The organism is Streptomyces sp. NPDC089915, from assembly GCF_040684675.1.
Taxonomy (GTDB): Bacteria; Actinomycetota; Actinomycetes; order Streptomycetales; family Streptomycetaceae; genus Streptomyces.
In genome coordinates this window covers 1-40,931 of sequence record NZ_JBFBGN010000058.1, presented here as the reverse complement: position 1 = coordinate 40,931, position 40,931 = coordinate 1, and the positions used below count along the sequence as shown (strand labels likewise).

The window sequence follows — 40,931 nt, the reverse complement described above, 5'->3', positions numbered from 1 at the left end:
CGCGGATCGCGCGGCCCCGCGGGGCCGCCGGGGGAGCGGGGACGGGATGCGGCGGCGGTGCGCGCCGTGCGTCCGGCAGGACGGTCACCAATAGTGCCTGCGGCCTCCCACCGCGTGCCCGACGGCGCCCAGCAGCCACAGCACGAGGCCGACGACGACGAGGATCACGCCGATCGTCCAGAGGATCGAGATCCCGGTCAGGAATCCGATGATCAGCAGAATGACGCCCAAGACAACCATGAGTACCTCCTGGTCCCGGCGAACGGGGAACGCCCTGCGTCTACCACCGGCGCCCGCTTTCATGCGTGCGCCGCCGGATCACTCCGCCGGGGCGTCCCGCGGCTTCCACCCCCAGGCCGTGAGCATCCCGGCCGACAGCGCGGCGCACTCCGGCGATTCCAGGTAGCGGACCGCCGCGTCGATCGCCGCGTCGTCCACCAGGCCGGTGCCCACCATCGCCGCCCGGCCGCGCTCCCAGGTGTCCGCCCAGAAGCGGCTGATGGGACTGCCCGGCACCAGCGGCGGCACGTGCATCTCGGCGGCGACCGGCACGAGCCCCGCCGCGCGCAGCCACCGCGGGTACGAGGGCGTCCGGGACACGTCCGTCCCGATCGTGGTCCGCAGCCCCGCCCACATCGCCCGCATCGCGTCGGTGTACGGGGTGTCGGGTCCCCGGTCGCTGGTCAGGTCGACCGCGTCGCTCAGCACCAGTACCCCGCCGGGCTCGACGTGCGCGGCCAGCTCCGCGACGATCCGCTCGCGCTCGGGCAGGTGCATCAGCACGAACCGCGCGTGCACCAGCCGGAACCGGCGGCCGGGGAGGAGGCCCGGCCCGGTGACGTCGGCGCTGAGCACCTCCAGCCCGGGCCGCGCGGCGAGGAACCGCACGTCGCGGTCGACGGCGAGGACGCTCTCCACCCCGGCCTCGTCGAGCAGCCGGCCCGCGACCGTGCCCGTCCCCGCGCCCACGTCCAGGCAGCTCCACCCCGGGCCGGCCCCGAGGGCCCGCAGCCGCGCCATGGTGACCTCGTCGTAGGCGAGGGCGCCGAAGTCGATGCGCTCGCCCTCGCCCGCCCGCCCGGGCGGGAAGACGGCCTCGCCGTAGCGGCCCTCGGGCCGCCCGGCGCTCACCGCCCCGCCCGGGCATGGCCGGGGGACGGGAACAGCGGGGCGTCGCACAACGTCATGGCCGGACCTCTTCACAGGATGGGGGCGTTGCCGGGCGCCCCTTCCCGGGCCGCCCCCCGACGATCCTCCCCCGCCCCCCGCCCGCCGCCCCGAGGCGCGCCGGGCCGGCCGGCCCTCGTCGGCTTTCGGATCTATGTCCGGATGGTCCCCGGCTGACCGCTTCGGGATCCGACGTGGAATCATGTCCCTTGCAACAATCCACCGGAGGGGACGGGTCCACCATGTTCGACGCCTTGAAGAGCCTCAAGGACAAGGCCGAGGAGATCGCCCAGGCGCACGGCGGCGCGATCACCGCCGGACTGGAGAAGGTCGGCGACATCGTCGACCAGAAGACCGACGGCAAGCACAGCGGCACCATCGACACCGCCGTCGACAAGGCCCAGGACCTCGTCGAGAACCTGGCGAAGAAGAAGGACTGACGCCCTGTCCACGGAGCCGGCAGGGACGGAACCGGGCGTGAGGCCCGGCGAGGAGACCTGCCGCGAGGCGGCTCGGCCCGGACGCGCTGACCGGGATCGGCCGGCTGGTGGCCGACCGCAGCCCGCTGGAACCCCGACTGCCCGTCCCGCCGGAGGCCCTGTACCGCCCCGAGCGGCCCGCCCGCCGCCCCCGCAACCGCCCCTGAGGGGACCGCGGTAGCCGCCCCGCGCCCCCGAATTCCGATTGCGCCGCCCCGGCGGGCCGCCCATCCTGCGGGGATGCGCTTCTCCGTGAACATCCCGAACTTCGGTGACTTCGCCGACGCCCGCAACGTCGCAGCCGTGGCGGTGGCCGCCGAACAGGCGGGCTGGGACGGGCTCTTCGTCTGGGACCACGTGCTGCACCGCAGGCACCAGGGGCGTCCCTTCGCGGACCCGTGGATGCTGCTGACGGCGGCCGCGCTGGCCACCTCCCGCATCCGGCTCGGCACCCTCCTGACCCCCGTCCCGCGCTACCGGCCCCAGCAACTGGCCCGCCAGGTGGCCACGCTGGACCGGCTCAGCGGCGGCCGGGCGGTCTTCGCCGCCGGGCTCGGCGGCCCGGTCGAGGACGAGTACCACAGCTTCGGCGACACGGCCGAACCCCGCGTCCTGGCCGAACGCCTCGACGAGGGACTGGACCTGCTGGAGCGCTTCTGGTCGGGGCGGCCGGTGGACCACCACGGCCGGCACTACGAGGTCCGCGACGTCACCCTGCTGCCGGCCACCGTCCAGCGGCCCCGCCCGCCCGTGTGGATCGGCGGCTTCTGGCCGCGCCGCGCGCCCATGCGGCGGGCGGCCCGGTGGGACGGCGCCGTACCGCTCTTCGAGACCGCCCGGCACGGGCACGTACCGGACGCGGCCGAGGTACGGGAGCTGGCCGGGTACCTGCGCGAGCACCGCACGGCCGCGGCGGACCGCCCGTTCGAGCTCGTCCTCGGCGGTGCCACGCCCCCGGAGGCGGCCCGGGCCAAGGACGTGATCGGCCCGCTCCGCGACGCCGGGGCCACCTGGTGGGACGAACGCCAGATCCAGGGCGGCCCCGGCCTGGACAGCCTGCCCGCCGTGCTGCGGCGCGTCGAGGCGGGGCCGCCGGTGCTCTGACCGGCGGCCGCCCACGGGAGGTCAGGAACCGGCGGCGCGGGCGGAACCGGTGCTCGTACCGCCGGAGCTGCCCAGGAAGCAGGTGACCGTGCGGTCGCCCAGGGTCCAGCTGCTGGCCTGCGGGTAGTAGTAGAAGACCTCGAGGTTCTTCGGCAGCTTCGCGGCGTCGCCGACGTAACCGGTCAGCGCGGGACCGGCGCACTTCTCCTCGGAGAGCTGGACGACCTTGTCCGCGCCGGGGAACACCCCGTCGTCCAGCGCGAAGACGGCGTACGCCTCGCCCTCGTGCGGCTGCTCGCAGGGCACCGTCCGCACCGACAGGCGGGCCTGGGTGCCGTCGCCCTGCCGGGTCTTGGCCAGGTCGTCGTCGGTGTTGAAGCAGTCGCCCTTGCGGATGTCCTCCACCTTGCTCGAACCCGGCGTCGTGACCTGGCCCTGGGTGTCGCGGTGCGGGCGGGTGCCCTCGTCGAACGCCGACGTCAGCCCGAGGACGATCGCGACCGCGTAGAACGTGAGCGTCAGGGAGTGGATGACGATGGCCGCGATGGCCAGCCCCCTGCCCTTCTCGCCGTTCCTGCGGCTCTGGGAGAGCGCGACGATGCCCAGGATCAGCGGAACCGTCGGGATCGCGCAGACGATCGACATCACGAAGGCCACCACGGCCAGGGTGTTGGTCTTCTGCGGCGGAGGCGGGTACCAGCCCTGCTGCGCACCGCCGTACGGGTTCGCGGGCCCGGGCACACCGGGCGGTCCCGGCTGGCCGGGCTGTCCGAACTGCCCCGGCTGCCCGTACGGCTGCTGGGGGTACGGCGGTGGCTGAGGGGGTATCGACATGCGCGTGCTGCTCCTCGCGGGAGGGTGGGACGACCGCCGGCCGGGGACCGGCGAGCGGATGGTGTGCGCACCGGCCGCGCCCCAGTATCCCCCGACGGGATTCCGCTCCCCGCCCGGGCCGTCCCGGGCACTCCGGTCAGGATCGGAGAAGCACGCGGCCCCCGCCCGCACTTAGCCTGCCGGAGGAGGACGTCACCACGACGACAGGAGTCATCCCATGTGCCATCCCGCGTGGGCCCGTGCCCGCACCGCGGCCGCCGAACGGGCGGCGGCGGCCCGTCACGAGACCGGCGGCGAACCGGGCGACCGCCCCTCCGGCGGCACGGTCCCCGGGCCTTCCAAGCCTGCGGGCGAGGGCACCCGTTCCAGCACCCCGCCCGCGAAGACGTCGTACAGCGGCAGCGTCTCCAGGTGCACGTAGCCGATGTGGCAGTCGCAGGAGGCCAGCGGGCAGGGTCGCGGGCCGAGCGCGGCGCGGTACGATCCGTCGTAGAGGTTGCCGAGCTCGGCGCGGACGAAGTGGCAGCGGCGGACGGTGCCCGCGCCGTCCACCGACACCACCGACTCGCCCGTACGGCAGGGCAGTCCGGCCGAGCGGTGCGGGTGGCGGCTGTACGGGAACAGCGGGTCGACCTCCGTCCAGGTGCCGGCCTCGGCGTCGGTGTAGGCGCGGCCCTCGGCGGCGTTGACCCACAGGTAGACGTGGGCGGGCAGGTCGGCGCGCAGCCGCCGGGCGTGCGGGAGGTTCTCCGGCAGGCCCACGATGCCGACGCTGTGCCGCACGCCCCGCTCGGCGAGGTCGCGGACCTTCGCCAGGAAGCGCTCGTACGGGGTCTGCCCGGGATGGTACGTGCACCACAGGGCGAGGGTGTCGAGGTCGGCGTCGGCGAGCCAGTCCGTGCGGCAGCTCAGGTTGGTCTGGATCGCGACGCGCTCGACGTGCGGCCGGTGCGAGAGCTCGACCAGGGCGCGCCGGTACCAGGAGCGGACCAGGCCCTCGCCCCACGGGGTGAACAGGACCTTCAGCCGGTCCCCGGACGCCGCCCCGGCCCAGGCGGTGAAGCGTTCGAGGGCGGCCCGGTCCGCGCGCAGCAGTTCCGGGCCGTCGCGCCGCTTGGCGAAGGGGCAGTACGGGCAGTCGTAGTCGCAGGAGGAGAGCGGCCCGCGGTAGAGGATCGTGAGGTCCACGGGGCTTCCTACTTCGGCGCGTAGGCGGCCATGGCGGCCCGGACGGCGGGGGAGAAGAGCGCGGGCCCGAGCGCGTCGGAGTGCGCGAGCCCCTCCGGGCTCAGCCGCAGCAGGGTGTCCGGCGCCGTGCCGTCGAGCCAGCCCCGGGCCTCGAACCGCGCCAGTTCGGCGGGGAAGTCCTCGTACGGGTGCGTGCCGAACCGGGCCCGGTAGCCGGCGACCGGCATGCCCCGCGCCTGGAGCAGGGACTGCAGCAGGTGGCGGCGGCGGGCCTCGTCACCCTCGACGTACCGGCCGTGCACGGCGTGCCCGAAGTCGTCGGCGCCCGTGTAGTCGTCGATGATCGCCCGGATCTCGCCCATGTCGACGGCGTAGTCGAAGGAGTAGTGCAGGGCGGAGGTGTACGAGCGGGCGCCGCAGCCCAGGCCGATCATGCCGTCGGTCTGGCAGGCGTGGTCGTCGGGCCCCTGGGGCGCCGCTTCCGGGCGGCGGAACATGCGCATGGACACCTGCTCGTAGCCCCGGGCCAGGAGGTGGTCGCGCCCCTGCCGGTACAGGGCCAGGCGCTGTTCGTCCCAGGCGCGGTCGGTGTGGGCGGTGCGCCGGGCCAGACCGGTCAGCGGGCGGACGTAGAGGGGGTAGAGGTACAGCTCCTCGGGCGCCCAGGCGAGCGCGGCGTCCAGGGAGGTCCGCCAGCCGGCGGGGGTCTGGCCGTCGATGCCGTAGATGAGGTCGATGTTGAGGACCGGGATGCGGGCCTCGCGGATCCGGCCGAGCGCGGCCTCGACGTCGGCGCGCCGCTGGGGGCGTACGGCGGCGCGCGCCTCCTCCTCGACGAAGCTCTGCACGCCGAGGCTGAGGCGGGTGGCGCCGCGCTCGGCGAGGACGGCGAGCCGGTCGGCGGTCGCGGTGGCGGGGGAGGCCTCGACGGAGAGCGGGACGGCCTTGAGGTCGGCGCCCATCCGCCGCTCGGCGATGTCGCACAGGCGGACGAGTTCCTCGGCGGTGAGGAAGGTGGGCGTGCCCCCGCCGAAGGCCGCGTTGGCGAACCGGACCGGGCCGTCGTCGCCGAGGGCCTCGCGGACGGCGGCGGCCTGCCGGTCGAGGGCGTCGAGGTAGCGGCCGGTCAGGTCCTCGGGGGCGCCGATCCGGGTGAACAGGTTGCAGAACCCGCAGCGGACCTCGCAGAACGGTATGTGCAGGTAGAGGGAGAGCGCGTCCTTCGCCTCGCCCCGCCACAGCTCGCGCAGGGCGGGCCGGCCGGGCAGGGGCCGGTAGGCGGTCTTGTGCGGGTAGGCGTAGACGTAGCTCTCGTACGGGCGGACGGCCGTCGGCGCGGGGGCGGGGGTGGTCGCGGTAGCGGGGGCGGTCATGCGGAGGGCTCCAGGAAGAAGTGGGCGTACGGCACGGTCCACACGGCCTCGTGGGCGAGGCGGTGGCCGGTGTAGCCGTCGTCCCCGTAGGCCGTGCCGTGGTCGGAGCAGACGATGGCGAAGCAGCGGCGGCGCGAGCTCATCGCGGCGAAGAGGCGGCCGACGTGCCGGTCGAGGTACTCCAGGGCGGCGGCGTGGCTGGCGCGGGTGTCCCCGGACTCGCGCGTGGCGCCGGGCAGGTGGAACCAGTTGGGCTGGTGCAGGGCGGAGGCGTTGAGGAACAGGAACAGCCGCTGGCCGGCGGGGAGCGCGGCGACGATCCGCTCGGCGCGCTCGACCTGCGCCTCGAAGGAGGTGGGGGAGGCCACGCCGAACGAGGGCTTCCAGTGGCTCTCCTGGAACATCCCGGGCAGGACGCCGCCCAGCGCGCCCTGCTTGTTGAAGAATCCGACGCCGCCGACGCACACCGTGCGGTACCCGGCCGCGGCGAGCCCGGAGACCAGGTCCGGGGTGTCGAACACGTAGGTGCGCCCGGCGGTACTCTCGCTGCCGGCGAAGCGCGCGGCGAACAGCCGCGGGTGCGGTCCGGGCGCGGCGGGCGTGGGCAGGAACCCGGCGAACATCGCCTGGTGGGAGGCGTACGTGAAGCTTCCCGGGGCGTGCCGGCGCTCCCAGGCGCCGCCCGGCAGGTGGCGTGCCAGGTGCGGGATGCGCCCGGCGGCGGCCAGTTCGGCGGCCACGTCGTGGCGGAGGGTGTCCAGGGTGAGCAGGAGCAGGTCGTCGCGGCCGACGACCTCGTTCATGTCGGGCTCCGCGGCGCGCGGGTCAGGCAGGTGCACGGTGGTTCCTCGTGATGTGGTGCGGTGCGGCGGCGACTTGGGCCGCGTAGGTGTCCAGTCCCTCGGCCCCGCCGCCCGGCAGGCCGGTCAGCCCGGGCAGGAGGTCGCCGAAGGCGTTGACCTCGGCGACGGCGAACCGCCGCCAGCCGACGGCGGGCAGCAGGTCGACCCCCACGCACAGGGTCCCGGGGAAGCAGGCGGCGGCCCGTTCGCAGGTCTCCAGGGCTTCGGCCCAGCGGGGGCCCGCGGCCCCCATCGCGGCCGCGAGGTCGCCGCGGCTGCCGCCGAGGTGCAGGTTGGTCATGGGGGAGCGGCTGGTGCGGACGACGGCGTGGGTGGCCCGGCCGGCCACGACGACCACGCGCAGGTCGGCCGTCCGGCCGCCGAGGGAGGCCTTGGGCCACCAGCGTTCGAGGTGCAGCCCGTCGGGGGCGAGGGCGTCGACCAGGGCGGCGGTCTCCCGTTCGCTCGTGATCCGGCGTACCCGCAGCGAGTTGTACAGGCCGCCGTCCCCGCCGCTCTCCACGGAGGTGGTGGCCCGGATCCGGCCCCCGCCGGCGGTCTCCACGGCGACGACCCCGGACGCGGAGGAGCCGTGCGCCGGTTTGAGGAACACCCGCGGCATGCCGTGCGAGGCCATCAGCCCGCGCACGTCCTCCCAGCCGCGTACGGGCACGGTGTCACCCGAGGTCGGGGACGCCGGTACGGGCACCCCGGCGCGGGCGAGGGCCCGGTGGCAGTGCCGCTTGTCGAACAGGACGGCCAGTTCCCCGGGGTCGTCGAGGCGCAGTCCGCCGCTGAGGCTCCGCACGGCCGCGGTGAACCGGGCGTACCAGCGGGCACCGCCCTCGACCCGCGTGGGGTCGGCGGCGCCGCGCAGGATCCCGTCGACCTCCGGGTTCTCCCCGGGCGAGTCGAGGCGTACCAGCTCGTCGTCGGCGAAGGCCGCACCGCCCTCGCGCAGGACCGAGGTCCAGGGCACGACGCGGGGCGCGGGCTGCCCGGCCTCGCGGACGGCCCGGTCGAACAGGGCGACGCGGCGGTTCTCCGGGTTGCCGACGACCGCCCAGCGCGGGGGTGCGTGCTGCGTCACGGGGCGGCTCGCTACTCGCCGACGGCGACGAAGCGCCAGGTGCGCCCGTCCCACTCGTCCTCCTCGGCGTGGCCCCGGTCGAGGTCCAGGGTGACGCCGGCGCTCTCCAGGGTGTCCCGCAGGCGCTGCTTCAGCGGGTCGCCGAGGTAGTTGTGGTGGAGGTCGAGCTTCTTGAGGTGGGTCAGGGACTGCCCGTCGAGCAGCGCGGATCCGCCCAGGTCGGTGAGGACGCCCATGGACAGGTCCAGGGTCTCCAGGCGGGCGACCACCGGGGCGTTGGCCGCGGCGGTGGCTATCTCGTCCTGGATGTCGCTGTTGCGCAGGGCCAGATGGCGCAGGCGCGGCAGCAGGTCGCCCCGGAGGACGGGCTCGACGTCGGAGAGCGCGCTGTCCCCGCCGTATTCGCTCGTACCGAGCCAGAGGTCGAGGTGTTCGAGGGCGGGCAGCGCGGAGGCGGCGAGGTTGCGGACGATCCGGGCGGACAGCCCGCCGGTCTGGACGGTCAGGGAGCGCAGCCGGCCGTGCGTGAAGGGGGCCAGGGCCAGCCCGGTGCCGCCGCGGACCCCGAACTCCTCCAGCTCCGGGAAGTTCTCCAGAAGCGGCCCGACGTCGCCCTGGTTGATCCAGGAGATCTCGCACTCCTCGGACTCCATGTCGCCGAGGAACAGGGCCCGCAGGGCGGGCAGCTTCCCACGGGCGGCGACGAGCGCCTCGATGATCTCCTCGGGCCCCGAGTCGTACGCCTCCTCCCAGGCGCCGACGACGATCGCGCGGACCCGGGTGGTGTCGACGGCGGCGGTGAACCGGGCGAAGACCTCGGTCCAGCTCTCCTCGGCGTCGTAGGAGTCGGAGGCGATGCGCCAGGCGACTGCGTCCGCCTCGGGCAGCGGGGTCCGCCCCTGCTCACCCTCGCCGGGGAAGGCGAAGACGAGGAGCCCGTACGACTCCGTCAGATGCCTCGCGTACGTCATGGGTCCCCGCCGTTCCTGGTGTGCCGCGCCGTCGTGTGCCGCGTGGATGTGCTGCAAGTTGTAGCAAGCGGCTCTGACAGCACCCCTGGCGGGGCGGGTACCCCCAACCGGCCGGAAACCTGACATGTGTCACTTCCGGCCCGCCGGACCCGCCGCGAGGCTGGTGGGGAGAGCGACGGCCCGAGGAGACGGGGGAAGCGCGTGACGGAGAAGGAACCGATGGCCGGCCGGGTGACGGCCAGGCCCGCGGCGGCCGCGATCGTGCGGCTGTGGGCCGCGTCCCTCGGGCACCGGCTGCTGCCCCGCCGGCCCGCGCCGGGCATCCGGCACTCGGCCGCGACGCGGCAGCTGGTGCTGGTCCTGGCGGTCACCGAGGTGGTGACGGCGTTCGCGATCTCCTCGATGCTGCCGCCCGCCCTCAGGGTGGCGCACGCGGTGTTCGAACTGCTGATGATCCTGGCCGGGCTGGGCCTGGTGGCCTCGCTGCTGCGTCATCCGCACACGGTGGACGACGCGCACGTGGTGCTGCGGACCGGGTTCCTCGGGGAGGTGGCGCTGCCCCGCCCGGCGGTCCGGTCCGCCGTGCCGGTCGTCCGTACCGTCGCGGGCCGCGGTCCGCGTCCCGTGCCCGGCGAACCCGGGGCCGTGGCCTGCTCGGTGGAGGCCGCCGTCAACGTCGCCCTGCACCTCGACCCGCCCGTCCGCCTGGACCTGGGCCGTGCCGGACGGGTGGACGCGACGGTCGTCTACACCTCGGCGGATTCGCCCTCCGCCCTCGCGGCGGCGCTCCGGGCGCCCCTTAGGGCGCCGTCCGCGCCGGGAAGGTGAACGTGTAGGCCTGGGACCTGAGCCAGGGGAGGTACTGCTCCAGTGCGGCCACGGTCTGGCTGCGGTCGCCGCCCCCGTCGTGGAAGAGCACCGTGGGCAGGGCGGGCAGCTTGTCCTCGACGGCGGAGACGATGGCCGGCAGGCCGGGGCGGCTCCAGTCCTTGGGGTCCACGCTCCAGCCCAGGGGGCGCATCCCGTTCGCCGCGGCGATCGCCCGGCTCTCAGGGGTGAAGGCGCCGCCCGGAGCACGGTAGTAGTTCACCGCCACACCGGGTACGGCCGCCTCGATCATGGCCTTGCCGCCCAGGATCTGGTCCCGCTGGTAGGCGACCGGCTTGTGGTCCATGGTCTCGTCGTGGTCGACGGAGTGGTCGCACAGCTGATGGCCGTCGGCGGCGATCTCGCGCACCAGCTCCGGGTACTTCTGCGCGCGCTTGCCCACCAGGCAGAAGGTGGCCTTGACGTGGTTCTGCCGGAGCACCCGCAGGACCTGCGGGGTCCAGGTCGGGTCCGGGCCGTCGTCGACGGTGATCGCGATGTCCCGGCCCGCGCCCTGGGCGAGCCGGGATATGCCCTGCGGGACGGAGCCGGCCTCGTGGACGGAGCCGGAGGCGCCCCGCTCCGGGGAGTGGCCGGGGGAGGAGGCGTCCGTCGCGGCGAGGGCGGGTCCGCCGGCCGCCGCCAGGAGGCCGAGGACGGCCGCCGCCACGGCGCCGCCCGTCCGCCGACGGTGCGCGGAACTGCTGCTCATGCCCATGGACGCGCTCTTCCTCTACGTGGGGGTCGTGGGGGTCCGGTCGCCGGAAACGCACGGTACGGCCGTCCGGTCGGGGGGAGCGGACACCGGGCCGCCCCTCGACGCTAGGGAGCGCCGCCCGCCCCGGTCAAGGAACCGTGGGACGGCTCACATCGGGCGAATCGGACGGATCGCCCGCTCCGGCGGCCCTCAGACCGGGTCCCGGAAGCAGACCCGGACCGTCATGCCCCCATCAGGCGCGGGGTTCGCCTCCGCCCGCAGCCGCGCACCGTGGGCGCGGGCGATCGAGGCGACGAGCGAGAGGCCCAGGCCCGCGCCCTCGCCCGCCGTGTGGCGGCGCTCGGCCCGGCGGCGGAAGGGCTCCAGCAGCCGGGGCACGTCCCGCGGATCGATCACCGGACCGGTGTTGGACACCGTCAACACCCCGCCGCCCGGGCCCGGCGCCGTGCCCACCTCGATCCGGCCGCCCGCCCGGTTGTGGCGCACGGCGTTGGTCAGCAGGTTGCGGATCAGATGGTCCAGCAGGGCCCGGTCGCCCTCGACCGTCAGCGGCCCGAGGTCGGTGACCACCGCCAGCCCCTCGTGCGCGGTCGCCGCCAGGTCCGCCTCGGCCAGCGCCGCGAGGTCCACCGGCCCGGTGCTCTCCAGGCCCTCCTCCGACACCGCGAGCAGCAGCAGCGACTCGATCAGGTGCTCGCTGGAGTCCGCGACCCCGATCAGCCGCTCCCGGATCCGCGCCACCTTCTCGGGCGGCGGATCCCCCGCCAGCCCGATCTCCGCCGCCGCCCGCTGCACGGCCAGCGGCGTCCGCAGCTCGTGCGCGGCGTTCGCGGCGAACCGCCGCTGCGCCCCGACCAGGCTCTCCATCCGGTCGAGCATCCCGTCGAAGGTGTCGGCGAGCCGCTTCAGCTCGCCGGGCGGGGCCACGAGGCCGATCCGCTCGTGCAGGTTCGCCCCGGACAGGCGGCGCGCCGTCTCCGTGATCACCCCCACCGGCCGCAGCACCCGGCCCGCCATCCACCAGGCCAGCCAGATCGACAGCACGGCGAAGACGGCCAGCGCGACGAGGGAGACCAGCAGGAGCTCGTGCAGGGTGGCCTGCTCGACGGCGGTGGAGAGGTTCCGGGTCACCGCGTACCCCTGGAGCTGCTCCTGGGTCGGCACCCGGCCGTCGGGCGGCAGTCTCTGGGCCGGGACCGGGGTCCTCCAGCCCTCCGTCAGGGCCTTCTCGACGTCGCCGCGCGGTACGGCCGTGGTGACCGCGCCGTTGATCCGGGCGTACAGGCCGCCCCGCAGCAGGAGGTTGACCAGGGCGATCAGGCCGCCGCCGGCGAGCACCAGCAGCGACCCGTACAGCGCCGTGAGGCGGGCGCGCTCGGAACGGAGCACCGCTCTCACAGCGGATCAGCGATCCGGTAGCCGGCCCCCGGCACGGTCTCGATCAGCTGCGGCTCGCCCAGCTTCGCCCGCAGCTTGCTGAGCGTGACCCGGACGGCGTTCGTCCGGTACGAGGTGTCCTGCTCCCACACCCGCTCGATCAGGTCGTCATTGCCCAGCACCGCGCCCTCGGCCCGCAGCAGCGCCTCCAGCACCGCGAACTCCTTCCGGGACAGCGCGAGGCGCCGCCCGTCGCGGGTCGCCGTCCGCCGCGCCGTGTCCACGGCGACCCCGCACCGCTCCAGCACCGGCGGCAGCGCCGGATGCGCCCGCCGCCCCAGGGCCAGCACCCGGGCCAGCAGCTCGTCGTAGGAGAACGGCTTGGTCAGGTAGTCGTCGGCGCCGAGCCCGAGCCCCTCCACCCGGTCGCGGACCGTCCCCGAGGCGGTCAGCATCAGCACCCGCGTCAGCAGCCGCTCCCGCACGACCTGGCGGCAGACCTCGTCCCCGTGCAGCCCGGGCAGGTCGCGGTCCAGGACGAGCACGTCGTACTCGCCCAGCCGCAGCCGCCGCAGGGCCTCCAGCCCGTCGCCCGCCTCGTCGACGGCGAGGGCGTCACGGCGCAGCCCCTCCGCGATCATCTCCCGGAGGAACTCCTCGTCCTCCACCACCAGAACTCGCATGTGCCCTCTCTACTCGAAGGCCGCATTTCCTCGTCGTAAACATGATCGGTGAAGGAACCGAAACCGACCTCCCCGGCAGGCTCCGCACCATGAACCGATCCTCGACCATGACCATGACCGCCGCCGGTGTCGTCACCGGCCTGGCCCTCCTCGTCACCGCGTGCACGGGCACCGGCTCCTCCGGCGGGGGGAAGGACGCCACGGGGCAGAACGCCGGGGCCTCAGGCAAGGGCGACGGCAAGGCCGGAGCCGGCCAGGACGCGGACAAGGCCCTCCAGGTGCGCAAATGCCTGCGCGAGCACGGCATAGACGCCCCCGACCCCCAGCCCGGCCAGGACCCGCGCGGGATGACCCTCGGCACCGGCAACGAGGACCCCGACACCCTCAAGAAGGCCTTCGAGGCCTGCGGGATGCAGGCCCCCGGCACCGGAGAGATGCCGCAGGCGGACAAGGACAAGGCCCTGAAGTGGGCCAAGTGCATGCGCGACAACGGCGTCAACATCCCGGACCCGGAGTTCAAGGGCAACGCGATGAGCGCCACCAAGATCCCCGAGGGCCAGGAGCAGGCCTTCGAGGAGGCCCAGAAGAAGTGCCAGGCCGCGTGAACCGGCGCGGCAAGTGGCTGCTGGGCTCCCTCGCCCTCGCCGTCGCCGCCACGGGCGGCGGCTACGCCGTGACCGCCCAGCCCCGCACCGACCGGGCCGCGGACCAGGACGGGCGCGCCGACGGCCTGCCGCGGCGGACCGAACCGGTCCGGCGCGGCGACCTCAGCTCGGGCCTCACCGTCGAGGGCACCCTCGGCTACGCCCAGGAGCGCCGGCTGAACGCCCCCGGCCCCGGCATCCTCACCTGGGTCGCGGCCGCCGGCACGGCCGTCGAGCGGGACGGCCGGCTCTACGAGACGGCGGGCCGGGCGGTCCGCCTGATGTACGGGACCACGCCCATGTACCGGCAGCTCAAGACGGGCGACAAGGGCGAGGACGTCAAGCAGCTCAAGCGCAACCTCATCGCCCTCGGCCACGGGACCGGGCTCGACCCGGCCGACGCCACCTTCACGGCCGGGACCGCCACCGCCGTCAAACGCTGGCAGAAGGCCCACAAGGCGCCCGAGACCGGGGAGGTCGGCAAGGAGGACATCGCCTTCGCCTCCGGCCCGCAGCGGGTCCAGCGCAACGACACGCAGGTCGGCGACGAGCCCGGCCCGGGCAAACCGGTGCTCACCCTGACCGGCACCGAGCGGATGGTCCGCTTCCAGCTGGACGCCGCCAAGGCGGGCACGGTGAAGAGCGGCGACCCGGTGACGGTGACCCTGCCCGGCGGCGCCACGGCCACCGGGAAGATCGACTCGGTGGGCAGCACCGCCAACCCGGACGGCGAGGGCAACGGCTCCGGCGGCTCAGGAGGCTCCGGCGGGGGCGGCGGGAACGGGAAGCCGAAGGTCCAGGTCACCGTGACCCTGGACGACGCGGCCCAGGCCAAGGGCCCCGACCAGTCCCCGGTGTCGGTCCGGCTGACCGGCGAGACCCGCAAGGGCGTGCTCTCCGTCCCCGTCAACGCCCTGCTCGCCCTCGCGGGCGGCGGCTTCGGCGTCCAGGTCGTCGAGAACGGCACCGTACGGGAGGTCCCGGTGGAGCTCGGCATGTTCGGCCAGGGCCGGGTGGAGGTCAAGGGCGACGCCCTGAAGGAGGGCGCGAGGGTGGGGGTGCCGAGCACATGAGCACCCCGGCACACACGCACCAGGCCCACCAGACCCGTCACGCCCGCCCGGTGGTCGAGCTGACCGGCGTCACCAAGGAGTACCCCGGAGGCGTCAAGGCGCTGCGCGGGGTGGACCTGACCGTCCTGGACGGGGAACTCCTCGGCATCGTCGGCCCGTCCGGCTCGGGCAAGTCCACGCTCCTGCACATCGTCGGGACCCTGGACCGGCCCAGCGCCGGCCGCGTCGCCATCGCCGGGCACGACGTGGCGGCCCTCTCCGACCGGGCCCTGTCCGCCCTGCGCTCCCGCCACGTCGGCTTCGTCTTCCAGTCCTTCCACCTCGTCCCGGGGATCAGCGCCCGGGCCAACGTCGCCGAGGGGCTGCTCTACTCCGGCCTCTCCCGGGCCGAACGCGGCCGCCGCGCGGCCGACGCCCTGGAGCGCGTGGGCCTCGGCGACCGGATGGAACACCGGCCGCACGAGCTGTCCGGCGGGCAGAAACAGCGCGTGGCGATCGCCCGGGCGGTGGCCGGGGAACCGGACCTGCTGCTCGCCGACGAGCCCACGGGCGCGCTCGACACGGCGTCCGGCCGGTCGGTGATGGAGCTGCTGCACGAGCTGAACCGGGACGGGGCCACCATCGCCGTGATCACCCACGACCAGGAGATCGCGGCGAGCCTGCCCCGGTCCGTCCGGATCCGGGACGGGGAGATCGTCTCCGACGCCCGGCACCCGCGGCCGGACCGGAACGCGGACCCGCACGCCTACCCGCCGCCGGAGCACCGCGGGGAGCCCTCGTGAACCCTCAGGCTCCGGCCGCGGCCGCCCGGCTCCGGCCCTCCCGCCTCGGCCCCCGCGACGTCCTGCACGTCGGCTCGGCGGGACTCCGGTCGCGCCCGATGCGGGTGTTCCTGTCCGCGCTCGGGATCGCCATCGGCATCGCGACGATGATCGCGGTGGTCGGCGTCTCCTCCTCCAGCCAGGCCAAACTGCTGCGGGAGCTGGAGAAACTGGGCACGAACATGCTCGTCGTCACCCCCGGCCAGTCCATGTTCTCGGGCCAGGACACCACCCTGCCCAAGGAGGCCCCCGGCATGGTCTCCCGCATCGAGGGGGTCGAGTCGGTGGGCACGACGGGTGACGTACCGGAGTCGGTGCGCCGCTCGGAGAAGATCCCGAAGGAGGAGACGGGCGGGATCGCCGTGAAGGCGGTCAAGGACGACCTGCCGGGGGTGCTGAGGGCCCGCATGCGCTCCGGAGTCTGGCTGAACGACGCCACCTCCCGCTACCCCTCGGTGGTCCTGGGCCACGTCACGGCGGAGCGGCTCGGCATCAGCGGGCCCGGCGGCCAGGTCTTCATCGGCGGCCGGTACTTCACGGTCATCGGCGTCCTGGACCCGGTCCCGCTCGCGCCCGAGATCGAACGCTCGGCACTGGTCGGCTGGCAGGCGGCCGAGGAGCTGCTCGGCTTCGACGGCCACCCGACGGCCGTGTACGAGCGCTCCGCCGACGACCGGGTGGCCAGGGTGCGCGAGCTGATCGCGCGGACGGCCAACCCGCAGAGCCCGACGACGGTTTCGGTGACCGACCCCTCGGCGGCCCTGCAGGCCAAGGCCGCCACCGAGGGGGCGTTCAGCACGCTCCTGCTCGGACTCGGCGGGATCGCCCTGCTCGTGGGCGGCGTCGGCGTGGCCAACACCATGATCATCTCGGTGCTGGAGCGCCGTCACGAGATCGGCCTGCGCCGCTCGCTGGGCGCGACCAGGGGCCAGATCCGGATCCAGTTCGTGACGGAGTCCCTGCTGCTGTCCGGGCTCGGCGGGCTCGCCGGCATCGCCCTGGGCGCCGCGGCCACCGGCGTGTACGCCCGCACCGGCGACCTCCCCTGGGTGGTCCCCCTGTGGGCGGTCACCGGCGGCTTCGCGGCCACCCTGGCCATCGGCACCCTGGCGGGCCTCTACCCGGCGGTCCGCGCCGCCCGGCTCTCCCCGACCCTGGCCCTCCAGGCCGCGTAACGGGCCGCCGCCGGTCCCCGTGGGAGCCCCCGCCGGCCCGGCCGGCGGGGGCTCCCGCACCGTCAGTTCATCAGCAGCAGCCGGGTGTTCGCCACCAGCTTCCGGTTCACGCTGGTGCTCTGCACGAAGATCGTGAAGTCGTCGTTCTGGTCCGGCTTGACGCGGACCTCCGCGTCCGGCAGACCGAGCAGGGCGCGCGCCTGCGGCCCCGTGTACACGCGGTCCGTCTTCTTCTCCAGCACCGCGATCTTCTTGCGCGCCTGGACCTTCTCCGACTTGCTCAGCTGGTAATAGGCCCCACCGGTGCGATAGGTGTGCCCGCATTCGACGATCCATTCCCGGATCCCCGCCTCGCGCGCCACCGGAACGAGCTGGTACTCGCCCTCTTCGACGGGGGTGAGACCCGCCGCCATGACGGTTTTCGCATTGACCGCCTCGGCGCCCGCGGAGAACACCGCCCGCGAACCCCGGATTCCCTTCGTACGGCCCACCATGAATTTCTCGGTGGCCTCGCGGATGACCTGTCCGGCCTCTTCGAGACCCCGCGTGCTCGTCGCGTCCCAGATGGCGATGTTGTCCTTCGGGAAACCGCACCCCATGGCCTCGCGCCGGCCCATCTGGTCCGGGACCAGAACGGCCAGGGTCCAGTTGTCCCGCTGCGTCTCGATCATGGTCGCCATCGCCCGCGTCAGCTCCCGCGGGTCCCGGGAGGGCGCGTCCGCGCAGCGGTGACTGGCGTTCTCCTGGCCGTCGGTGAGCACGAACGTCAGGAAGCTGTGGTCGCCGTACAGCTGCGCCGTCTGCGCCAGCTCCCGCTGGGACTTCAGCGTGGCCGCCAGCAGCGCGGTCATTCCGCCGACCCGGTACAGCTGCTTCAGGGACGGCATGCGCAGCACGTCCTTGTCGTAGATGACGCATTCCACCTTGTCGGCGAACACGTACACCGTGACCCGGGTCTCCTGGTCGAGTTCCTGCGACCGGCGCGCCAGATAGGCGATCTGCTGGTCGGCCACCTCGACGACCTTGTTGCTGAGGTGCGACATCGACGAACTGGCGTCCAGCACAAGGGCGACGTGATTGATGAAGTTCTGGTTTCCGGACATGGCCGCTCCCCCTTTTTCCGACGTGATGAAACGATGCTCGCACCCGCCACTGACAATCGGCCCCGAGCGGCCCGCGGCCGCCGCCCGGACGGTGCGTCAGGGCCGTTGTCAGTGCCCCCTGGCAGCATCGCGGGCATGACGACACCCCTGCTCCTCACCGACATCGAACGCGCCGTCCGCAGCAGTTGGAGCGCCGAGACCTGCACCCCCGAGTACCGGTCGCGCTGGACCGGGGACAACCCCGCCCGGGACCAGTGCGGGGTGACCGCCATGGTGCTGAACGACCTGCTGGGCGGTGAGGTGGTCCGCGGCGAGGTCCATGTGGACGGGGTCCGCGTGGACTACCACTGGTGGAACCGGCTGGGCCCGGGCATCGACGTCGACCTGACCCGCGAGCAGTTCGGACCCGGGGAGACCGTCGTCGGGGGCATCGTGATCCCCCGCCCGCCCGTCTCCGAGTGGGGCCGGCTCCGCGCGGAGTACGAACTCCTGCGCGACCGCGTCCTGGACGCCCTCGGCCGGCAGCGGACCCACGCCCCCGGAGACCTTCCGGCGGCGGACGTCTGAGCAGCGGCGAAACGATACCTCTGTGGCATCAGAGTGAACGGCCGTTCCCGCCGGGGGCCCGGGGCGGTTGGACCGCCCGACGCGCCTGACAACGACGCGTCGTTTCCATCGATCCTTAGGGGAGTCATGCGTATTCGTTCCGCCGTCACCGCCTCCGTCCTGGCCGCCGGCATCCTCCTGGGCGGGGCCGGCGCCGCCCTGGCCCACGACGGTGTCGACATCGACTCCTTCTCCGGCGGTCACAAGGCCTTCTCGTCGAACTGCTCCTCGTACGCCGCGGTGCCCCACATCTCCCCGGTCGCCAACGGCCCGGTCTACGCCGACACCTGCGCCAAGGACGGCGAGAAGGACTGGCTCAAGGGCGCCCACCTGGGCGCCTGACCCCGAGGCGGACCCCGAGCCGCGGGGGCGGACCGACGAGGACGTCGGACCGCCCCCGCGGCGTTCCCGCGCCCGGGCCGGGGCGCTCGGGCCGGCCGCCCGGGCGGTCCGATAATCCGTAGGGCCGGGGCGGGCCCCTCAGGCACAATGCCCGCGATGACCCTCACCGCCGGCGAACTGCTCGCCGCCCTCGAGCCCCTGTCCCACGCCGGCCGGCTCCGGCACACCGCCCGCACCGCCCACCGGCTCGCCGGCCGCGGCGAACTGCGGCCCCTGCTCGACTCCCTGGACGCGCTCGGCCCGTACGAGCGCCGCCTCGCCGCACTCGCCGCCCTGGCCGGAGGGGAGACCGGACACCTGGTGGCCCGGCTCGCCGATCCCGATCCCGTGGTGCGCCGGTACGCCGTGCGGGCGGCCCGCCGGCTGCCCGTGCCGGACGCCGCGATCGAGGCCGCCCACGACGACGCCCCCGCCGTGGTCCGCTCCGACCTGGCCCGGATGCTGCGCGACGGGCGCCGGTCCGGGCTCGCCGAGCGGCTGGTGCTCCGGGTGCGCACCGAGTACGGGGAACGGGACGCGGCCCGCCTGCTGGCGGGCTGCTCGCCGGAGTTCACCGCCCGGCTGCTGCCCGAACTCGCCCGGGCGCTCGCCCCCGAGGACTGGAACACCCTCGCGGTCCGCCACCCCGGCGCCGTCCTGGACCAGGCGGAACGGGAACTGGGCGACCTCCCCGAGCGGTCGCGCGAACGCTGGTGGACGCAGCACGCCACCGGTGTCGCCGCCGCCCTGCCGGCCGCGCCCGAGCGGGTGCTCGACCTGCTGGAGCGGTTCAGCCCGGGCACCCTGCCCGGCCCGGTGGTCGACCGGCTGGGCGACCTCGTGGCGGTGGACGCCGAACGCGTCGCCCGCTGGCTCGCCGACCCCGCCCGGACGGGCAGGCGGTGGGAGCGGCTGCCCGGACGGGCCGTCCTGGGGCGGCTGGCGCAGGCCGCCCCGCCGTCCCTGCCCGGCCTCGCGGCCCGCTGGTTCCACCGGGACGCCTTCCCCGAACTGCTGCGGGCGCTGCCGCCATCGCGCCGGTCCGCCTTCCTGGACGCCGTCCTCGCCGAGCCGGTCCCGCACGGCACGCTCCGCGCGCACGAGGGCCTGCTGGCCCTGCTGCCCGCCGACGAGCGGCACGCCCGCGCCCGCGCCGCGCTCGCGGAGCTGCGCGCCGGAGGCGGCGCGGCCGGGGGACTCCGGTACAAGCTCGCCCTGTTGCCGCCCGCCGAGGCCCGCTCCGGGCTGCTGGCGGCGCTCGCCACCGGTGACGCCGACGATCGCGGGACGCTCTGGAGCCTGCTCGTCCTCAACGCGGGCCACACCCGTGTACCGGGAGAGGTCGCGGAGGTCCTCGCGCTGGCCGTCGGCCGGCTGTCCAACGAACGCGATCCGGTGCGCGAGGAGGCCCTCGACACCTTCGCCTACCTGCCCCCGCACCTGCTCCTGGCGGCCCTCCACGAGCCCGTGCCCCCGGTCCGCTCCGGGGAGCGGACCGGGGCCGCGTGCCTGGAACGCCTGTGCCTGGACGCCCTGCGGGCCCGGGACCGCTCAGGGGTGACCCTGCACACGATCCGCCGCCTTGCCGTGAACCTGCTCACGGCCTCGGCGGACCGGCCCGCGACGGACCGGCCCTCCGCCGATCCGGCCGCAGCCGAGCAGGGCGGGGCCGGTCGCGCCGATGCGGTGGACGGTGCGGGGACCGCCGTGCGCATCGTCGAGGCGCTGACCGCGCACACCGGCGCCGCGGAGCTCGGCGGGCTGGGCGGCGGGCTTTCCGTGCGGGGGATCCGTACGCTGTTCGGCGTCCTCGGCCCGTGGCTGGACCGGGCCGCCGGCCGGGGGGACTTCACCCCCCTGCTCGCGCTCGTCTCCTCCTGCGGGCACCGCGCCCACCGGGTCCCGGAGCTCCAGGACCGCCTCGAACGGGCCCTGCGCACCTGCCCCGACGGGGTCTTCGGGGAGCTCGCGGCGGCCTGGCTGGCCGCCCCCGCGACCCGCCGCGACCGGGTGGCCGTCCTGCTGGAACGGGAGCCCTCGGCGGTCTTCGTACCGCAGGTCCTGGCCGTCCTCGCCGCCGAGCGCACCGACCTGCTCGACCCTGCGCTGACCGGTGACCCGGCCCCGGACGGGCGGTTCCCGGCGGCCGGGGCCGCCCGCCCGCTGCCGCCCTTCCGGCACGCCGACCGGTGGCTGCCCCGGCAGCAGCGGGCGGCCGTCGGGCTGGCCGCCGCCGTGCTCGCCGATCCCGGCCGGGGTCTGGACGAACGCGCCGCGCTGCTGCGCGCGGTGGCCCCCGTACCGGAGTACGGGCGGGAGCTGCTCCGGCGGTACGCCCCCGGCGGGGGCCGGCCCGGGGAGGGGGAGGGCCGTCCGGCCGAAGCGGTGCTGGGCGCGGCGGCCCTGGACGCGGCCGCCCGTACGGACGACCCGGCCTCGGCCCTGGAGGCCCTGCTCGATCTCGCCGGGGACGACCGGGCGGCGGCCGCCTGGAGCGCGGCGGGCCGCGCCGCCGCCCACGCCCGGCCCTCCCGGGTCGCCGCCCTGCTCCAGGACGTCCTGACCCGTGAGAGCGGGGTCAAGGTCACGGTGCGGAAGGCCGCCGCCCGGCTCGCCGTGCACCACCTGCCGCCGGGCGCCGCCACCGCGCTCCTGGCCCGGGCGGGCCGCACCCCGGGCGTCCATCCGGACGTGCTGGCCGCGGTCATCGCCCTGGCCCCGGCGCTCCTTCCGGCCGAGGAGATGTGGGCGCTGCTGGAATCGGCGGCCGCCGACGGACCGGAGGCGGCCCGGTCCGTGCTCCTCGATCCGGCCCCGGCGGACCTGGCCCCGGCCCACCGGGCCCGGTACGGGGAGCTCGTCGCCCGGCTGCCCTTCGTCGCGGAGGAGCCGACGGCGGGACGGGCCCTGTCCGTTCTGAGCGACTGGGCGCGGTACACGCCCGCGGCCGGTGTGGCACTGGCCGAGGTCTACACCGACTTCTCCTCCCCCCGGAGCGCCACACGGGCGGGCTCCGGGCTGAAGGACCTGGCCGATTCCGGACTGCCCCACCCGACGGGCGGCGTGGAGCCCGGCGGCCTCCTGCACGGGGTCGTGGACCGGCTCCTGGCCCTCGCCGCGGCGGGCGAACCGGAGGGCGGAGGTCCCGGCGGGGACCTGCCGGCGCGGCGCCGCCTGGAGGCGCTCATCGGTCCGAGGCTCGGCGGTCCCCGGACGTGCGCCGCCATGGCGCGCAGGCTGGAGGCCGAACCCGCGCTGGCCTCCACCCGGGCCACCCTCCTCGTCGGGGCGGTGGACCTGACGGCGGACGGCCCCGAAGTCCAGCGCGCGCTGGACGAGTTGGCCCGTGCGGTGCGGGGGCGTCCGGTCCTCGCGGTCCGGGCGGCCGAGTTCCTGGAGGGGGTGAACCGGTACGGCGAACCGCTGCCCGATCCCGCCGCGGCCCTCGACGCCGTCGGCCGCCTGGCGGAGGACGGCGGTCTCCCGGAGGGCCTCCTCGCCGTCGCCCTCGCCCGGGCCGTCGGAACCCGGCAGCGCTGGCCGGACCCCTGCCGCGCCGCCCTGCTGGCGCTGCGCCGCCACCCCGACCGGGAGGTGCGGGAGACGGCGTACGCGACGGTCCTGGACCACAACTGAGCAGGGACGACGCGCGGTTCACGATTGTCACGATCCAGCCACAGTGATCAATTGAATGTGTTCAAAACCCTGGGGTGCGGGCCTACTCTGGCCCTCCGCAACAGGGAGGGACCCGATGTCCGAGAACGCCGCCGACCACGCCCAGCAGGCGGACCCGGGGAGACCCGCCCAGCTCCCGCCCCCGCCGCCCGCCCCCGGCCTGCCGGGACACGACCGGACGGCCTGGCTGCTGTACCAGCACCACCTGCGCCAGCGGCAGCTCCAGGAGGAGGCCGCCGCCAGGGCGGCGAACTCCCTGTGGCGGCGGATCCGTCCGGCCGACGCGGCCCCGGTCCGCACCCTCACCCTGGCCGCCGCACTCACCGCGGGCCTCGCCTCGGCCGTCCTCCTCGGGGACGGCGTGGGCCCCGGGCTGCTCCTCGCCGCGCTGCCCGCCATGGTCGCCGCGTACGCCGCGGCCCGCGCGGCCGGCCGCAAGGCCCGCCCCTGGAGCCTGGTGTGGGCCGCCGGGTGCGCGGCGCTGCTCGCGGTGCCGGCGCTGCGCGACTCCGCCTGGCCGTCCACCCTGGCGGTGCTGGCCGCCGTACCCCTGGCGGCCCTGGCCCTGCAGGGCACCCGGCGGTGGCCCGGCGTCGTGCTCGGCCCGCTCGGCCTCCTCGACAGCGCCGTCGGCGGAGTCGGCTGGGCCTGGGCGGGCGTCCGCACGCGCGGCGACGGAATGGGCCGGGAACGCTGGCTGCCCGTGGCCAAGGCGGCCGTGGTGGGGGTGGTCCTGCTGCTGCTGTTCGGGGCGCTGTTCGCCTCCGCCGACGCGGCCTTCGCCGACCTGCTGGGCGGCCTGACCCCCGACGTCTCGGTGGGGGAGGGGCCGCTGCGGATCCTGCTCTTCCTGGCCGGTACCGTCCTCGCGCTCGCCGCCGCCCGCAGCGCCGCGGCCCCGCACCGCTGGGACCGGATGAAGTCCCGCCCGGGCACCCCGCGTTCCCGGGTGGAGTGGAGCCTGCCGCTGATCCTGCTCAACCTGCTCTTCGCCGGCTTCAACGCCGTACAGCTGGCCGTGCTGTTCGGCGGCTACGACAAGGTGCTGGAGAGCACCGGGCTCAGCCACGCCCAGTACGCGCGCCAGGGGTTCTGGCAGCTGCTGTGGGCCACCGTCCTGGTCCTCGCGGTGATCGGGCTCGCCCTGCGCTGGGCGCCCCGGGGCACCCCCGCCGACCGCCGCCTGGTCCGGTCGGTACTGGGCACGCTGTGCCTGCTGACCCTGGTGGTGGTCGCCTCCGCCGTGCGCCGGATGGACCTGTACGTCGCCGCGTACGGACTGACGAGGCTGCGGCTGTCCGTGGTCACGACGGAACTCTGGCTGGGCCTGGTGATCGTGCTGCTGATGGCGGCCGGCCTGGCCGGCGGCCGCTGGCTGGCCCGCGCGGTGGTCGCGAGCGCGGCGGCGACCGTACTGGCCTTCGGGCTGGCCTCGCCCGACGGGATCATCGCGGAGGCGGGCGTCGCCCGCTACCAGCGGGACGGCGGGATCGACCTGGTCTACCTGCGCGGGCTGTCGGCGGACGCCGTGCCCGCCCTGGACCGGCTGCCCGAACCCCAGCGCTCCTGCGCCCTGCTGTTCATCCGCGACGAGCTCGGCCGGTCCGGCGAGGGCCCCTGGTACGCCACGAGCCTGGGCGAGCACCGCGCCCGCGGGATCCTGCGCGAGCGGCCGCTCACGGTCGACCGGAGCGAATGCGTCCGCCGCGTCGTGTACACCGTCCGCACGCCGTAGTGCGGGCGAGGGAGGATACGGCCGTGGAAGAGACGGAGCCCGAGACCTACCTGATGGCCACCTCGGCGGAGACCTTGGACCTGCTGCGCGCGATCGAGCGGTACATGACCGAACGGCTGGGCGTCGGCCGGGCCGAGGCCGTGGCCCGCATCAACCGCTGCTGGTCCGGGCTCGACCTGTCCGGCGAGGACGAGATCATCCTCCACGAGGACGAGTACTACTGGGCGTTGGGGATGTACTTCACCGAAGTCGAGGACTGGCACCCGGCCGCCGACCGCTCGGGCTGGACCGTGCGCCCGGCGCCGCCGGAGGATTCGGAGTACTGGACGGTGTGACCCCGCCGCCGGAGGTTCCGGCCCGGACGGGATGAACCGTTTCGCCGGGTGAAAGACGCACCCGGTCGGGTGAGTCCCCGGCGCCCGCCCTGTCGCACCGGGGGCCCGGGCGGCTAGACAGCATGTCCGTGATCAAGGAATCGGCCGGGGCCCGGCCGCGACGGCGCCCACGCCGGGCCGCGGGGCCGCCGGCGGCGGCCGCCCTGGCCTGCGCCCTCGCGGCGGCCTGCGCGCTGCTGACGGGCTGCGCCGGCCCGGCCCCGGAGCGCGCCGCCGACCCGGACGAGGTCATCAAGGCCGCCACCCAGCGCCTCACCGACGCCTGCCTGATCCGCCAGGGGCTCGTCCCGCCGCGCAGCGGGACCCCCCGGCCGTCCGGCACCGAGGACGCACGGGTCGGCGCGGCCCTCTTCGGCGCGGGCCCGGCCGAGCTGTCGCTCACCCTGCCCACCGGCTACGTCGTACGCGCCCACACCGACGGCTGCCTCGCCGCCGCCCAGCAGCGGCTCTACGGTGACCAGCCCGGCTGGTTCCGCGCCTCGGTCGTCGTCAACAACCTGCGGCCGGAGGCCGACCACGCGCACCGGGACCTCGCCGAGGTCCGGGCCCGCCACCACGACGAGATCGCCGAGTGGCAGCGGCTGCGCGCCCACGCCCTCACCGAAGCCACCACCGTGCTCGAGAACCCGCCACCGAAGGGAAACCCGCCCGCATGAAGCGCTTCACCACCCTCCTCGCCGCCGCCGTGATCACCGCCGGGGCCGTCCTGGCCACCTCGGCCGCCGCCGAGGCGGCCGACTGCCGCAGCGGCTACTTCTGCGTCTGGACGGACGCGAACTTCAACGGCATGAAGATCGAGCACAGCGGCGACGACCACTGGTGGGAGGGCGACATGTTCAAGCACGACTCCTCCTGGGCCAACCACGGGGTCTCCGGCCCCGGTGTGCCCGACCACGTGAAGGTGTACGAGGGCCGCAAGCTGCTGGGGCGGGTCACGCTCTGCCTGGCCCCCGGCCAGGAGGTCGGCTACAACGCAGGCGCCAACGACCAGGGCGGCTCGCACACCTGGTCCACCGGCTGCTGAAGCCACCCCCCGGCCGCCCGCTCAGCGCAGCACCACCGCCGCCGCGGCCCACTGGGCCGTGGCGGTGCCCGTGGCGGCGCAGGGGCGGGCCGCCGGGACCACCCGGTAGGCGGTGGTGAGCCGGTAGGACGAGAGCTGGAGCGGGGGCAGCGCCGTCCACTCGGCGGTGAAGGCCGGCGCGGAGCCGCCGTTCGTGCCGACCGCGCCCACCACCAGGTCCCCGGCGGCGCAGTCCGGCCGGGTCGGCCCCGTGCTGAAGGCCGGCCCGCCCGCCTCCCCGTGGGCCTGCGCGGAGCCGACGGCCGCGCTCACGCCCCGGAACTCGTCCACGGCGACGTGGTGTCCGGCCGCGTACGGGTACGTCGCGCGCAGCGAGTCGGCGGTGCCGAGCGGGTGCGCCCCGAAGGCCGCCAGGAGCAGCGTCCGGTGCCGGGCCGAGTCGGTCTCGTCGCCGACGACGCGGAACTCGTCCCCCTGCGTGTCGGTGACCTCGACCGGGCCGGGGCACGCGCCGGTCAGCATGATGCTGACCACCAGGGCGTCCCCCTCGGTCACCGGGGACAGCACGGGCAGGACCACGTCGGAGCCGGAGAGGACCTCCTGCCCGGAGGCGACCCTTCCGGCCCAGGAGGGTGCCTCCTTCCCCGTACGCGCCGCTCCCGCCGCCGGTGCGTACGGCGAGGGGTGCGGGTTCGCGGCGGGGGGCGCGCAGGGCCGCTCCTCCACGGGGAACCCGGCCTTCGTCCCGGTGGGGGCGCCCCCGATCAGCGCCAGCGCCGCTCCGGCCCCGAGGCCGACGCCGAGCAGCAGGGTCGCCGTGTGCGCGGCGAACCGCTGCCGTGACACCCGCCGGCGCGGCCGCTCCGGCCCGGTCGGCGCCGCGGGGGCCGGTGCCGGAACGGCGGGTGCGGGTGCGGCGGGTGCCTCGGCCGGTGTCCCGGCGGTTGCGTCGGCCGGTGCCCCGGCGGGTGCCTCGGCCGGTGCCCCGGCGGTTGCGTCGGCCGGGCCTGCGGGCTCCCGGGGCCGGGGCCGCTGCCGTTCGTCCTCCGGGGCCAGCCGCAGCCGGGTCCAGTCCGCCTTCCACTCCGCCAGGGCCGCCTCCGCCACGCCCAGTGCCCGCAGCAGTCCCGCCACCCGGTCCCACGGCGGCAGCGCCGGCCGGTCCGTGCGCAGCGCGTGCGCGATGGTGGACCGGGGCAGGCCCGAGCGCCGCTGCAACTCCCGCAGGGACAGCCCCTCCACCGCTTTGAGGGCCCGTAACTCCCCGATGAACCCGGCGACGGACTCCCACCGCCGTTCCCGCTCCGTCATGCCTTCCCCCCCCCCGTGTAGTCCCCCTGGACCGGCCCGTCCGAGGGTGTCCCACGGCGGCCGGGTGGCCGGATCCTACGAGGGTCCGGCCCGGCCCCGGAACGGCTCGACCGGCCAACTCTCGGCCGTGGCCTGGAGACCGTCCCGTCCCCGACTGTCCGGTCTTGCCCCGGCGGGTCCGTTCCGGCTAGGCAGCCCCGCCCCCGTCCTCGTCCGCGCGCAGGGCGCTGCGGACGCCGGTGATGACCACGGCGATCAGGCAGAGGGCGATGACGGTCTCCGCCCACAGGAAGGCGAACCAGTCCAGCACGCAGCCGATCGGCGGAGTGCCGGGGGCGGTGTTGCGGAAGGCCGAGAGGGCGAAGAGGGTGGCGGCCATCCAGGCGAGGGCCGGCCAGACCACGCCCTCGCCCCGGGAGATCAGGTACCAGGTCCCGATGAGCACGGACGCCGCCAGCGCCCACATCACCATCATCATGAAGACCGCGAAGACCAGCAGGCTGCCCGAGCGGACCAGGGACAGCGCGAAGACGGCCTCCTCCCGGGAGGAGGACAGGGGGTCGGCGGAGACCGCGAAGAGGGTGTCGTTGTTGGAGAACAGCAGCCGTACGGGCACCTGCCGGCCGCCCGACACGGCCCGGAATTCGATCTCGGTCTCGTAGGTGTCGAACGGGTAGTCGCCGATCGAGCCCCCGGTGAGGGCGACCTGCACGTCCCGGGTGGTGAGCCGTTCGTGCGCCTTGAACGCAAGGTCGGCGAGGGTCGCCGAGGAGGTCTGGAGGCTGAGGTCGGCCACCGGGGCGGTCGACTCCTCCTCGCCGAGGTTCCCGCGCGGGACGACCCGGACCCGGAGCGTCAGCTCCCTGCCCGCCGCGTCGACGCGCTGGACGGTGGCCGCCACGTCCACCCGGTCGGGGGCGGTGGACCCGGTGGTGTGGACGGTGTCGCCGGCCTGCCGCTCCGAGAACTGGAGCCACGAGCCGACGCCCACCGCCACCACGATCAGCAGCGCGATGGGGATCAGGACGGTCAGCAGCGAGGACCGGGCGCGGCGCCGTAGGGGCGTGTCCGGGGGTGGGGCCATGGGGACTCCGGCGGCAGGGGAAGCGGAACATGTTCGTCCGGCCAGCGAAACCCCTCACCGGCGCCAGCGCCACCCCGGTGGCCCGGGTGGCGATCCCCCCGCCCCTCCCATCGCGCCAACCGTGCCGGGCCGCCCCGCCCCGGCGGGGGAAACGCGGCTCGGCCAGGGGAAACGATGCATGGACCACACATCTGATCGGATACGCCCGTGACGGCTGGGGTCCAGACGTGTCCGAGGGGTCGGGACAAGTGCCGCGAGACGTCCGATTCCGCTCTTCATGCCCCGGTATGACTTCGCCAGGATGGGTCCCGCGACTCCCGGGCCACCGCCGTCGGCGGTGGGGTCCCGGTTGCCGAGACAAGAGGGGAACACGCATGGCACCGCGCAGGATCCTGGCGATGATGACCGCGACCGCGGCACTGATGGCGGGACCGGTACTGACCGCCCAGGCCTCGACCTCACCCCAGAACGCCTTCGACCGGCAGGCCCGCGCCGCCGGACTGACCGCCCCGCAGGCGGCCGAGCTCAGCCGGCGCGTCGGCGCAGTCCTCGCCTCCGACCCGCAGGCCCGTCAGATCTCCGCGAACAAGCTCTCCATCGCCGGCGGCGACCTGGTCCTCAGGGCCCCCGGGCAGAGCGAGACCCGCGACCTGGCCGCCCCGGACCAGGCGCTGGCCTGCTCCGACGGCCACCTGTGCATCAGGGACGGCCAGGGCAGCAACTGGGACTACTACTACTGCGGCTACTACGACTTCGGCGGCATCGGCGACGGCACCTTCAACAACAACCAGAGCTCGGGCACCCGGGCCCGCTTCTACAACCAGAACGGCAGCGAGCGCTGGTCGAACGTGGCCAAGGACAGCGGCACCGCCACCTGGACCCCCGTCTACCACATCCGCCCCTGCTGACCTCCTCCCCGAGCCGGCCGTGACCGCCGCCCGGGCCCGCCCCCACCGGGGCGCGCCCGGGCGGCGTGCGGGCGTTCAGCGCGGGATCACCCAGTCCGGCATCCAGGTCCCGGAGTCCGCCCGGACGACGCCCGCCGCGCCGGCCAGGTGGGCGCGCAGGGCCGCCAGCCCCGGGTGGGGGTTGCCGCGGCGCCAGAGCAGCGCGTGCGGGTAGAGCGGCGTAGGGTCCGTCACCGGGATGCGGCGCAGCCCGTGTCCGGCGGGCCAGACGAGCCGGGTTCCCTCGCTCATGAAGGTGGCCAGGGCCGGGGTGTCGGCGATGGTGTCCAGCAGCGCGTCGGAGCCGAAGTTGGGCCCGGTCGCCTCGATGGTGAGGCCGAAGGCGGCGACGAGGTCGTCGTAGTAGGCGGTCCACTCGGTGCCGGGCACGACCCCGGGCATCCAGATCCGGTGCCCGGCCAGTTCGGCGAGGGGCACCGACCTCGCCCCCGCCAGCGCGTGCGCCGGGCCGGTGAGGAGCTGGAGCGGCTCGTCCAGCACCCGTACGGCCTCGACGTCCTCCGGCAGGGGGCGGCCGGGCGCGGTCACGGCGCGGAAGGTGGCGTCGACGGCCCCGGAGCGGACGGCCGCCACGGCCGCGTCGATCTCCAGCAGCATCACCACGTCCAGCTCGACCTCGGGGTGCGCCCGGTGGAACCCGCGCATCAGCCCCGTCACCGCGCCCCGCGAGTTGATCACGTCGACGCGCAGCGGACGGCTCTCCGTACGGACGGACGCGGCCGCGCGCTCGGCGGCGCGCAGCAGCTCGCGGGCGTGCGGGAGGAAGGCCTGCCCGTCGATGGTGAGCCCGGCGCCGCGCGGCGTACGGGTGAACAGCCGCACGCCGAGGGTGCGTTCCAGTGCCGCGATCCGCTTGGAGACGGCCTGCTGGGTGACCGCCAGCTCGGCGGCGGCCTCCTGGAAGCGGCCCGCCTCGGCGGCGGCCACGAAGGTCCGGACGGCGTCGAGATCCATACGTCCACCCTAGGCCCACAACCCGTGGTTGTGCCCGGGCGGCCTTCCGGTTGTTTGATCCGCGGGTGCGCCGCCCGCTTTGATGCTCCTGCACGCTGATCGGTTGTAGGGCAGGGGAGAGGAGCGTCGGACATGCGGAGTGGGCAGCGGCTGGGGCGCACGTTCGGATGGCTCTGGGGAGCGTACGGAACCAGTGCGCTCGGCACGTGGCTCGCCTTCGGCGCCTTCCCCGTGATCGCCGTCCGGGTGCTGCATGCCGGACCGGCCGAGGTGGCCGCGCTCTCCTGCGCCGGGGCCGCGGTGGGCGCGGCCGCGGCGGTGCCGCTCGGGCCGTGGGTGGAGTTCCGCCGCAAGCGGCCCGTGATGATCGCGATGGACCTGGTCCGGTGCGGCGCCTTGCTGACCGTTCCCGTCGCCTTCGCGCTGGGCGCGCTCGGCTTCCTCCAGCTGCTGCTGGTCTCCGTCGTCGTCGCGGCCGCCGACATCACCTTCGGCGCCGCCTGCGGCGCGTACCTGAAGTCCCTGCTGCCGGCCGAGGACCTGCTCGTCGCCAACGCCCGGTTCGAATCCACCTCCTGGACCGCCACGATCATCGGCCCGCCGCTCGGCGGCGCCGCGATCGGGCTCCTCGGCCCGGTGGCCACGGTGGCCGCCGACGCGGTCAGCTATCTGCTGTCGGCCCTGGGCATCCGGGCGGGCGGCGGACACGAGCCGCCCCCCGCGCCCCGGGGGACCGGGCGGCTGCGGGCCGGGGACCTCCTCGACGGCTGGCGGCACATCCTCGGGGACGCCGTGCTGCGCCCGCTGTTCCTCCACACCGCCCTCTTCAACGGCCTGGTCATGGCCACCTCGCCGCTGCTGGCCGTCCTGATGCTCGGCCGGCTCGGCTTCGAGCCGTGGCAGTACGGGCTCGCCTTCGCCCTGCCCTCCGTCGGCGGGCTCCTCGGCGCACGGCTGGCCCGGCCCCTCGCCGCCCGCCACGGGCAGCGCCGGGTCCTGGCCGTGTCCGGGACCCTGCGCGCGCTGTGGCCCGCGGGCCTGGCCTTCACCGGGCCGGGCACCGGCGGGCTGCTGCTGGTCATGGGCGTCGAGTTCGGGCTCATCCTGTGCTGCGGGGTCTTCAACCCCCTCTCCGCCACCTACCGCCTGCGGCACACCCCGCAGGACCGCGTCGCCCGTACGCTGTCCGCCTGGTCGGTGACGACGAAGGGCGCGACCGCCCTGCTCACCGCGGTCTGGGGCCTCCTCGGCACCCTCCTCGGCCCCCGCCCGGCCATCGCCCTGGCCGGAGTGCTCCTCCTGGCCACTCCGCTGCCGCTGTTCCCGCGCCGCGAGGCTAGGCCGTTGGAGGAGGCGGGCCGCCGGACGGGGTAGGGGCGGGGCCGCGCGCCGGGTCGGGGGCCTGCTCGGCGGCGTGCGCGATATTGCGGACCATGCCGCCGAACACCGCCGCGTGGAACGGGCTCACGGCCCACCAGTACAGATGGCCCAGCAGACCGTGCGGGTGGAAGAGGGCGCGCTGGCGGTAGCGGGACCGGCCCGCGTGCACCGGGTCGGGTTCGGCGTACATCTCCAGCCAGGCCAGCCCCGGCACCCGCATCTCCGCGCGCAGCCGCAGCAGCCGGCCCGGCTCGATCTCCTCGACCCGCCAGAAGTCGAGGGCGTCGCCCACCCGCAGCCGGCTGGCGTCGCGGCGGCCCCGGCGGATGCCGGCGCCGCCCACCAGCCGGTCCATCCAGCCGCGTACGGCCCAGGCCAGCGGGAAGGAGTACCAGCCGTTCTCCCCGCCGATCCCCTCCACCACCCGCCACAGCGCCCCCGGCGGGGCCGCCACCCCGGCGCTGCGGTGGTCGGTGTACAGGCTGCCCCCGGCCCAGTCCGGGTCGGTGGGCAGGGGGTCGCTGGGCGCGCCGGGCAGCGAGGCGGAGGACCACCGGGTGCTCACCTGCGCCTCGCGGACCCGCTCCAGCGCCAGGGCCAGGGCCCGGTCGAAGGCCAGCGGGGCGCCCTGCGGATCGGGCACCCAGCGGGTGATGTCGTGCTCCGCGCACACCACCTCGTGGCGCAGCGACTCCGCGAGCGGCCGGGCCAGGGCCCGGGGCACCGGGGTGACCAGGCCGATCCAGATGCCCGACAGCCCCGGGCTGAGCATGGGCACGCGCAGGATGCGCCGGTGCGGAAGCTCGGCGACGGCCGCGTAACGGTGCATCATCTGCTCGTACGTGAGCACGTCCGGCCCGCCGATGTCGAAGGCCCGGCTGACCTCCGGCGGCATCGCGGCGCTCCCGACGAGGTAGCGGAGCACGTCGCGCACGGCGATGGGCTGCACCCGGGTGCCCACCCAGCTCGGCGTGATCATGACGGGCAGCCGCTCCGTCAGATACCGCAGCATCTCGAACGAGGCCGACCCCGAGCCGATGACCACCGCCGCCCGCAGCACCGTGCAGGGGACCCCGGACGCCAGCAGGACGGCCCCCACCTCCGCGCGCGAGCGCAGGTGCGGGGAGAGCCGTTCGGGGGGCATCCCGGCGGGGGTGAGCCCCCCGAGGTAGACGATGCGCCGGACGCCGGCCCGCCGCGCCCGCTCGGCGAACAGGCGGGCGGCCGCCCGGTCGCGCTCCTCGAAGCCGGGACCGGCGCTGAGGGCGTGCACCAGGTAGTAGGCGACGGCCACCCCGTCCAGGGCCCGGTCCAGCGAGTCCCCGTCGGTGACGTCCCCGCGCACCACCTGGGCGCGGCCGGCCCAGGGGTGGTCGCGCAGCCGCTCGGGGGAGCGGGCCATCGCCCGGACCCGGTAGCCGGCGTCGAGGAGTTCGGGCACCAGGCGGCCGCCGATGTACCCGGTGGCGCCGGTGACCAGGCACAGGTCGCCGGCCGGCTCGTCACCCGTCATCGGCTCGCTCCGTCCCGCGGCGGCGGCTCCGCCCCCTTCGAGCCTGGACCCGACGCGGCCCGGGCGCAACGCCGGGCCCGGCGGCGGGTTACGGTGGCCCTTTTCGAGGGGGAGACAGCGATGTCGCACCAGCCGGGGTGGGGACAACCCCATCCGCAACAGCCCGCACCGCACTGGGGAGCCTGGGCGCCGCCCCCGCCGCAGCCGGGCGTCATACCGCTCAGGCCGCTCCAGCTGGGCGACGTGCTCGGCGGCGCCCTCACCGCGTTCCGCCGCCACTGGAAGCCCCTGACCGGGATCATCCTCCTGGTCCAGGGCGTCGGCATCCTGCTCGTGGCCGCGGCGATCGGCCTCGCCGCCTTCGGCCTCGACAGCCGCTTCGCCGCCGTGTTCGAACGCCCCGGCGAGCCCCCCGCCTCCGGCGACGTGGCCTCCCTGTTCCTGTACCTCACCCCGGTCCTGGTGCTGACGGTGGTCATCCTGGTCCTGGGCGCGGGGATGCTCACCGCCCTGTGCCCCGCCGTGATCCAGGAAGCGGTGCTCGGCCGCCCCGTGACCTTCGGCGCGATGTGGCGGCGCTGCTGGTCCCGGATGCCGTCCGTCCTCGGCGTCCTGCTGTGCGTGGGGCTGCTCACGGGCGGGCCGCTGCTGGTCCTCTACGCGGCCTGCTTCCCGTCGATCGTCATGTCCGTGCACGACGCCTCCCCGCCGGCGGCCGTGTTCGTGCTGCTCCTGGGCGTGCTGCTGTGGATGCCCGTCATGCTGTGGCTCGGCATCCGCTACAGCCTCGCGCCCGCCGTCGCGGTCTGCGAGGGGCTCGGCCCGGTCGCGGCGATGCGCCGCTCCGCCCACCTGGTCAGCGGCGGCTGGTGGCGCACCGTCGGCATCGCGGGGCTCGCGTACCTGCTGGCCTCGGTGGTCGGGTACGTCATCCAGATGCCGTTCGTCTTCCTCGGCGTCTTCTCGCTCATCCCCGCCCTCCTCACGCTGGGCGACACGAACGACCCGGGCACGCTGCTCCTCGGCATCGTCGGCTACGTGGTCTGCATGCTCCTGGGCTCCGTCCTCGGCTCGGTCTTCCAGGTCGGCTACCCGCAGCTGGTCCTGTCCCTGCTCTACGTCGACCAGCGCATCCGCAAGGAGGGCCTCGCCGAATCCCTCGCCCTCGCCGCCTCGCTCCCGGGCGGCCGCTGACGCCGCCGCCCGGCACCCCGGGGGCCGTCAGAGGGCCGTGCCGCCCGCGTTGGCGGTCAGCTGCCGGAGCACCTTCAGCGCCGTGACGTAGTCCGCGTCGTCGATCCCCTCGTGGAGCGCGGCGCGGATCGCCGGGGCGTTGCGGGCAAGGTCGACGCGGGCCCGTTCGCCCTCCTCGGTGAGCCAGAGCCGGTCGTCGGCGTCCCGGGTCAGCCAGCCGCGCTCCACGAGCACCGCGGCCTCCGCCGCCAGGTCGTCCTCGGGGCGGACGTAGGAGGCCATGGCCTCGCGCAGCTCGGCCGCGGTCATCCCCCGGCCGTCGGGCGAGATGTCGTTGACCGACAGGTTGCGCAGCAGCCAGAACTGCGGCTGGGTGTAGCCCTTCTCCGCCTGGCGGGCCCGGGTGAACGAGATGAGCGCCTCGTAGGCGACGCCGGTCCAGTAGGCGGCGGGCTGTCCGGCGAGTTCGGCGTCGGACATCTGCTGGGTCGTCATGGTGCTTCCCCTCCTGTCGCCCCGGTGCGGGACGTACGGCGACCGTATGACCTCAAGTGCGGTTGAGGGCAAGCCGTGATCCTTCCTCAGGGCCTCAGGGCCTCAGGGCCTCAGGGCCTCAGGGCCTCAGGGCTTCAGGGCGGCGGCCGGCAGGCGCAGGCCCACGATCGCGCCGCCGTCCGGTGCCGTGCGGGCGAAGACGGTGCCGCCGTCGGCCGTGACCAGTTCGTGGACGATCGCCAGGCCCAGCCCGGAGCCCGGCACGCCCTGGGTGCCCGGGCCCCGGTGGAAGCGGTCGAAGACCGCCCGTTCCTGGCCCGGCGGAATACCCGGGCCGCGGTCGTGCACGCTGACCTGCGCTCCCTCCACCCGGACGAGGACCGGGCCGTCGGGCGGGCCGAACTTGACGGCGTTGCTCAGCAGGTTGTCCAGGCAGCGCTGCACCGCGCGCGGGCGGGCGTGCACCGGGCGGGCGTCCTCCGTCACGACGGTGACGGCGCGTCCGCTGCGCCGCCGGCAGCGGTGCGCGGCGTCCTCGGCCGCCTCCGTCAGGTCCACCGGCTCCGGCTCCTCGCCCGTGTGGCGGTCGGTGGCCAGCTCGACGACCTCGCGGACCAGGTCGTCCAGCGCTACCGTCTCGCGGACCAGGGTGGCGAGGATCTGCTCCTCGTCCTCGGGCGCCAGCCGTCCCCGGGCCCGCTGGAGCAGCTCCGCGCTGCCGCGCACCGAGGTGAGCGGGGTGCGCAGTTCGTGGCCGGCGTCCTCGACGAGCTGGCGCTGCTGGGCGCGGGAGCGGCGCAGGGCGTCCAGCATCGCCTCGAAGCTGTGGGTCAGGCGGCCGATCTCGTCGCGCCCGGCCGGCGGCAGGGCGGTGGCGAGGTCCTGGGTGGTGGTGATCCTGTGCGCGGCGCCCACCAGGCGGTTCACGGGCCGCAGGATCCGGCCCAGCACCCACCAGCTCAGCAGTGCCGCGACGCCCGTGGCGGCGGCCGTGGTCCAGGTGATCCGCCACAGGAACCCCCGGTCGAGGGCCTCGGCGGCGCTGTAGCTCTGCGCCGTCATGACCGCCCCTCCGGCGGGCAGCGGCAGGGTGAGGATCCCGTACTCGGTGCCCTCGACGACGACGTCCTCCCGGCTGCTCCCCGTCCCCGTCCGGGCCACCCGCCGGGCCCCCTCCGACACCGGCAGGCGGGTGGCGGGGCCCTCGGCGCCGGACGCGGCACCGGCCGGGGGGCCGCCCGGGCGGACGCTGCCGTCGGCGAGGAGGACCTGCTCGGTCGTGCCGGGCCGCGGGGGCGGGGTGCGGCCCGCGTCGAGGAGGGCGACCACGGCGCCGGCCCGGTCCCGGAGGCCGCGTTCGAGCTCGTCGCCCACCAGCGTGCCGATGCCCCGGTAGGAGGTGAACGCGGCGAACAGCATCGCCAGGCTCGCGGCGGCGACGACCACCAGGGTGATCCTGATACGGAGCATCAGGCCGGCCGCACCGTGTACCCGACGTTGCGCACGGTGTGCACGATCCGCGGTGCGCCGTCCTCCTCGGTCTTGCGGCGCAGGTAGCCGATGTAGACGTCGAGGGAGCGCGAGGTGGTGTCGAAGTCGTAGCCCCAGATGCGCTCGTAGATCTGACTGCGCGTCAACACCGTTCCCCGGTGCTCCAGGAGCAGCTCCAGCACGTCGAACTCCGTCTTCGTCAGGTCCAGCGCCCGGCCGGCCCGTTCGGCCGTGCGGGCGGCCGGGTCGAGTACCAGGTCCCCGGAGGTGAGGACGCCGAAGCCCGCCGCCTCCGGTTCGGTGCGCCGCAGCAACGCCCGGATGCGGGCGAGGAGTTCCTCGGTGGCGAAGGGCTTGGCGAGGTAGTCGTCGGCGCCCGCGTCCAGACCGGCCACCCGGTCGCCGACCTGGTCCCGGGCGGTCAGCACCAGGACGGGCAGCCGGTCGCCGCGCCGGCGCAGCGTCCGGCACAGCGACAGTCCGTCGAGACCGGGCATCACCACGTCCACCAGGGCCAGGTCGGGTTCCTCCCGGTCCAGCGCGGCCAGGCCCGCCACCCCGTCGGCCGCCTGCACCACCCGGTACCCCTCGAAGCGCAGCAGCTGGTCCAGGGTGCTGCGCACGCCCGGGTCGTCCTCGACGACCAGCACCGTGCGGCGGTGCGCCGTGATCGCGTCAGTCATGTGATCATCATCGCGTCCGGCGGAGGAGGGCACGTCGGCGCCCCGTCAGCGGCGGACCGGGGTGACCGCGATCGGCTCGATCCGGCTCGTGCAGCCGGTGTCGCCGGTACGGCCCGTGCGGATGAAGCGGGTGGAGACCTCCAGGACGCATCCGCTCCGCTCCAGCTCCGGCACGTGCCCGGTGTTGCGGACCGAGAGGAAGCGGCCGTCGCGGAACTGCCGGGCGGCCTGACGGCCGTTGGCGTCGGGGGTGTTGGCGTCGAGGTCGCCGGAGAGCACCAGCACCGGGACGTCCGGCAGGCGCGGGTGCGTGGGCTGCGGCGGCGCCGTGTTCCCGCGCGGCCAGCCGATGCACACGTCGCCGCCGTCGGTGGGACCCTCCAGGTAGCCGGCCGCCCCGAACGCCCCGAACGCGCCCTCGCCGGCCCCGGCCAGCGCGGAACGGTACTGGCGCCACCGCTCGGACGGCGCGGCGTCCGCCTTCCAGGGCTTGCGGTAGTCGTTGCAGACCACGGCGATGTACGGGGCCTGGTCCTCGGCCGACCCGGTGGAGCCCTCCGCGCGCACCAGGTCCAGGAGCGGTCCGGAGTCCCCGGCCGCGAAGCGGTCCAGGGCGTGCGGCAGGGCGCCCAGCAGGGAGGGGGCGCCGGGGTCGCTCCCGACCTCGCGGCTGGCGCTCTCGTAGGCGAGGCCGGCGAGCTTCCCCTCGGTCAGGCGCATCCGGTACGGGGCCGCCCCCTCCAGGGGCACGTCCACGTCGAGCGGGTGCTCGCGCAGGCGGGCGGCGGTCGTCGCCAGGTCCCGGACGGCCTTGTCGCCGTCGCAGGCGGGCCGGCCGCCCGCCCCGGGGCGGGCCGCGCTGCGCTCGCAGATCCGGCGCAGGGACAGGGACACGGCCTGGGCGCCGGACCGGCCCAGCGGGTCGAAGGCGAGCGGGTAGGCCCCGGACAGCACGATGGAACGCACGTGCTCGGGGTGGCGGGAGGCGTAGACCGGCATCAGGTAGGTGCCGTACGAGAGGCCGTAGAGGGTGAGCCGGTCCACGCCGAGCCGGGCGCGGATCGCGTCGATGTCGTCGGCGGTGGCGGCCGTGGTGTAACCCCGGGCGCGCGGACCGAGGTTGACGGCGCAGCGGGTGACGGCGTCGCGCTGCTGCGCGCGGGTGCCGAGGCGGTACTCGGCGTCGGTGACCCCGCAGGGGATGCGCTGGGAGACGCCGGTGCCGCGGGGGTCCACGAGCAGCAGGTCGTGGTCGGCGAGCAGGTCCGCCAGGGCGGCGCCGAACACCGGCGCCCGCTCGACGGCCACTTCGCCGGGGCCGCCGGGGTTGACCGCGACGGTGCCCTTGGCCGGGCCGGGGGCGCGGTGGCGGACGACCGCGTAACCCACGTCCACGGTGCCCAGGGCGGGGCTGCCGGCGACCAGGGGGCGGGTCATCGAGCCGCAGTCCACGCGGTGGCCCTCCACCGAGGGGCACCAGGCGGGCCGCCCGGCACCGGCGGCCGCCATAGTCCCGGCCGCTGTGGTTCGGGGCGCTGTGGTCCCGGTCGCCGCGGTTCCGGCCGACGTGCCCGGGGCCGCCGCCGTCGCCGTCACGGCGGGCAGGCCCGGGACCAGCAGCATCGCCGCCCCCGCGACCAGTCCCGCCCGTTGCAGCACGTTCATGCCCGTCATCGCCACTCCCGCTGTGCTCCGCCGGCCGTCCGCCCTGCGCGGCGGCCGTGGACACGACTGTGCCGGGGGAGTTTCACGGTCCCGGCAGAGCGGAGGCAAAGGCGTGTAAGAACCCGGGCCGGCGGGGCGGACGACAGGCCTTAGCACACCCGGCCCGTTCCGCGGGGAAGCTCCCGTATGTCCGCCCCCGGCGGCGCGTCGCTCAGTAGCGTGACGGGCACGGCCACGCCGCTGGGGCGGGCGGGGAGGAGCGGGTCCGATGGGGACCACGGTGGTGGGGTTCCGGCTCGGCTGGGACCGGAAGGGCCGGCAGGCGACGGTGGTGCTCACCGAGGCCGGCGTGCTGCACCACAGCACCGGCCTGCTGGGCCTGGCCGTACGCCCCGCGCGGCCGCACGCCCCGGCCGGCCCCGACCCGCACCCGGTGCCGCGCCAGGCCGCGACGCTGCGCAGGCTGTACGCCGACCTCCACCACCAGGGCTACACCCGCGAGTTGATCCCCCCGGCCTGCGTCCGCCTGGAGACGGAGGAGCACCCCCTGCACCCCCGCCCGTACGGGGAGCACGCGCCGCCGCCGCATCCGGAGCTGATCGCCGACTTCACCGGCGCCGCCCCGGCGGGCCCCGGGACGCTGGAGGACGCGCTGACCGCCTTCTACGGCGCGGTCGGCCTCACCCCCCGCTCCAGGGCCGCCCTCCCGTCCGGTGCCGCCCTCCCGTCCGGTTCGCCCGCCGTGCCCCCGGCGGTCCGGGAGGCCCTGCGCGGGCTCGCCGAGGGCCGCACCCTGGCCTCCCGTCCCCGGCGCGGCGCGGGCTGGACCGTCACGGGGGCGGGGGTGCGCCTGAGCGTCGGCCGTGTCGGCGAGGACCTCACCCACCGTGAAGTCGCCGAACTCCAGGCAGCCCTGACGGCCTGGCTGCGCCACCAGCGCCGCCCCGGCGCGGGGTCCGGGACGAGGTGAGCGGCACGGGCGGCGGAGGGGCTCAGTCGCGCAGCAGTTCCTCGCGCAGGGCGCCCAGGGTGCGGGTGAGCAGGCGTGAGACGTGCATCTGGGACATGCCGATCTCCTCTCCGATCTGCCGCTGGGTCATCTCCTGCCCGAAGCGGAGCTCCAGGATGCGCGTGGTGCGCTCGTCCAGCCCGGACAGCAGCGGCGCGAGGGACTGCAGGTCCTCGACCGTCTCCAGCGCGTCATCGGTGTCGCCGAGCGTCTCGGCGAGGGTGTGCGCGGAGTGGGCGGCCCCCGGGGCCGACTCGCGGCCCTCGGGGGAGCCGGTGGCGGCGTCGAGGGACTGGGTGGAGTAGCCGTTCGCCGCGACCAGGCCCTGGCGGACCTCGTCCTCGGTGAGGTCCAGGTGCTCCGCGAGCTCGGCGGGCGTCGGCGCGTGGCCCGTCTCGGAGGTCAGCTCCTCGGTGGACCGGGCCAGCTGCGAACGCATCTCCTGGAGCCGGCGCGGGACCCGCACCGCCCAGGTCGTGTCCCGGAAGTGCCGTTTGATCTCGCCGGTGATGTACGGCATGGCGAGGGTGGAGAACTGGGTGTCGCGGTCGAGCTCGTACCGGTCGATGGCCTTGATCAGGCCGATGATGCCGACCTGCACGATGTCCTCGTTCTCCGGACCGCCCGGGCGGTCCCGGAACGGGCGGGCCGCGAAGTTCACCAGGGAGACGTTCATCTCGATCAGCGTGTTGCGAACGTACTGGTACTCGGGGGTGCCCTCGTCCAGGCTCCTCAGCCGTTCGAAGAACACCCGCGTCAGCTGACGCGCATCGCCCGGGTCCACCTCACGTGGACAGGGCACGTGCGGCAGGCCGTCGATCACGGGGTTGTCCGTGACGGACGGGGCGGCTGTGTCGGCAGTGGCCGTAAAGGTCATCGTCTCCGCTCCTTGGGCACGGGTGCTTGCGGTGCGTTGCTCGGTGCTCGGATCAAGCGGAAGTTCGATTCCGCTCACCCTGAACCCTGCCTGGACTACGGACACACGTCAAGCGATACCGGAAAAGCATTTCTGGATTTGCCTTTCGTGGGTGACTCCCCCAAGAATGTCCGCGTGGAGAGCGAGCACATGGGGTCCCGCCGGAACCGCTGGACCTTCCTGACCAACCACGCCCGGGTACTGATCACCATCGCGCGGGACCCGGGCGTCCGCCTGCGCGACATCGCCGCGACCTGTGACCTCACCGAGCGCACGGTGCAGGCGATCGTCACGGACCTCCAGGCGGACGGATACCTGACCCGCACCCGCGACGGCCGGCGCAACCGCTACGTCGTCGCCCCCGGGGCCCGCTTCCGCCACCCGGCCGAGGCCGACCACGAGATCGCCGGCCTGCTCGCCTACCTCGCGGCCCCGCTGACCGCCCCCGCGCCGCCGCCCGCGGAGGAGGCGCGCGCCGAGGCCCCGGCCGGCGGCGAACCCCGCGCGACGGCCTAGCTTCGGGGGTCCGCGTAGCGTCGGAGGTCCGTGCGGGGCCCGCACGGACGCGGCCGGTGTGCGTCGGTCCGCCGATCCGGGGCATGCGAGCCGCATGGAACCCCTCTCGTCCTGCGCGTCCCGACCGCGACGGCCCCCGGAGCCCGGCCCGGGGAACCTGCGTGCGCTGCTGCCCGTGCTGCCCCGCCAGGCGGACCGCCGCCGGCCCGGGAGCACCGCCGTCGCCCACCACGCGGCGCGGCCGAAGCCCGGCCCCGGCGGCCGCAGGCCTCCGCACCGCCGCCCGGCGCTGCTGCTCGGCGCCGCCGGGCTGCTCGGGCTGGGCGTACGCACGCTGAACCGGCGCCGGGGAGGGAACCCGGACCGCTGAACGACGCCGCCCGGGGCTGCACCGCGCGGCCGCCGCCGCGCGCAGCCGCTCGCGGTC

At 75.3% G+C, this 40,931-nt stretch carries 41 protein-coding genes; 20 read left to right on the top strand and 21 right to left on the bottom strand.

Annotation, left to right across the window (positions count from 1 at the left end):
* Positions 1–84: 84 nt before the first annotated feature.
* Entirely contained in the window at positions 85–240 is a 156-nt protein-coding gene (locus tag AB0O29_RS19035; protein WP_365153092.1) for a DUF6131 family protein, read from the bottom strand.
* Positions 241–318: 78 nt separating this feature from the next.
* Positions 319–1,131 carry a class I SAM-dependent methyltransferase gene (locus AB0O29_RS19030; protein WP_365153090.1) on the bottom strand — a complete coding sequence of 271 codons (813 nt, stop codon included), beginning with the start codon at positions 1,129–1,131 and terminating at the stop codon, positions 319–321.
* A 278-nt stretch (positions 1,132–1,409) separates the two neighbouring features.
* Between AB0O29_RS19030 and AB0O29_RS19025 the strand changes: the two genes are divergently transcribed.
* A complete protein-coding gene (locus tag AB0O29_RS19025) occupies positions 1,410–1,607 on the top strand; it encodes an antitoxin (RefSeq protein ID WP_365153088.1) in 198 nt (65 codons plus the stop codon).
* A 279-nt stretch (positions 1,608–1,886) separates the two neighbouring features.
* Entirely contained in the window at positions 1,887–2,750 is an 864-nt protein-coding gene (locus AB0O29_RS19020) for an LLM class flavin-dependent oxidoreductase (RefSeq protein ID WP_365153086.1), read from the top strand.
* Positions 2,751–2,771: 21 nt separating this feature from the next.
* Here the strand turns inward: AB0O29_RS19020 and AB0O29_RS19015 are convergent, their stop codons facing one another.
* From AB0O29_RS19015 to AB0O29_RS18990, 6 genes are all read right to left on the bottom strand, one after another.
* Positions 2,772–3,584, bottom strand: a complete 813-nt coding sequence (locus tag AB0O29_RS19015; RefSeq protein ID WP_365153084.1) for a DUF4190 domain-containing protein — start codon at positions 3,582–3,584, stop codon at positions 2,772–2,774.
* 279 nt (positions 3,585–3,863) lie between these two features.
* Complete coding sequence (locus AB0O29_RS19010; protein ID WP_365153082.1) at positions 3,864–4,772, bottom strand: STM4011 family radical SAM protein; 909 nt, start codon at positions 4,770–4,772, stop codon at positions 3,864–3,866.
* An 8-nt stretch (positions 4,773–4,780) separates the two neighbouring features.
* Positions 4,781–6,145, bottom strand: a complete 1,365-nt coding sequence (locus tag AB0O29_RS19005) for an STM4012 family radical SAM protein (protein WP_365153080.1) — start codon at positions 6,143–6,145, stop codon at positions 4,781–4,783.
* Positions 6,142–6,948, bottom strand: a complete 807-nt coding sequence (locus tag AB0O29_RS19000; RefSeq protein WP_365153098.1) for an STM4013/SEN3800 family hydrolase — start codon at positions 6,946–6,948, stop codon at positions 6,142–6,144. Before AB0O29_RS19000 ends, AB0O29_RS19005 begins: the two co-directional genes overlap by 4 nt.
* A gap of 22 nt (positions 6,949–6,970) precedes the next feature.
* On the bottom strand, positions 6,971–8,077 hold the full coding sequence (locus AB0O29_RS18995) for an STM4014 family protein (RefSeq protein ID WP_365153079.1): 1,107 nt from the start codon (positions 8,075–8,077) through the stop codon (positions 6,971–6,973).
* Positions 8,078–8,088: 11 nt separating this feature from the next.
* Positions 8,089–9,048, bottom strand: a complete 960-nt coding sequence (locus AB0O29_RS18990; protein WP_365153077.1) for an STM4015 family protein — start codon at positions 9,046–9,048, stop codon at positions 8,089–8,091.
* A 201-nt stretch (positions 9,049–9,249) separates the two neighbouring features.
* Between AB0O29_RS18990 and AB0O29_RS18985 the strand changes: the two genes are divergently transcribed.
* Complete coding sequence (locus AB0O29_RS18985; protein WP_365153076.1) at positions 9,250–9,876, top strand: hypothetical protein; 627 nt, start codon at positions 9,250–9,252, stop codon at positions 9,874–9,876.
* Here AB0O29_RS18985 and AB0O29_RS18980 read toward each other — a convergent pair.
* The 3 genes from AB0O29_RS18980 to AB0O29_RS18970 form a co-directional block, all read right to left on the bottom strand.
* On the bottom strand, positions 9,848–10,627 hold the full coding sequence (locus AB0O29_RS18980; protein ID WP_365153074.1) for a polysaccharide deacetylase family protein: 780 nt from the start codon (positions 10,625–10,627) through the stop codon (positions 9,848–9,850). The genes AB0O29_RS18985 and AB0O29_RS18980 overlap by 29 nt on opposite strands.
* A 195-nt stretch (positions 10,628–10,822) precedes the next feature.
* On the bottom strand, positions 10,823–12,022 hold the full coding sequence (locus tag AB0O29_RS18975) for an ATP-binding protein (RefSeq protein WP_365153072.1): 1,200 nt from the start codon (positions 12,020–12,022) through the stop codon (positions 10,823–10,825).
* Between the two features lie 5 nt (positions 12,023–12,027).
* On the bottom strand, positions 12,028–12,693 hold the full coding sequence (locus AB0O29_RS18970; protein ID WP_365153070.1) for a response regulator transcription factor: 666 nt from the start codon (positions 12,691–12,693) through the stop codon (positions 12,028–12,030).
* A gap of 89 nt (positions 12,694–12,782) precedes the next feature.
* Here AB0O29_RS18970 and AB0O29_RS18965 point away from each other — a divergent pair, with 89 nt between their 5' ends.
* The 4 genes from AB0O29_RS18965 to AB0O29_RS18950 are packed head-to-tail and all read left to right on the top strand — an operon-like array spanning position 12,783 to position 16,406.
* Positions 12,783–13,298: a hypothetical protein gene (locus tag AB0O29_RS18965; protein ID WP_365153068.1), complete on the top strand. Its 516-nt coding sequence runs from the start codon at positions 12,783–12,785 to the stop codon at positions 13,296–13,298.
* On the top strand, positions 13,283–14,410 hold the full coding sequence (locus AB0O29_RS18960; RefSeq protein ID WP_365153066.1) for a peptidoglycan-binding protein: 1,128 nt from the start codon (positions 13,283–13,285) through the stop codon (positions 14,408–14,410). The genes AB0O29_RS18965 and AB0O29_RS18960 overlap by 16 nt, the downstream gene beginning before the upstream one ends.
* Positions 14,407–15,192, top strand: coding sequence for an ABC transporter ATP-binding protein (locus tag AB0O29_RS18955; RefSeq protein ID WP_365153064.1), 786 nt, complete (start codon positions 14,407–14,409; stop codon positions 15,190–15,192). The genes AB0O29_RS18960 and AB0O29_RS18955 overlap by 4 nt, the downstream gene beginning before the upstream one ends.
* Entirely contained in the window at positions 15,189–16,406 is a 1,218-nt protein-coding gene (locus AB0O29_RS18950) for an ABC transporter permease (protein ID WP_365153062.1), read from the top strand. Before AB0O29_RS18955 ends, AB0O29_RS18950 begins: the two co-directional genes overlap by 4 nt.
* 62 nt (positions 16,407–16,468) lie before the next feature.
* Here the strand turns inward: AB0O29_RS18950 and AB0O29_RS18945 are convergent, their stop codons facing one another.
* Positions 16,469–17,509, bottom strand: coding sequence for a vWA domain-containing protein (locus AB0O29_RS18945; protein ID WP_365153060.1), 1,041 nt, complete (start codon positions 17,507–17,509; stop codon positions 16,469–16,471).
* A gap of 135 nt (positions 17,510–17,644) precedes the next feature.
* Here AB0O29_RS18945 and AB0O29_RS18940 point away from each other — a divergent pair, with 135 nt between their 5' ends.
* From AB0O29_RS18940 to AB0O29_RS18910, 7 genes are all read left to right on the top strand, one after another.
* Entirely contained in the window at positions 17,645–18,076 is a 432-nt protein-coding gene (locus AB0O29_RS18940; protein ID WP_365153058.1) for a hypothetical protein, read from the top strand.
* Between the two features lie 126 nt (positions 18,077–18,202).
* Positions 18,203–18,457: a hypothetical protein gene (locus AB0O29_RS18935; protein ID WP_365153056.1), complete on the top strand. Its 255-nt coding sequence runs from the start codon at positions 18,203–18,205 to the stop codon at positions 18,455–18,457.
* Between the two features lie 156 nt (positions 18,458–18,613).
* The gene (locus AB0O29_RS18930) at positions 18,614–22,132 is read left to right on the top strand and encodes a hypothetical protein (RefSeq protein WP_365153054.1); all 3,519 of its coding nucleotides are present in this window, start codon (positions 18,614–18,616) and stop codon (positions 22,130–22,132) included.
* Positions 22,133–22,247: 115 nt separating this feature from the next.
* Positions 22,248–23,906, top strand: a complete 1,659-nt coding sequence (locus AB0O29_RS18925) for a DUF4173 domain-containing protein (protein ID WP_365153052.1) — start codon at positions 22,248–22,250, stop codon at positions 23,904–23,906.
* 23 nt (positions 23,907–23,929) lie between these two features.
* Positions 23,930–24,241 carry a hypothetical protein gene (locus AB0O29_RS18920; RefSeq protein WP_365153050.1) on the top strand — a complete coding sequence of 104 codons (312 nt, stop codon included), beginning with the start codon at positions 23,930–23,932 and terminating at the stop codon, positions 24,239–24,241.
* Between the two features lie 233 nt (positions 24,242–24,474).
* On the top strand, positions 24,475–24,957 hold the full coding sequence (locus AB0O29_RS18915) for a hypothetical protein (protein WP_365153096.1): 483 nt from the start codon (positions 24,475–24,477) through the stop codon (positions 24,955–24,957).
* Positions 24,954–25,325 (top strand): peptidase inhibitor family I36 protein, encoded by a 372-nt coding sequence (locus AB0O29_RS18910; protein ID WP_365153048.1) that lies wholly within the window; start codon positions 24,954–24,956, stop codon positions 25,323–25,325. The genes AB0O29_RS18915 and AB0O29_RS18910 overlap by 4 nt, the downstream gene beginning before the upstream one ends.
* A gap of 21 nt (positions 25,326–25,346) precedes the next feature.
* Here the strand turns inward: AB0O29_RS18910 and AB0O29_RS18905 are convergent, their stop codons facing one another.
* A complete protein-coding gene (locus tag AB0O29_RS18905; protein ID WP_365153046.1) occupies positions 25,347–26,636 on the bottom strand; it encodes a helix-turn-helix transcriptional regulator in 1,290 nt (429 codons plus the stop codon).
* 187 nt (positions 26,637–26,823) lie between these two features.
* On the bottom strand, positions 26,824–27,720 hold the full coding sequence (locus AB0O29_RS18900; protein ID WP_365153044.1) for a DUF4436 family protein: 897 nt from the start codon (positions 27,718–27,720) through the stop codon (positions 26,824–26,826).
* A 374-nt stretch (positions 27,721–28,094) separates the two neighbouring features.
* On the opposite strand from AB0O29_RS18900, the gene AB0O29_RS18895 reads away from it, so the two are divergent.
* Positions 28,095–28,628, top strand: a complete 534-nt coding sequence (locus AB0O29_RS18895) for a hypothetical protein (protein ID WP_365153042.1) — start codon at positions 28,095–28,097, stop codon at positions 28,626–28,628.
* 75 nt (positions 28,629–28,703) lie between these two features.
* Here AB0O29_RS18895 and AB0O29_RS18890 read toward each other — a convergent pair whose 3' ends face one another.
* A complete protein-coding gene (locus AB0O29_RS18890; RefSeq protein WP_365153040.1) occupies positions 28,704–29,642 on the bottom strand; it encodes a LysR family transcriptional regulator in 939 nt (312 codons plus the stop codon).
* Between the two features lie 132 nt (positions 29,643–29,774).
* Between AB0O29_RS18890 and AB0O29_RS18885 the strand changes: the two genes are divergently transcribed.
* Positions 29,775–31,016, top strand: a complete 1,242-nt coding sequence (locus AB0O29_RS18885; protein ID WP_365153038.1) for an MFS transporter — start codon at positions 29,775–29,777, stop codon at positions 31,014–31,016.
* Here AB0O29_RS18885 and AB0O29_RS18880 read toward each other — a convergent pair.
* A complete protein-coding gene (locus AB0O29_RS18880; protein WP_365153036.1) occupies positions 30,979–32,535 on the bottom strand; it encodes an SDR family oxidoreductase in 1,557 nt (518 codons plus the stop codon). The genes AB0O29_RS18885 and AB0O29_RS18880 overlap by 38 nt on opposite strands.
* A 120-nt stretch (positions 32,536–32,655) precedes the next feature.
* Between AB0O29_RS18880 and AB0O29_RS18875 the strand changes: the two genes are divergently transcribed.
* Positions 32,656–33,729 (top strand): hypothetical protein, encoded by a 1,074-nt coding sequence (locus AB0O29_RS18875; RefSeq protein ID WP_365153034.1) that lies wholly within the window; start codon positions 32,656–32,658, stop codon positions 33,727–33,729.
* Between the two features lie 27 nt (positions 33,730–33,756).
* Here the strand turns inward: AB0O29_RS18875 and AB0O29_RS18870 are convergent, their stop codons facing one another.
* From AB0O29_RS18870 to AB0O29_RS18855, 4 genes are all read right to left on the bottom strand, one after another.
* Entirely contained in the window at positions 33,757–34,224 is a 468-nt protein-coding gene (locus AB0O29_RS18870) for a MarR family winged helix-turn-helix transcriptional regulator (RefSeq protein WP_365153032.1), read from the bottom strand.
* A gap of 126 nt (positions 34,225–34,350) precedes the next feature.
* Complete coding sequence (locus AB0O29_RS18865) at positions 34,351–35,694, bottom strand: HAMP domain-containing sensor histidine kinase (RefSeq protein WP_365153030.1); 1,344 nt, start codon at positions 35,692–35,694, stop codon at positions 34,351–34,353.
* Positions 35,694–36,398, bottom strand: a complete 705-nt coding sequence (locus AB0O29_RS18860) for a response regulator transcription factor (protein ID WP_365153028.1) — start codon at positions 36,396–36,398, stop codon at positions 35,694–35,696. Before AB0O29_RS18860 ends, AB0O29_RS18865 begins: the two co-directional genes overlap by 1 nt.
* Before the next feature lie 45 nt (positions 36,399–36,443).
* Positions 36,444–38,072: an alpha/beta hydrolase gene (locus AB0O29_RS18855; protein ID WP_365153026.1), complete on the bottom strand. Its 1,629-nt coding sequence runs from the start codon at positions 38,070–38,072 to the stop codon at positions 36,444–36,446.
* Between the two features lie 259 nt (positions 38,073–38,331).
* On the opposite strand from AB0O29_RS18855, the gene AB0O29_RS18850 reads away from it, so the two are divergent.
* The gene (locus AB0O29_RS18850) at positions 38,332–39,033 is read left to right on the top strand and encodes a hypothetical protein (RefSeq protein ID WP_365153024.1); all 702 of its coding nucleotides are present in this window, start codon (positions 38,332–38,334) and stop codon (positions 39,031–39,033) included.
* Between the two features lie 22 nt (positions 39,034–39,055).
* Here the strand turns inward: AB0O29_RS18850 and AB0O29_RS18845 are convergent, their stop codons facing one another.
* Positions 39,056–39,949: a SigB/SigF/SigG family RNA polymerase sigma factor gene (locus tag AB0O29_RS18845; RefSeq protein WP_365153022.1), complete on the bottom strand. Its 894-nt coding sequence runs from the start codon at positions 39,947–39,949 to the stop codon at positions 39,056–39,058.
* Positions 39,950–40,138: 189 nt separating this feature from the next.
* On the opposite strand from AB0O29_RS18845, the gene AB0O29_RS18840 reads away from it, so the two are divergent.
* Positions 40,139–40,504, top strand: a complete 366-nt coding sequence (locus AB0O29_RS18840) for a helix-turn-helix domain-containing protein (protein ID WP_365153094.1) — start codon at positions 40,139–40,141, stop codon at positions 40,502–40,504.
* A 175-nt stretch (positions 40,505–40,679) separates the two neighbouring features.
* Positions 40,680–40,874, top strand: coding sequence for a hypothetical protein (locus AB0O29_RS18835; protein WP_365153020.1), 195 nt, complete (start codon positions 40,680–40,682; stop codon positions 40,872–40,874).
* Positions 40,875–40,931 lie beyond the last annotated feature (57 nt).

Excerpts from the sequence above, each read along its gene's own strand:
- AB0O29_RS19035 (WP_365153092.1), bottom strand. The coding sequence starts at position 240 with ATGGTTGTCTTGGGCGTCATTCTGCTGATCATCGGATTCCTGACCGGG.
- AB0O29_RS19025 (WP_365153088.1), top strand. The coding sequence starts at position 1,410 with ATGTTCGACGCCTTGAAGAGCCTCAAGGACAAGGCCGAGGAGATCGCC.
- AB0O29_RS19020 (WP_365153086.1), top strand. The coding sequence starts at position 1,887 with ATGCGCTTCTCCGTGAACATCCCGAACTTCGGTGACTTCGCCGACGCC.
- AB0O29_RS19015 (WP_365153084.1), bottom strand. The coding sequence starts at position 3,584 with ATGTCGATACCCCCTCAGCCACCGCCGTACCCCCAGCAGCCGTACGGG.
- AB0O29_RS19005 (WP_365153080.1), bottom strand. The coding sequence starts at position 6,145 with ATGACCGCCCCCGCTACCGCGACCACCCCCGCCCCCGCGCCGACGGCC.
- AB0O29_RS19000 (WP_365153098.1), bottom strand. The coding sequence starts at position 6,948 with ATGAACGAGGTCGTCGGCCGCGACGACCTGCTCCTGCTCACCCTGGAC.
- AB0O29_RS18990 (WP_365153077.1), bottom strand. The coding sequence starts at position 9,048 with ATGACGTACGCGAGGCATCTGACGGAGTCGTACGGGCTCCTCGTCTTC.
- AB0O29_RS18980 (WP_365153074.1), bottom strand. The coding sequence starts at position 10,627 with ATGAGCAGCAGTTCCGCGCACCGTCGGCGGACGGGCGGCGCCGTGGCG.
- AB0O29_RS18970 (WP_365153070.1), bottom strand. The coding sequence starts at position 12,693 with ATGCGAGTTCTGGTGGTGGAGGACGAGGAGTTCCTCCGGGAGATGATC.
- AB0O29_RS18965 (WP_365153068.1), top strand. The coding sequence starts at position 12,783 with ATGAACCGATCCTCGACCATGACCATGACCGCCGCCGGTGTCGTCACC.
- AB0O29_RS18955 (WP_365153064.1), top strand. The coding sequence starts at position 14,407 with ATGAGCACCCCGGCACACACGCACCAGGCCCACCAGACCCGTCACGCC.
- AB0O29_RS18945 (WP_365153060.1), bottom strand. The coding sequence starts at position 17,509 with ATGTCCGGAAACCAGAACTTCATCAATCACGTCGCCCTTGTGCTGGAC.
- AB0O29_RS18940 (WP_365153058.1), top strand. The coding sequence starts at position 17,645 with ATGACGACACCCCTGCTCCTCACCGACATCGAACGCGCCGTCCGCAGC.
- AB0O29_RS18935 (WP_365153056.1), top strand. The coding sequence starts at position 18,203 with ATGCGTATTCGTTCCGCCGTCACCGCCTCCGTCCTGGCCGCCGGCATC.
- AB0O29_RS18930 (WP_365153054.1), top strand. The coding sequence starts at position 18,614 with ATGACCCTCACCGCCGGCGAACTGCTCGCCGCCCTCGAGCCCCTGTCC.
- AB0O29_RS18925 (WP_365153052.1), top strand. The coding sequence starts at position 22,248 with ATGTCCGAGAACGCCGCCGACCACGCCCAGCAGGCGGACCCGGGGAGA.
- AB0O29_RS18910 (WP_365153048.1), top strand. The coding sequence starts at position 24,954 with ATGAAGCGCTTCACCACCCTCCTCGCCGCCGCCGTGATCACCGCCGGG.
- AB0O29_RS18905 (WP_365153046.1), bottom strand. The coding sequence starts at position 26,636 with ATGACGGAGCGGGAACGGCGGTGGGAGTCCGTCGCCGGGTTCATCGGG.
- AB0O29_RS18900 (WP_365153044.1), bottom strand. The coding sequence starts at position 27,720 with ATGGCCCCACCCCCGGACACGCCCCTACGGCGCCGCGCCCGGTCCTCG.
- AB0O29_RS18895 (WP_365153042.1), top strand. The coding sequence starts at position 28,095 with ATGGCACCGCGCAGGATCCTGGCGATGATGACCGCGACCGCGGCACTG.
- AB0O29_RS18890 (WP_365153040.1), bottom strand. The coding sequence starts at position 29,642 with ATGGATCTCGACGCCGTCCGGACCTTCGTGGCCGCCGCCGAGGCGGGC.
- AB0O29_RS18885 (WP_365153038.1), top strand. The coding sequence starts at position 29,775 with ATGCGGAGTGGGCAGCGGCTGGGGCGCACGTTCGGATGGCTCTGGGGA.
- AB0O29_RS18880 (WP_365153036.1), bottom strand. The coding sequence starts at position 32,535 with ATGACGGGTGACGAGCCGGCCGGCGACCTGTGCCTGGTCACCGGCGCC.
- AB0O29_RS18875 (WP_365153034.1), top strand. The coding sequence starts at position 32,656 with ATGTCGCACCAGCCGGGGTGGGGACAACCCCATCCGCAACAGCCCGCA.
- AB0O29_RS18870 (WP_365153032.1), bottom strand. The coding sequence starts at position 34,224 with ATGACGACCCAGCAGATGTCCGACGCCGAACTCGCCGGACAGCCCGCC.
- AB0O29_RS18865 (WP_365153030.1), bottom strand. The coding sequence starts at position 35,694 with ATGCTCCGTATCAGGATCACCCTGGTGGTCGTCGCCGCCGCGAGCCTG.
- AB0O29_RS18860 (WP_365153028.1), bottom strand. The coding sequence starts at position 36,398 with ATGACTGACGCGATCACGGCGCACCGCCGCACGGTGCTGGTCGTCGAG.
- AB0O29_RS18855 (WP_365153026.1), bottom strand. The coding sequence starts at position 38,072 with ATGACGGGCATGAACGTGCTGCAACGGGCGGGACTGGTCGCGGGGGCG.
- AB0O29_RS18850 (WP_365153024.1), top strand. The coding sequence starts at position 38,332 with ATGGGGACCACGGTGGTGGGGTTCCGGCTCGGCTGGGACCGGAAGGGC.
- AB0O29_RS18845 (WP_365153022.1), bottom strand. The coding sequence starts at position 39,949 with ATGACCTTTACGGCCACTGCCGACACAGCCGCCCCGTCCGTCACGGAC.
- AB0O29_RS18840 (WP_365153094.1), top strand. The coding sequence starts at position 40,139 with ATGGGGTCCCGCCGGAACCGCTGGACCTTCCTGACCAACCACGCCCGG.